This window comes from Pseudomonas sp. GV085, from assembly GCF_003050925.1.
GTDB lineage: Bacteria > Pseudomonadota > Gammaproteobacteria > Pseudomonadales > Pseudomonadaceae > Aquipseudomonas.
The window spans coordinates 225,005-279,975 of sequence record NZ_QAOV01000008.1; the positions used below are offsets into that span (position 1 = coordinate 225,005).

General features: G+C 60.9%; 53 protein-coding genes and 2 pseudogenes (2 of these 55 running past the window's edge). 19 read left to right on the forward strand and 36 right to left on the reverse strand.

Features of this window, described 5'->3' with window-relative positions; translation table 11 throughout:
• Positions 1-194, reverse strand: the start of a protein-coding gene (locus tag C8K63_RS18625; RefSeq protein WP_108218036.1) for an Rrf2 family transcriptional regulator. 367 nt of this gene lie to the left of the window's left edge; the window shows 194 of its 561 coding nt (coding positions 1-194); its start codon is at positions 192-194; its stop codon lies beyond the left edge, outside the window.
• A gap of 311 nt (positions 195-505) precedes the next feature.
• On the opposite strand from C8K63_RS18625, the gene C8K63_RS18630 reads away from it, so the two are divergent.
• The 5 genes from C8K63_RS18630 (at position 506) to C8K63_RS30170 (ending at position 5,403) form a co-directional block, all read left to right on the forward strand.
• Complete coding sequence (locus C8K63_RS18630) at positions 506-1,708, forward strand: NAD(P)/FAD-dependent oxidoreductase (RefSeq protein WP_108218037.1); 1,203 nt, start codon at positions 506-508, stop codon at positions 1,706-1,708.
• 138 nt (positions 1,709-1,846) lie between these two features.
• Positions 1,847-3,136 carry an FAD-binding oxidoreductase gene (locus C8K63_RS18635; RefSeq protein WP_108218038.1) on the forward strand — a complete coding sequence of 430 codons (1,290 nt, stop codon included), beginning with the start codon at positions 1,847-1,849 and terminating at the stop codon, positions 3,134-3,136.
• Positions 3,137-3,161: 25 nt separating this feature from the next.
• Positions 3,162-3,716: a helix-turn-helix domain-containing protein gene (locus C8K63_RS18640; protein WP_007982493.1), complete on the forward strand. Its 555-nt coding sequence runs from the start codon at positions 3,162-3,164 to the stop codon at positions 3,714-3,716.
• A gap of 20 nt (positions 3,717-3,736) precedes the next feature.
• Positions 3,737-5,083 carry a glutamine synthetase family protein gene (locus tag C8K63_RS18645; protein WP_108218039.1) on the forward strand — a complete coding sequence of 449 codons (1,347 nt, stop codon included), beginning with the start codon at positions 3,737-3,739 and terminating at the stop codon, positions 5,081-5,083.
• 56 nt (positions 5,084-5,139) lie between these two features.
• Positions 5,140-5,403 carry a hypothetical protein gene (locus C8K63_RS30170; protein WP_146176398.1) on the forward strand — a complete coding sequence of 88 codons (264 nt, stop codon included), beginning with the start codon at positions 5,140-5,142 and terminating at the stop codon, positions 5,401-5,403.
• On the opposite strand, the gene C8K63_RS18650 is transcribed toward C8K63_RS30170, so the two are convergent.
• The 5 genes from C8K63_RS18650 to C8K63_RS18665 form a co-directional block, all read right to left on the reverse strand.
• Positions 5,387-6,739 (reverse strand): cytosine permease, encoded by a 1,353-nt coding sequence (locus tag C8K63_RS18650; RefSeq protein WP_108218040.1) that lies wholly within the window; start codon positions 6,737-6,739, stop codon positions 5,387-5,389. The two genes, C8K63_RS30170 and C8K63_RS18650, sit on opposite strands and share 17 nt — an antisense overlap.
• A gap of 5 nt (positions 6,740-6,744) precedes the next feature.
• Positions 6,745-7,422 (reverse strand): cysteine hydrolase family protein, encoded by a 678-nt coding sequence (locus tag C8K63_RS18655; protein WP_108218041.1) that lies wholly within the window; start codon positions 7,420-7,422, stop codon positions 6,745-6,747.
• A gap of 91 nt (positions 7,423-7,513) precedes the next feature.
• On the reverse strand, positions 7,514-7,663 hold the full coding sequence (locus tag C8K63_RS30510; protein ID WP_177413230.1) for a hypothetical protein: 150 nt from the start codon (positions 7,661-7,663) through the stop codon (positions 7,514-7,516).
• A gap of 31 nt (positions 7,664-7,694) precedes the next feature.
• Positions 7,695-8,738: an LLM class flavin-dependent oxidoreductase gene (locus C8K63_RS18660; RefSeq protein WP_108218042.1), complete on the reverse strand. Its 1,044-nt coding sequence runs from the start codon at positions 8,736-8,738 to the stop codon at positions 7,695-7,697.
• 138 nt (positions 8,739-8,876) lie between these two features.
• The gene (locus tag C8K63_RS18665; protein WP_008000480.1) at positions 8,877-9,362 is read right to left on the reverse strand and encodes a flavin reductase family protein; all 486 of its coding nucleotides are present in this window, start codon (positions 9,360-9,362) and stop codon (positions 8,877-8,879) included.
• Positions 9,363-9,685: 323 nt separating this feature from the next.
• Here C8K63_RS18665 and C8K63_RS18670 point away from each other — a divergent pair, with 323 nt between their 5' ends.
• A complete protein-coding gene (locus C8K63_RS18670) occupies positions 9,686-11,092 on the forward strand; it encodes a cytosine permease (RefSeq protein WP_108218043.1) in 1,407 nt (468 codons plus the stop codon).
• A gap of 145 nt (positions 11,093-11,237) precedes the next feature.
• Here the strand turns inward: C8K63_RS18670 and C8K63_RS18675 are convergent, their stop codons facing one another.
• Positions 11,238-11,858 (reverse strand): glutathione S-transferase family protein, encoded by a 621-nt coding sequence (locus C8K63_RS18675; RefSeq protein WP_108218044.1) that lies wholly within the window; start codon positions 11,856-11,858, stop codon positions 11,238-11,240.
• Positions 11,859-12,394: 536 nt separating this feature from the next.
• Here C8K63_RS18675 and C8K63_RS18680 point away from each other — a divergent pair.
• Positions 12,395-13,495: a polyamine ABC transporter substrate-binding protein gene (locus C8K63_RS18680; RefSeq protein ID WP_108218045.1), complete on the forward strand. Its 1,101-nt coding sequence runs from the start codon at positions 12,395-12,397 to the stop codon at positions 13,493-13,495.
• A gap of 170 nt (positions 13,496-13,665) precedes the next feature.
• Here C8K63_RS18680 and C8K63_RS18690 read toward each other — a convergent pair whose 3' ends face one another.
• Positions 13,666-14,454 (reverse strand): helix-turn-helix domain-containing protein, encoded by a 789-nt coding sequence (locus tag C8K63_RS18690; RefSeq protein WP_108218124.1) that lies wholly within the window; start codon positions 14,452-14,454, stop codon positions 13,666-13,668.
• An 85-nt stretch (positions 14,455-14,539) separates the two neighbouring features.
• Here C8K63_RS18690 and C8K63_RS18695 point away from each other — a divergent pair, with 85 nt between their 5' ends.
• Positions 14,540-15,538 (forward strand): bile acid:sodium symporter family protein, encoded by a 999-nt coding sequence (locus C8K63_RS18695; protein ID WP_108218125.1) that lies wholly within the window; start codon positions 14,540-14,542, stop codon positions 15,536-15,538.
• A 45-nt stretch (positions 15,539-15,583) separates the two neighbouring features.
• Here C8K63_RS18695 and C8K63_RS18700 read toward each other — a convergent pair whose 3' ends face one another.
• The 6 genes from C8K63_RS18700 to ribBA all read right to left on the reverse strand — a co-directional run bounded on the left by C8K63_RS18700 (position 15,584) and on the right by ribBA (position 22,944).
• Positions 15,584-17,299, reverse strand: coding sequence for an amidase (locus tag C8K63_RS18700; protein WP_108218046.1), 1,716 nt, complete (start codon positions 17,297-17,299; stop codon positions 15,584-15,586).
• A 264-nt stretch (positions 17,300-17,563) separates the two neighbouring features.
• On the reverse strand, positions 17,564-18,718 hold the full coding sequence (locus C8K63_RS18705; RefSeq protein ID WP_108218047.1) for an ABC transporter ATP-binding protein: 1,155 nt from the start codon (positions 18,716-18,718) through the stop codon (positions 17,564-17,566).
• A 16-nt stretch (positions 18,719-18,734) separates the two neighbouring features.
• Positions 18,735-19,544 (reverse strand): ABC transporter permease, encoded by an 810-nt coding sequence (locus tag C8K63_RS18710; RefSeq protein WP_007976227.1) that lies wholly within the window; start codon positions 19,542-19,544, stop codon positions 18,735-18,737.
• A gap of 6 nt (positions 19,545-19,550) precedes the next feature.
• The gene (locus C8K63_RS18715; RefSeq protein WP_177413235.1) at positions 19,551-20,483 is read right to left on the reverse strand and encodes an ABC transporter permease; all 933 of its coding nucleotides are present in this window, start codon (positions 20,481-20,483) and stop codon (positions 19,551-19,553) included.
• Entirely contained in the window at positions 20,480-21,505 is a 1,026-nt protein-coding gene (locus C8K63_RS18720; RefSeq protein ID WP_108218049.1) for an ABC transporter substrate-binding protein, read from the reverse strand. The genes C8K63_RS18715 and C8K63_RS18720 overlap by 4 nt, the downstream gene beginning before the upstream one ends.
• 329 nt (positions 21,506-21,834) lie before the next feature.
• Entirely contained in the window at positions 21,835-22,944 is a 1,110-nt protein-coding gene (gene ribBA, locus C8K63_RS18730; protein WP_108218051.1) for a bifunctional 3,4-dihydroxy-2-butanone-4-phosphate synthase/GTP cyclohydrolase II, read from the reverse strand.
• A 70-nt stretch (positions 22,945-23,014) separates the two neighbouring features.
• Between ribBA and C8K63_RS18735 the strand changes: the two genes are divergently transcribed.
• A complete protein-coding gene (locus tag C8K63_RS18735) occupies positions 23,015-23,311 on the forward strand; it encodes a DUF1330 domain-containing protein (protein WP_108218052.1) in 297 nt (98 codons plus the stop codon).
• A gap of 173 nt (positions 23,312-23,484) precedes the next feature.
• On the opposite strand, the gene C8K63_RS18740 is transcribed toward C8K63_RS18735, so the two are convergent.
• Together C8K63_RS18740 and C8K63_RS18745 are read right to left on the reverse strand one after the other, a co-directional pair.
• Positions 23,485-24,795, reverse strand: coding sequence for an ATP-binding protein (locus C8K63_RS18740; RefSeq protein WP_108218053.1), 1,311 nt, complete (start codon positions 24,793-24,795; stop codon positions 23,485-23,487).
• Positions 24,792-25,532, reverse strand: coding sequence for a response regulator (locus C8K63_RS18745; protein ID WP_007978356.1), 741 nt, complete (start codon positions 25,530-25,532; stop codon positions 24,792-24,794). The genes C8K63_RS18740 and C8K63_RS18745 overlap by 4 nt, the downstream gene beginning before the upstream one ends.
• Before the next feature lie 306 nt (positions 25,533-25,838).
• Here C8K63_RS18745 and C8K63_RS18750 point away from each other — a divergent pair, with 306 nt between their 5' ends.
• The 3 genes from C8K63_RS18750 to C8K63_RS18760 all read left to right on the forward strand — a co-directional run bounded on the left by C8K63_RS18750 (position 25,839) and on the right by C8K63_RS18760 (position 27,727).
• A complete protein-coding gene (locus C8K63_RS18750) occupies positions 25,839-26,102 on the forward strand; it encodes a DUF2790 domain-containing protein (protein ID WP_108218054.1) in 264 nt (87 codons plus the stop codon).
• Between the two features lie 48 nt (positions 26,103-26,150).
• On the forward strand, positions 26,151-26,363 hold the full coding sequence (locus C8K63_RS18755; RefSeq protein WP_108218055.1) for a hypothetical protein: 213 nt from the start codon (positions 26,151-26,153) through the stop codon (positions 26,361-26,363).
• Between the two features lie 146 nt (positions 26,364-26,509).
• Positions 26,510-27,727 (forward strand): cytochrome c biogenesis protein DipZ, encoded by a 1,218-nt coding sequence (locus tag C8K63_RS18760; protein WP_108218056.1) that lies wholly within the window; start codon positions 26,510-26,512, stop codon positions 27,725-27,727.
• A gap of 17 nt (positions 27,728-27,744) precedes the next feature.
• On the opposite strand, the pseudogene C8K63_RS18765 reads toward C8K63_RS18760, so the two are convergent.
• Positions 27,745-27,891 (reverse strand): annotated as a pseudogene (locus C8K63_RS18765) (N-acetyltransferase); the annotation flags it as partial.
• Positions 27,892-28,021: 130 nt separating this feature from the next.
• Here C8K63_RS18765 and C8K63_RS18770 point away from each other — a divergent pair.
• Positions 28,022-28,291 (forward strand): DUF4242 domain-containing protein, encoded by a 270-nt coding sequence (locus tag C8K63_RS18770; protein ID WP_108218057.1) that lies wholly within the window; start codon positions 28,022-28,024, stop codon positions 28,289-28,291.
• Between the two features lie 54 nt (positions 28,292-28,345).
• Here C8K63_RS18770 and C8K63_RS18775 read toward each other — a convergent pair whose 3' ends face one another.
• The 9 genes from C8K63_RS18775 to potE all read right to left on the reverse strand — a co-directional run bounded on the left by C8K63_RS18775 (position 28,346) and on the right by potE (position 38,643).
• The gene (locus C8K63_RS18775) at positions 28,346-28,738 is read right to left on the reverse strand and encodes a DUF488 domain-containing protein (protein WP_108218058.1); all 393 of its coding nucleotides are present in this window, start codon (positions 28,736-28,738) and stop codon (positions 28,346-28,348) included.
• A gap of 2 nt (positions 28,739-28,740) precedes the next feature.
• Complete coding sequence (gene pcsA, locus C8K63_RS18780; RefSeq protein ID WP_108218059.1) at positions 28,741-29,463, reverse strand: phosphatidylcholine synthase; 723 nt, start codon at positions 29,461-29,463, stop codon at positions 28,741-28,743.
• A 489-nt stretch (positions 29,464-29,952) separates the two neighbouring features.
• Positions 29,953-30,627: a DUF3313 domain-containing protein gene (locus tag C8K63_RS18785; protein ID WP_108218060.1), complete on the reverse strand. Its 675-nt coding sequence runs from the start codon at positions 30,625-30,627 to the stop codon at positions 29,953-29,955.
• Between the two features lie 50 nt (positions 30,628-30,677).
• Entirely contained in the window at positions 30,678-31,946 is a 1,269-nt protein-coding gene (locus C8K63_RS18790; RefSeq protein ID WP_108218061.1) for an OmpP1/FadL family transporter, read from the reverse strand.
• A 69-nt stretch (positions 31,947-32,015) separates the two neighbouring features.
• Entirely contained in the window at positions 32,016-33,629 is a 1,614-nt protein-coding gene (locus C8K63_RS18795; RefSeq protein WP_108218062.1) for an arylsulfatase, read from the reverse strand.
• A 200-nt stretch (positions 33,630-33,829) separates the two neighbouring features.
• Positions 33,830-34,369 (reverse strand): HD domain-containing protein, encoded by a 540-nt coding sequence (locus C8K63_RS18800; RefSeq protein ID WP_108218063.1) that lies wholly within the window; start codon positions 34,367-34,369, stop codon positions 33,830-33,832.
• Positions 34,369-34,770, reverse strand: coding sequence for a hypothetical protein (locus tag C8K63_RS18805; protein ID WP_108218064.1), 402 nt, complete (start codon positions 34,768-34,770; stop codon positions 34,369-34,371). The genes C8K63_RS18800 and C8K63_RS18805 overlap by 1 nt, the downstream gene beginning before the upstream one ends.
• A gap of 181 nt (positions 34,771-34,951) precedes the next feature.
• Positions 34,952-37,237 carry an Orn/Lys/Arg decarboxylase N-terminal domain-containing protein gene (locus tag C8K63_RS18810; protein WP_108218065.1) on the reverse strand — a complete coding sequence of 762 codons (2,286 nt, stop codon included), beginning with the start codon at positions 37,235-37,237 and terminating at the stop codon, positions 34,952-34,954.
• Positions 37,234-38,643, reverse strand: coding sequence for a putrescine-ornithine antiporter (gene potE, locus C8K63_RS18815; protein WP_108218066.1), 1,410 nt, complete (start codon positions 38,641-38,643; stop codon positions 37,234-37,236). The genes C8K63_RS18810 and potE overlap by 4 nt, the downstream gene beginning before the upstream one ends.
• A gap of 182 nt (positions 38,644-38,825) precedes the next feature.
• Here potE and C8K63_RS18820 point away from each other — a divergent pair, with 182 nt between their 5' ends.
• Together C8K63_RS18820 and C8K63_RS18825 are read left to right on the forward strand one after the other, a co-directional pair.
• The gene (locus C8K63_RS18820) at positions 38,826-39,155 is read left to right on the forward strand and encodes a hypothetical protein (protein ID WP_108218067.1); all 330 of its coding nucleotides are present in this window, start codon (positions 38,826-38,828) and stop codon (positions 39,153-39,155) included.
• Positions 39,156-39,279: 124 nt separating this feature from the next.
• Complete coding sequence (locus C8K63_RS18825; RefSeq protein ID WP_108218068.1) at positions 39,280-39,696, forward strand: organic hydroperoxide resistance protein; 417 nt, start codon at positions 39,280-39,282, stop codon at positions 39,694-39,696.
• 249 nt (positions 39,697-39,945) lie between these two features.
• On the opposite strand, the gene C8K63_RS18830 is transcribed toward C8K63_RS18825, so the two are convergent.
• The 6 genes and pseudogenes from C8K63_RS18830 to C8K63_RS18860 form a co-directional block, all read right to left on the reverse strand.
• A complete protein-coding gene (locus C8K63_RS18830) occupies positions 39,946-40,455 on the reverse strand; it encodes a copper chaperone PCu(A)C (protein ID WP_108218069.1) in 510 nt (169 codons plus the stop codon).
• A gap of 1 nt (position 40,456) precedes the next feature.
• Positions 40,457-41,062, reverse strand: coding sequence for an SCO family protein (locus tag C8K63_RS18835; RefSeq protein ID WP_108218070.1), 606 nt, complete (start codon positions 41,060-41,062; stop codon positions 40,457-40,459).
• Between the two features lie 293 nt (positions 41,063-41,355).
• On the reverse strand, positions 41,356-42,240 hold the full coding sequence (locus C8K63_RS18845) for a ChaN family lipoprotein (protein ID WP_108218072.1): 885 nt from the start codon (positions 42,238-42,240) through the stop codon (positions 41,356-41,358).
• Between the two features lie 52 nt (positions 42,241-42,292).
• Positions 42,293-43,060 (reverse strand): heme ABC transporter ATP-binding protein, encoded by a 768-nt coding sequence (locus tag C8K63_RS18850; protein ID WP_108218073.1) that lies wholly within the window; start codon positions 43,058-43,060, stop codon positions 42,293-42,295.
• The gene (locus C8K63_RS18855; protein WP_178086790.1) at positions 43,060-44,043 is read right to left on the reverse strand and encodes an iron ABC transporter permease; all 984 of its coding nucleotides are present in this window, start codon (positions 44,041-44,043) and stop codon (positions 43,060-43,062) included. Before C8K63_RS18855 ends, C8K63_RS18850 begins: the two co-directional genes overlap by 1 nt.
• A 169-nt stretch (positions 44,044-44,212) precedes the next feature.
• Positions 44,213-44,353: pseudogene (locus C8K63_RS18860) on the reverse strand (hemin-degrading factor); the annotation flags it as partial.
• Between the two features lie 114 nt (positions 44,354-44,467).
• On the opposite strand from C8K63_RS18860, the gene metE reads away from it, so the two are divergent.
• A complete protein-coding gene (metE, locus tag C8K63_RS18865) occupies positions 44,468-46,753 on the forward strand; it encodes a 5-methyltetrahydropteroyltriglutamate--homocysteine S-methyltransferase (protein ID WP_108218075.1) in 2,286 nt (761 codons plus the stop codon).
• Between the two features lie 672 nt (positions 46,754-47,425).
• Here metE and C8K63_RS18880 read toward each other — a convergent pair.
• On the reverse strand, positions 47,426-48,097 hold the full coding sequence (locus C8K63_RS18880; protein ID WP_108218076.1) for a bifunctional 2-polyprenyl-6-hydroxyphenol methylase/3-demethylubiquinol 3-O-methyltransferase UbiG: 672 nt from the start codon (positions 48,095-48,097) through the stop codon (positions 47,426-47,428).
• Between the two features lie 127 nt (positions 48,098-48,224).
• Entirely contained in the window at positions 48,225-50,528 is a 2,304-nt protein-coding gene (locus C8K63_RS18885) for a DUF3772 domain-containing protein (RefSeq protein WP_256594976.1), read from the reverse strand.
• A gap of 537 nt (positions 50,529-51,065) precedes the next feature.
• Between C8K63_RS18885 and C8K63_RS18895 the strand changes: the two genes are divergently transcribed.
• Genes C8K63_RS18895 through C8K63_RS18905 form a run of 3 tightly spaced genes read left to right on the forward strand, consistent with a single transcriptional unit; the run spans position 51,066 to position 54,039 of the window.
• Entirely contained in the window at positions 51,066-52,031 is a 966-nt protein-coding gene (locus tag C8K63_RS18895) for a tripartite tricarboxylate transporter substrate binding protein (RefSeq protein ID WP_108218079.1), read from the forward strand.
• A 1-nt stretch (position 52,032) separates the two neighbouring features.
• Complete coding sequence (locus tag C8K63_RS18900; protein WP_108218080.1) at positions 52,033-52,515, forward strand: tripartite tricarboxylate transporter TctB family protein; 483 nt, start codon at positions 52,033-52,035, stop codon at positions 52,513-52,515.
• A 15-nt stretch (positions 52,516-52,530) separates the two neighbouring features.
• Positions 52,531-54,039: a tripartite tricarboxylate transporter permease gene (locus tag C8K63_RS18905; protein WP_108218081.1), complete on the forward strand. Its 1,509-nt coding sequence runs from the start codon at positions 52,531-52,533 to the stop codon at positions 54,037-54,039.
• Between the two features lie 161 nt (positions 54,040-54,200).
• On the opposite strand, the gene grxC is transcribed toward C8K63_RS18905, so the two are convergent.
• Positions 54,201-54,452, reverse strand: coding sequence for a glutaredoxin 3 (gene grxC, locus C8K63_RS18910; RefSeq protein ID WP_108218082.1), 252 nt, complete (start codon positions 54,450-54,452; stop codon positions 54,201-54,203).
• 26 nt (positions 54,453-54,478) lie between these two features.
• Positions 54,479-54,971, reverse strand: partial view of a carboxymuconolactone decarboxylase family protein gene (locus tag C8K63_RS18915; RefSeq protein ID WP_108218083.1) — the 3' portion only. It continues 26 nt past the right edge of the window; the window shows 493 of its 519 coding nt (coding positions 27-519); its start codon lies off the right edge, out of view; its stop codon occupies positions 54,479-54,481.

Consider the following 54,971-nt stretch of genomic DNA (forward strand, 5'->3'; position numbering starts at 1 on the left):
CCGCGCACGCCTTCGGTGGCGACCACCAGTTTGCCTTTGGCCAGTTTGGTGAAGATTTTCGCCAGATAGTCCTGGGGGACACCTTGCAGATCGGCAAGGTCGCGCACGCTCGCTTCGCGCGAGTCGCCGCCATTACCCACCAGAAAAAGCAGGCAGTGGATGCCGTATTCGACACCCGCGCTGTAAAGAGACATGCAAATCTCCGACTGAATTAGTCGCAAATTCTAGCAGCCGACAGCAAGTCAGGCAACGAATCCCTCCTCGATCAATCTTTTTTCATGACTGCTAACGCTGTTCTGATGCGCTGAATACAGGGTATTCAGCTCAGGGGTCGGGTTTTTCGATGGTGACCCTCGGTAAAAACCTGTTGCAGGTTTTAACTAGGATCAATACAGTCGTAGTTGTTCGGTCGCAGTGGCAGGCGTTCATCCGGGTACAACCCGACGGCGATCCTTGAACCCCTCAACGATTTTCAACGTTTGGTCATTCCCCCCAGGAGTCAAAAATGAAGCAGCACATTCTGGTAATCGGCGCAGGTTTCGGTGGCATGTGGACCGCTTTGAGTGCCACCCGCCTGTTCGACATTCACGGCCACAACGACGTTGCAGTGACCGTGCTGGCTCCACAGGCCGAGCTGCGTGTGCGTCCGCGCTTCTACGAGCCGAACGCCCACCAACTGGCCGCGCCGATTGGCGATCTGTTCGATGCCGTAGGGGTCAAGTTCATCAAGGGCGCGGCGCAGACCATCGACGTCGGGCAAAAACAGGTCGGCTATGTCGATGCCACAGGTGCCCGACAAGTCTGCAGCTACGACAAACTCGTTCTGGCCACCGGCAGTCGCCTGGCTTCGCCGAACACCCCGGGCGTGGCCGAACACGCGTTCGATGTCGATCAGATCGAACAGGCCGTGCGTCTGGAAAACCACCTCAAGGCGCTGGCCAATCAGCCCGAAAGCACGGCACGCAACACCGTGGTGGTGGCCGGTGGCGGTTTCACCGGGATCGAAACGGCGACTGAAATGCCGACCCGCCTGCGGGCCATCTTCGGCGACCGTGCCGACATCAATGTGATCATCGTTGACCGTGGCGATAAAATTGGCGGCTCGATGGGTGAGGAAATCGCCGAATCGATCGTCGAGGCCAGCGTGGCGACCGGCGTGAAATGGCACTTGAAGGCCTCGGTGGTGTCGGTCGATGCCAATGGCGTGACCCTGTCCGACGGTGCTCGCATCGACGCAAACACCGTGGTCTGGACCACCGGCGTTCGAGCCAGCTCCCTGACCGAGCAGATTCCGGCCGAGCGCGATCACCTGGGCCGTCTGCATGTCGACGCACACCTGAAAGTCATCGGCCAGGACGACATCTTCGCCACCGGCGACGTTGCCTATGCGGCCAGTGACGAGATCGGCAACTACGCCTTGATGACCTGTCAGCACGCTATTTCGCTGGGTCGTCACGCCGGCAACAACGTCGCCGCGCAGATCCTCGGTGTCGACCCGACGCCGTACAGCCAGCCGAAATACGTGACCTGCCTCGATCTGGGCGCCTGGGGCGCGGTGTACACCGAGGGTTGGGATCGTCAGGTCAAGCTGGTCAAGGAGGAGGCCAAGGCGCTGAAGACTCAGATCAATACCTTGTGGATCTACCCGCCAGCAGCTGATCGTGTCGCTGCATTGGCTTCGGCGGATCCGATGATTCCTGTGGCCTGATTGATTCGAACATCACGTCTGAATAAAAAAATCCCGCTCGGGTTCGCCTGAGCGGGATTTTTTACGCGTTGATTGCCTGTATGAAATTTACCGTGTATTTTTTCATGAAATTAGAAATACAAAATTTCACGAGGCCGTATGTTTCAGCAATCCACCCGGCATGTCGCCAGTTACTACGCCCACACCTGCGCCGATCGTCTGGTCGATCGAGCTGCACTGGAAGGTGAGCACGACACCGAAGTGCTGATCATCGGGGCCGGTTTCAGTGGTTTGCACACGGCTTTGCGCCTGGCGCTGGCCGGCAAGCGCGTGACCTTGCTCGAAGCCAGCCGGGTGGCCTGGGCCGCGTCCGGGCGTAATGGCGGGCAGGCGATTCTCGGCTGGTCGTGCGACATGCCACCGCTGGAAGCGGCGCTGGGTTACGAACGGGCACGGCGACTGTGGGACGGCATGCGCTGGGCTGCGCGCGAACTGCGTGATTTGCCCGGCCGCCATGGGTTCGATTGCGACTACCGCGCCGGCCATCTCTGGACCTCGGTGATGCCGCGTCGGGTCGGCTTGCTGACGGAGTGGCAACACGAGGCCAGCCACAAATGGGGGCACGACAAACTGCAATTCATTCCACGGCAACAGTTGCCGGAGTGGGTGGCCAGCAAGCGTTATCAGGCCGGCCTGTTCGACCCCGAGGGCGGGCATTTGAATCCGTTGAAACTGGCCCTGGGCCTTGCCGATGCGATCGAGCGGGCCGGTGGCCGCATCCACGAGCAAAGCAAGGCGCTGAGCTATGGCGAGGAGGGCGACGGGTTTGTGGTGACGACCGAACGCGGTCGTATTCGTGCCGATGTGCTGGTGCTGGCGTGCAACGCCTACCTCGACCGGCTCGACCCGCAACTGGCGAGTTGCGTGTTGCCGGTCGGGACCTATCAGGTCGCGACTGCGCCGCTCACCAAGGACCAGGCCACGGCGCTGCTGCCGAGCAACGTGTGCGTGACCGACAACCAGTTCGTGCTCGATTATTTCCGGCGCACCCCGGATAACCGCCTGTTGTTCGGCGGCGGTTGCACTTACCTGGGCGGGATGCCCAAGGACATCGCCGCGGCGACCCGGCCGTTCCTGGAGCGCGTGTTCCCGCAACTCACCGGCGTCGATCTGGAGTTTGCCTGGGGCGGACACATCGACCTGACCCTCAAGCGCACGCCGGATATCGGCCGCCGGGGCGATCTGTACTGGATGCAGGGGTATTCCGGGCATGGCGTGCTGCCGACACTGGCCGCGGCACGGGCGGTGTCCGACGCGATACTCGGTCAGCCCGACGAGCTGTCCCTGTATCAGGGCCTGAACAACGGCAGTTTTCCCGGCGGAAAATACCTGGCCGCGCCGCTGGAAGCCATCGGCAAGGCTTGGTATCGACTGCGCGACAGCATTTGAAGCGACACTTTCTGGAAGCCTTTAGATGGACATGCAAGAAGAAATCTCGGCGCTGGCGATCCTGATCCAGGACCTGCGCAAACACAAAAAGTACACCCTCAAGGAGCTGGCGGACAAAATCGGCCGCTCCGTCGGTTTTCTGTCCCAGGTCGAGCGCGGCCTGTCGCGCCCGACGGTGGCAGACCTGACCGCCATCAGCGAAACCCTGGGGGTGCCGACCACCTATTTCTACAGCCTGCCCAAACCCATGGCCTTGTCCTGGGTCACCCGCCCGGACGAGCGCCGCACGCTGTACTACGCCGACGGCATCACCGACATCCTCGTTTCGCCAAAAATGCGTGCGTCCTTTTCGATGCTCGAAAGCCAGCTCGAGCCTGGCGCCAGCAGCGGCGACCGGCACATGAAGGACAGCTCGGAGCAGGGCGGTTACGTACTCGAAGGGGAGCTGACCCTGTGGCTCGACGACAACGAACCGGTGACCTTGCGCCCCGGTGATAGCTTTCAACTGGCCAGCCATGCGCACTGCCGCTACGGCAACCTGTCCGATCAACTGACCCGTGTGCTTTGGGTTTACACCTGAGAACAACAAGGAATAAATCGATGGATGCTGTGTGCTCTGAACTGCTGGCCGAGGTTCGCAACTTCCGCCACTGCAACCCCGAAGTGCGTTACGTCGACCTGATCTCCCTGGACATTCCGGGGCATTTCTACGGCAAGCGCTACCCGATCGAGATGCTGGAAAAAGTCGCTGCCGGCAGTGCACTGAAACTGCCGCAGAACTGCGTGCTGCTCGGCACCCAGGGCGGGCTGTTCAAGATCGGTGATTACTGCTTCAACGATGGTGACCCGGATGCGCTGCGCCGTTTGGTGCCCGGCACCTTGAAGCGGGTGACCTGGGAAAAGCAGCCTCTGGGCCAGATGCTGATCACCTCCGACGGCACGGAAAAACCCATCGAATTCGAACCCCGTGAAGTGCTGGCGCGGGTGCTGGAGCGACTCAAGCGCAAGGGCATTTTCCCGGTGGTGGCCTTCGAGCTGGAGTTCTACCTGTTCGACAGTCACCTGAAGAACGGCTTGCCGCAGTTCCCCCGTGATGAGTTGACCGGCGATGCCGACGATCAGCCGAACATGCACATTGAACGCTTGTCGCGCTTCGCCCCGGTGCTCGATGAAATGGTCGAGACCGCGCGAGCCCAGGGCGTCGATGCCACGGTGATCACCGCCGAACTCGGCCCAGGCCAGTTCGAAATCAATTTCGGCCATTGCGATGACGGCCTGCGCGCCGCCGACTGGGCCGCCCTGTTCTGTCGCAGCACCCGGGGCGTGGCGCTCAAGCACAACTACCGCGCCAGCTTCATGGCCAAACCCTACTTGCAGCACCCCGGCAGCGGCATGCACGTGCATGTCAGCCTGTATGACCAGGCCGGCAACAACCTGCTGGCGGCGAACGGCCAGCGGGCGCTGCGCCATGCGGTGGCCGGTTGCCTGGACGTGTTGCCGCACTGCATGCCGATCTTTGCCCCGAACCACAACGCCATGCGCCGCTTGAGCGCCACGGTGAACGTCGCGTCCCGCGCCAGTTGGGGTTTCGAGGATCGCGATGCCTGCTTGCGCATTCCGGAGTCGGACATCAAGAACCTGCGCATCGAACATCGCCTGGCGGGCGCCGATGCCAATCCGTATCTGGCGTTGGCGGCGATTCTGGTGGGACTGGAGCAAGGCCTGGAAGGGGAGCGCGAGCCGATTGCACCACTCAACGAAGACCGCAGCAGTGGCATCGATTTTCCGTTGGAAATGCTCGAAGCGGTGCAATCCATGCAAAGTCATTCACCGCTGCGCGAAGGCTTGGGGGCGGAGTTTGTGGACGTCTATTGCGAAAACAAACGTCAGGATCATCTGGCATTTCTGCATGACATCAGCGCGCGGGAGTATCGCTGGTTCCTGTAGTCGCCCTTAGAAAACATGTGGATATTTAAGGGGTTAGAAGGATTAGTAACTGGATAGTGAATAAAAATATCTTGTTACAGGCCGAAATATTCCGTAATATCCGCGCCGCGTTCACCACCACGGTTTATGCATTTTTAGATCCCAGGCGTCCATCAGCTGCCTGGGATTTTTTTTGCCTGAAATTTGGGGTGGATGGCGAAGATCAAAAGATCGCAGGCTACGCCAGCTCCTACGGGGATGTACGCCTTGCATTTGTAGGAGCTGCCGCAGGCTGCGATCTTTTATGCCGTCAAATGCTGACTACTACGCTGGCACGCTGACGCGCGTGGTCATTTTCATCAGCCAGTAATAACTCAACGCCGGCACCAGCAACCCGACGATCCACGCCAGGTCCACCCCGTCCAGCGCCGTGGCCACCGGGCCGACGTACAACGTGGTGTTCATGAACGGAATTTCCAGGGCAATCGCCAGCAGGAAACTGCCGCAGGCAATCCGGTTGATGCGCCCGTAGATCCCGTTCAGGTCGAAGATGTCGTCAATCCGGTACTGGCCTTTGCGCAGGCAGTAGTAGTCCACCAGATTGATCGCCGTCCACGGGATCAGGAAGTAGCTCATGAAAAAGATGAAGTTGAGGAAGAAGTTGATGAAATCGTCCTGACCGATGGTGCACAGGGCCGTGGCCACCAGGCTGATCAGCAGCATGAACACACCGCGTACTCGCGGGGTCACCTTGAGCCGGGCGAAAGGTTCGATCACGGTGATGGTCGACATGAACGCGCCGTACAGGTTGAACACGTTGATCGATACCTGGCCGTAGACGATGAAGGCGAACAGCAACACCGCGCCAGCGCCGAACAGACCAGCGACATGCCCACCGACGTTGCTGGAAAAGTCGCCGATGCCGACGCTCAGGATCGCCCCGAGAATCATCATCCACGCGCCGCCGCTGACCGTGCCGGCGTAGCTGTACCAGAACACCTGGGCGGTCGGTGTGCTGCTCGGCAGGTAGCGCGAATAGTCGGCGACATAAGGCGCGTAGGACAGTTGCCAGGTCACGGCAATGCTCACCGCCACCAGGAACTTCGACAACGAGAAGCCGATTGGCAGCCATTGTTCGGCGGGGATCGGCAACTGCAAGGCGAGCACCGTGGCCGCCACGAACACCACCAGCGACAGAATCGACAGCAGCTTCTGCAAGCGGTGAATCAACCGATAGCCATAGAGCGCGACGACGAAGCACAACGCGCCGATCAGGTAGATATTGCCGGACATCGGCAGCGGGCTGACGGACTCCAGCGCCTGGGCCGCGAGCAAGGTGTTGCTGACGAAGAAGCCCAGGTAGATCAGCATCACGAACAGCAGTGGCAGCACCGCCCCCAACACGCCGAATTGCGCCCGGCTCTGGATCATTTGCGGAATGCCCAGCTTCGGTCCCTGTGCCGAGTGCGAGGCCATGAAAATCGCCCCCAACAACGAGCCGATGATGATCGCCAGCGCACTCCAGAACAGGTTGAGCCCCATCACCACCGGCAACACGCCGGAGGCGATGGTGGTGATGTTCATGTTGGCGCCGAACCAGATATAGAACAGCGAACCCGGCTTGCCGTGGCGTTCGGTTTCGGGGATGAAATCGATGCTTCTTTTTTCGACTTGCATGGCGATCACTCCTGAGTCCGGACGAGACGGGATTGCAGACGGGCGATGGTGCTTTGCAGCTCGTGGGGCTGGTGGGCAAACAGGTCCGGCTGCTCGGGGATCAGGCTGACGTAGTCGAGTTGTTGCAGGGCGCGCCGGCACTCGGTGGTGGTGAGGATTTCCAGCGCGTAGACCCAGTTGGCCATGATCATCAGGGCCGAGTAGTGCCCGGCCTCGGTGGTCGTGGTGCAGGCATCGCTGACCAGGCGCACGCGATAACCCAGGGCGAAGGCATCGAATACGCTGGTCAGCACGCAGACGTCGGTCAGCACGCCACAGACGATCAGCGTGTCGACCTCCATTGCCTTGAGTCGGGCATCGAGATCGGTGCGATGAAAGGCGCTGTAACGGCCCTTGTCGATGATCAATTCACCGGGCTGCGGCGTCAGCGACGCGATGATTTCCACTTGCCGGGTGCCGGCGCGGTAACTGCCAGGGCCACCGTCGGCGGCCAGGGGTTCGCCGTGGGGCAGGTCACTGCCGTTGGCCTGATTGATGTGGCGGGTATAGATGACAGGCATCCGCTGATGGCGGGCGGTATCGAGCAGGGCGGCGGTATGGGCAACCACCCTGTCGAGGTTTTCCAGGACGAAGCCGTCCTCCTGCTGCATGTCGATGATCAACAGCGCGTTGTTATTGTTCATTGGGCAAACCTGATCAAAGGCGAAACACGATGCACCGTACGCGCCATGCAATGGCGAGACGCGGAGTGCGTGATTGGCTGTTCGGGTGGGCTCAGTGAACTATTTGCCAGAAGCCGTTCTGCTTGGCCGAAACGCTGGCGCGCAGGCGCTTGAAATGCAGGTGCGAAGCGGTCCATTCACCGCGCAGGTAAGCCCGCGCGGCGCCGGAGGGAAGGGCGAGTAATGGGAGACGACCAGTCATCATTGGAATCGACCCTTGTGGGAACTTGCTCCTACCGGAACGCTGGCACCACGTGCTTGATGAACAGTTCCAGGGATTTTTTCTTCTGCGCATGGGGCAGGCTGTTATCGCACCAGAAGCTGAATTCGTCGACCCCCAGTTCCTGGTAGTACTTGATGCGCGGAATGATTTCTTCCGGGGTGCCGATCATGGCGGTCTTGTGCAGGCTTTCCAGTTCGAACTCGGGGCGACCGGCGAATTTCTCTTCCGGGCTCGGCGCGAGGAAACCGTTGACCGGGGTGCTCTTGTTGCCGAACCAGGCATCGAAGGTGCGGTAGAACTTCGAGATCGCCTTGGCCCCGACTTGCCAGCCTTCTGGATCGTCAGCGGTGTGCACGTGGGTGTGACGCAGCACCATCAATTGCGGGCGCGGCACGCCAGGATTGTTGTCCAGCGCAGCCTGGAATTTGTTCTTCAGGTCGAGGACTTCCTCGTCGCCTTTCATCAACGGCGTGACCATGACGTTGCAGCCGTTGGCCACGGCGAAGTTGTGCGAGTCCGGGTCGCGGGCGGCGATCCACATCGGCGGGTTCGGCTGCTGGATCGGCTTGGGCACGCTGGTGGAGGTCGGGAATTTCCAGATGTCGCCGTCGTGGGCGTAGTCGCCGTTCCACAGCGCGCGCACCACCGGGACCATTTCCCGCAACGCCTGGCCGCCGGAGGACGCTGGCATGCCGCCGGCCATGCGGTCGAACTCGATCTGGTAGGCACCACGGGCCAGACCGACTTCCATGCGCCCGTTGCTGATCACGTCGAGCAACGCGCATTCACCGGCCACCCGCAGCGGATGCCAGAACGGCGCGATGATGGTGCCGGCGCCCAGGTGAATGGTGGTGGTCTTGCCCGCCAGATAAGCCAGCAGCGGCATCGGGCTTGGCGAGATGGTGTATTCCATGGAGTGGTGTTCGCCGATCCATACGGTGCTGAAACCGCCGGCTTCGGCCATCAGGGTCAGTTCGGTCAGGTCTTCGAACAACTGGCGGTGGCTGACGCTTTCGTCCCAACGTTCCATGTGTACGAACAGGGAAAACTTCATGACGCTTACCTCGGATCTATTGTTGTCGGCCAGTCGATCGCGGGCCTGTTGATTGTTGGTATACCATAATACAAATTGTCTGCAAAAACATTTCTCTCTGGTCAGTAAGCAACCTGTGGGAGTGCGTGGTACCGAAGATCAGGCCAGGACCGGTAAAGCGCCCATCTTGCCGTGGCAATACACCAGCGGTCCGCTGCTCTGCCGGGGCACGATCAGGTTTTTCACGGCGCCGACCATGATCGCGTGGTCACCGCCTTCATATTCGCGCCACAACTCACATTCGATGACCGCCGTGGCGTTGGCCAGGATCGGGTTGCCCAACTCGCTGAGCGTCCACTCGATCCCCTGGGCCTTGTCCTTGCCTTTGCGTGCGAAAGCATAGGCTTCGTTTTGCTGGCCGCCGGACAGCACGTGGATGGCAAAACGTTTGTTCTTGATCAGGACCGGGTAGGAATCGGAACTGTAGTTCGGGCAGAACAGCACCAGGGCCGGGTCCATCGACAGCGAGCTGAAGGCGCTGGCGGTCAGGCCGACGATTTGCCCGTCGTCATCCAGAGTGGTAATCACGGTCACTCCGGACGGGAACGAACCCATGACTTGTTTGTAGATGGCGGCATCGATCATTGGAGGGTCCTCGGATGGTGTGACGCGTTTTTATGTGTTTGTAGGTCTGATGGTATACCGTAATACATCTATTGCAAGGTCTTTTTAGGTGAACCGATAAACGTAAAGTGTTCGTTGAAAACCCAATGATTACGGAGCTTTCAGCTAGCCAGTGTTGGCGTGATTCGGGCAGGATGCCGGCTCAGATGCTTGTTCAAAGACCGGATCAGTCTTGTTTAAAGTTTGGAATACCATAATATGGTTCGCATCTGAGGGGCGGCCATAGAGTCCCCCCGGTTTGGCTTCATACAAAGATAAGAACAGACAAACTCGAGTTCATGCATATGTCCCAGATGTCCCGGCAAGATCCGTTGATCGAGAACCACACGGTCGACTATGTTCCACTCGCAGAGCGCCACGGGAAGGCCCGCGATCTTTTCACCCTGTGGTTCAGCACCAACATTGCTCCACTGCCCATCGTCACCGGCGCCATGGTGGTCCAGGTGTTCCACCTCAATCTGTTCTGGGGTCTGCTGGCGATTGCGCTCGGGCACATGGTCGGCGGTGTGGTGATTGCCCTCGCGTCCGCCCAAGGGCCGTGCATGGGCATTCCGCAGATGGTGCAGAGCCGTGGTCAGTTCGGCCGCTACGGCGCGCTGCTGATCGTGTTCTTCGCGGCGTTGATCTACATCGGTTTCTTCATTTCCAACATCGTGCTGGCGGGTAAATCGATTGTCGGCATTGCGCCGTCGGTTCCGGTGCCGGCCAGCATTCTCATCGGTGCCCTCAGTGCCACGGCCATCGGGGTGATCGGTTATCGCTTCATCCATACCCTCAACCGCATCGGCACCTGGGTCATGGGCAGCGCGTTGCTCGCCGGCTTCCTCTACATCTTTGCCCATGACCTGCCGGCGGACTTCTTCACCCGCGGCGGCTTCAACCTGTCCGGCTGGCTGGCCACGGTGTCGCTGGGCATCATCTGGCAGATCAGCTTCTCGCCGTATGTGTCGGACTACTCGCGTTACCTGCCGGCGGACATCGGCATCACCCGGCCGTTCTTCGCCACCTACCTGGGGGCGACCCTGGGCACGATCCTGTCGTTCACCTTCGGCGCCGTGGCGGTACTGGCAACCCCGGAAGGCACCGAGGCGATGGCGGCGGTCAAGCAGTCCACCGGTTGGCTGGGGCCGATCCTGATGGTGCTGTTCCTGCTCAACATCATCAGCCACAACGCCTTGAATCTGTATGGCGCGGTGTTGTCGATCATCACTTCGATCCAGACCTTCGCCAGCCAGTGGACGCCGAGCATCAAGGTGCGCGTGGTGTTGTCGGGCATCGTGCTGGCGGGTTGCTGCGTGGTGGCGCTGGGTGCTTCGGCGGATTTCATTTCGCAGTTCATCGGCCTGATTCTGGCGCTGTTGCTGGTGTTGGTGCCGTGGGCCTCGATCAACCTGATCGACTTTTACCTGATCAAGCGTCGTCGCTATGACATCGCTTCGATCTTCCGCGCTGACGGCGGCATCTACGGTCGCCTCAACCTGCACGCGATCATCGCTTACTTCATCGGCATCATCGTGCAGTTGCCATTCGCCAATACGTCGCTGTATGTCGGACCGTACGCCAATCTGGTGGACGGCGCGGACCTGTCGTGGCTGGTGGGGCTGGTGGTGACGTGTCCGTTGTATTACTGCCTCGCTACGCGAAGCCAGGCGCAGGAAAGCCGTTCGGTGGAGCTCGGCTACACCGACTGATCTAATGGAATGCTGACGCTTATGTAGGAGCGAGCCTGCTCGCGATGGACGTCAACGATAACGCGTGCTTACCGGTTAAACGCGGCGCACTTGAGTCCTTCGCGAGCAGGGCTCGCTCCTACATAAGCGTCAGCACATCGACCGCTCAGGTTTGCTTGAACACATTCAGGCCGCGTTGTACCGCCGGCCTGGCTTCGACCGTGTCGAACCAGCGCGAAAGTTGCGCAAGCTCTTTCCATTCCAGCCGGTCACGGAACGCTGTGACGATGGTGAACGCCGAAATGTCGGCCATGGAGAACTGCGCTCCGGCCATGAATTCGTCCGTCAAAAAACTTTCCGCGTAGGTCAGTTGCTCGATCACCCGCAGATCGATGATCGCCGCCGCCTTGTCTTGCCCCGCCTGGTGCAGAAAAAACGCGGCATGGCTGGGGGCGATGACATCGGTCACGAAAAAGAAATAGCGGTCAATCACCCGGATACGCTCAGGTCCGGGCTGCGCCGGCGCCAGTCGTCCCGGCGCCTTGGCATCGGCGTACTGGATGATGGCGTTGGACTGATTGATGATCAGCGCCGGCGTGGTCCCGTGGTCGATCAGGGTCGGGACTTTTCCGGCCGGGTTCAGCGCCAGGAAGGCCGGGCCATGGTGTTCCTTCGCATACAGGTCGAGCCTGCGTGCGGTGTAGGCGATGCCGGATTCTTCCAGGGCAATCGCGGCCCGCAGGCTGTTGCCGGTGTTGGCGCCGTACAGTTCGATTTGATCGTTCATGGGTCATTGCTCTTGTCGGGACACAGGCAGCCACGGAACACTGCCAATGATGTCAGTCTGATGAAAATCCGCCGCACCGATATGCAAAAACAGTGATCGTCCATACCCCTGCGCGACAAGCCTTATCCCCCCACGAAAACTACTTTCACTGCGTTTGATAATAGCCTCTTGAAATGTTTCAAGCGTTTCACAAGCCATTCATCGAAGCCTCGCGATCTTGTTATTGGTGTAATGCGTAATAGGCAGTAAACAGGCTGCGCAGGCATCGGCAGTCTGGACTTACCGGGGATTGATTGCCCCACTGCACCGATCAAGGCGGACAGGTATTTTGGCCGCATCGATCTCCTTTTGGCCTGCCTCACACTGTGAGCCGGCGCCGCCGTCAGCAAGAATCAGACGCGGGTTGCCGAGTCGGCAACCCAAGGTCAAATCACAACCAGAAGCTTCACTTCCTTACCCTTGGCTATTTTCAAGATTGCTGCCGTGTACAGAACATAAAAACCATCCAACTCACGCCACACTTGGGGAAATGATCCATGGACTCAATGAAACGCATACTGGGCGCCAGCGTTTGCGGACTGTCGCTGCTGGCCAGCGCGGTGCACGCCGAACAGCAAGAATTGCGGGTGTACAACTGGGCGGACTACATCCTGCCGTCCGTGCCCAAGGATTTCGCCAGGGACACCGGGATCAAGGTGACCTGGGACACCTTCGACACCAACGAGTCCCTGGAAGCCAAGCTGCTGACCGGCAACTCGGGCTACGACCTGGTGGTGCCATCGAACCAGTTCATCGAAACCCAGATCAAGGCGGGCGTGTTCCAGAAACTCGACAAGTCCAGGTTGCCGAATTGGTCGCACCAGGACCCGGCCCTGCTCAAGCTGCTGGACAAGAACGACCCGGGCAACCTGTACGGCGTGCCCTACATGTACGGCACCGTGCTGATCGGCTTCAACCCGGCCAAGGTCAAGGCGGCGCTGGGCGAGAATGCGCCGGTGGACAGCTGGGACCTGGTGTTCAAGCCCGAGAACATGGAGAAGCTCAAGGCCTGTGGCGTCGCCATGCTCGACTCGCCGTCGGAGATCCTGCCGCTGGCCCTGCATTACCTGGGGCTGGACCCGAATAGCCAGAACCCCGATGACTACGAAAAAGCCAAGGCGCTGATGCTCAGGGTTCGCCCTTACGTCACCTACTTCAACTCCGCCAAGTACATGACCGACATTGCCAATGGCGATATCTGCGTGGCCATCGGTTACTCCGGCAGCTTCTATCAATTCGGCAATCGCGCCAAAGAGGCGGGTAACGGCGTGGTCGTCGACTGGCGCCTGCCGAAAGAAGGCGCGCCGATCTGGTTCGACACCTTCGCCATTCCGAAAAGCGCGAAGAACGTCACCGAGGCCCACGAATTCCTCAACAACCTGCTGGACCCGAAAGTCATCGCGCCGATCAGCGACTTCCTCGGTTACCCGAATGCCAACAAGGACTCGCTGGCGCTGATCGACAAGGACATCACCGGCAACCCGAATCTGACACCGACCAGCGAGGCATTGAAGACGCTGTACGTCGTGCAGCCATTGCCGCAAAAGCTCGAGCGGGTACGCACGCGCGTGTGGACCAGCATCAAGTCCGATCAGTAACACAGGGAGTATGGGTGTACACAAAACCTGTGCTCGACACAAAAAACTGTGGGAGCGAGCCTGCTCGCGAAGGCGTAGTGTCAGTCAATGCATGTGTCGACTGATCCACCGCCTTCGCGAGCAGGCTCGCTCCTACAGGTTTTGTGTACATCCATGGCTCTGTGCAGGACTCAGCGAAAAAACTCCCCCGGTGTTTCGCCGAACTGTTGTCGGAAGGCCGCGATAAACGCCGACGTCGAGTCGTAGCCACAAGCCAATGCGACATCGGTCACCCGCTCGCCCTGTTCCAGTGGCGTCAGGGCGCCGAGCAGGCGCAAGCGCTGACGCCAGGCGCGAAAGGTCAGGCCGGTGTCGCGCAGGAACAGGCGACTGAGGGTTTTCTCGGTGACGCCGAATTGGTCGCTCCAGTGACTGAGCGTGGTCTGTTGCTCCGGGTGCGACTCCAGGCTTTGAGCGATCTGCCGCAATCGGCTGTCCTGGGGCAGGGGCAGCATCAAATCGATCTGCGGCGCCTCAGCCAACTGATCCAGAATCACCTGGGCCAACCGACCGTGCGGACCGTTCTGATCGTATTCCACCGGAACCTGACTGAAGGCACGGATCAACTCGCGCAACAAATCGCTGACCCCCAAGACATGACAGCCCGGCTGCGCCCACGTCGAGACGCTGCAGTCGATGTACAGGCTGCGCATTTCCGTGCGCGGCGAGCTGAATACCCGGTGCGGCATGCCCGCCGGAATCCACACCGCGCGCTCCGGCGGGGCGACGAAACGCCCGACGCCGGTCTGTATTTCGAGCACGCCCTGAATTGCATAGGAAAGCTGCACCCACGGATGGCTATGGCGCCGGGTCAGTGCGCGATTGGGCAGCGATTCGGTACGGCCGTAGAGTGGCCGTGGCAGGCTGGACAGCCCGGGAATACTGCGCCGGATACTTTTGTCATGTCCTTTAGGCGGCATCTGCTGGCTCATCGGCGTTAGTCGGTAATATCCAGTCACGTTAGAGTCGCTTCCACGTACTGGCAACCCCCGGATGACCAAACCCATGACCCGCCCCCGTCTGTTACCCGACAACTTCACCCTGACCCTGATCGGCGTGGTGACGCTCGCCAGCCTGCTGCCCGCCAGCGGTCAGGTCGCGGTCGGTTTTGGCTGGCTGACCAACATCGCCATTGCGCTGCTGTTTTTCCTGCATGGCGCCAAGCTGTCTCGCGAGTCGATCATTGCCGGTGCCGGGCACTGGCGCCTGCATGTTCTGGTGTTCAGCCTGACCTTCGTGCTGTTTCCGTTGCTCGGCCTGGCGCTAAAACCGCTGTTGTCGCCGCTGATCGGCAACGACCTGTACATGGGTATGCTTTACCTGTGTGCGCTGCCCGCTACGGTGCAATCGGCGATTGCCTTTACTTCGCTGGCACGGGGCAACATCCCGGCGGCGATTTGCAGCGCGGCAGCATCCAGCCTGTTCGGGATTTTCCTCACGCCATTGCTGGTGACCCTGCTGCTCAATGTGCACGGCGAAGGCACCTCGACCCTCGACGCCATCCTCAAGATCAGCGTGCAACTGCTGCTGCCGTTCATTGCCGGGCAAATCGCGCGGCGCTGGATCGGCAACTGGGTGGCGCGCAACAAGAGCTGGTTGAAGTTCGTTGACCAGGGTTCGATTTTGCTGGTGGTCTACGGCGCGTTCAGCGAGGCGGTGATCGAGGGGCTCTGGCAGCAGATTCCAGTGCTGGATCTGGTCGGGCTGGTGGTGGCGTGCTGCGTGGTCCTGTCGCTGGTGCTGGTGGCCTCGACCGTACTGGGCAAAGCCTTCGGCTTCAACCAGGAAGACCGCATCACCATTCTCTTCTGCGGTTCGAAGAAAAGCCTGGCAACCGGCGTGCCCATGGCCCAGGTGCTGTTTGCCGGTAGCACCATTGGTGTGCTGATCCTGCCGCTGATGCTGTTCCACCAGATTCAATTGATGGTCTGTGCGGTGCTGGCGCAGCGTTTTGCCAAGCGGCCGGAATCGATTCCGGAACTGATGGCTCAGGTTGACCCTTGATTTGCCAGCCGTGGCGGCTCGAGTGAGCCGCCACGGTTTTATCGGTCAGCCCTTGTCAGCGACCAATGGCGGGGTACGCGGCGGGATCATGCGTTTGTTCCCGGTCGACTCGAACGCCGATGCCAGGTGCAGCAGCGACGAGTCGTCATAGGCGCGCCCGGCAAACGTCAGGCCGACCGGCATGCCGATGTCCGGCATCACGCCCATCGGCACGGTGACTGTCGGCACGCCGAGGTGGCGGATGGCGAGGTTGCCGTTGGCGACCCATACGCCGTTGCTCCAGGCGATATCCGCCGATTGCGGATCGACATCGGCATTCGCCGGGCCCACGTCGGCAACCGTCGGGAACAGCACTGCGTCGAGACCCAGGCGATCCATCCAGTCTTCCAGATCGATCTTTCGGGTTTTCTCCAGTCCGCGCAGGCCGTCCGGCAACGTGCTGATCTGGTCCCACGGGGTGATGCCGCGTTCGGCCATGCGCACGTATTCGTCCATGCCGGCGGCCAGGTCGCCCTCGCGGTTGGGCAGGGTGCCCGGATCGTGAGGGAAGATCTGCGGGCCGTCGACATCGACCAGACGGTTGAGTTTCGGGTCGCCGTTGGCCTGCAGGAAATCATCGAACGCCCAGGCGGTCAGGTCCCACAGTTCATGGTGTAAAAATTCCTTGGAGACAATGCCGCGATTGAACACGGTCGGCGCGCCAGGACGATCGCCTTCGCAATTGGAAACCAGCGGGAAATCCACGTCGATCACTTCGGCACCCGCGTCTTCGAGGGCCTTGCGTGCCTGTTCCCAGAGCCCGATCACCGAAGGACGGGTGTGGATGCGCTGGCCGGTCGGGCCACCGATGCCTGGCGCTTCAGAGGTGCCGGCTTCAGGGTCGGCGTTGATGTACATGCGTGGAATGCCGAACTTCTTGCCTTTGAGCGCATCGCTGTTGGCGGCCAGCGCCGCGTAGGATTTGGGGCGCACCAGGGACGAGCTCGGGATCGGCACCCAGGGTTGCAGGCGCCACAGATCGCCACGGGTGTCCGGGTCATCGGCGACCACCACGTCGAGCACTTCGAGCAGGTCGGCCATGGTCCGGGCAAACGGCACGACCACGTCCATGGTCGGGGTCAACGGCCAGTTGCCGCGCACCGAGATCACTCCGCGCGAAGGGGTGTAGGCGCACAAGCCATTGTTCGAGGCCGGTCCGCGACCGCTCGACCAGGTTTCTTCCGCCAGGCCGAAGGCCGCGAAACTCGCGGCAGTGGCAGTACCCGCGCCGTTCGACGAACCGGAGGCGAAAGGGGCGGTGAGGTAGTCAGCGTTGTACGGGCTCTCGGCACGGCCGTAGACGCCGCGCTGCATCCCGCCGTTGGCCATCGGCGGCATGTTGGTCTTGCCCAGGCAGATCGCCCCGCCAGCGCGCAGGCGCTCGATGGTGAACGCGTCGCGATAGGCAGCCAGGTCCTTGAAGGCCGGGCTGCCGGATGCAGCGGTGAGGCCCTTGACCAGATAGCTGTCCTTGGCGGTGTAAGGGATGCCGTCCAGCGGGCCCAGCGTCTGGCCCTTGGCGCGACGGGCGTCGGACGCCTGCGCTTCGGCGAGCGCCTCGGGGTTGCGCACCACGACCGCGTTCAGCGCGGTTGGCGTTTCGGGGCCGTCGTAGGCGTCGATCCGCGCGAGATAAGCCTGGACCAGTTCAACCGAGGTGGTCTGGCCGGATTCGAGCGCGGCGCGCAGCTCGGCAATGGAAACTTCGGTAACTTCGATCATGCTGCCACCGCCGCTTGCAGGTGGAGGGTCCCAAACACTTCACTTTTCTCGAAATGGACTTTCATATCGTTATTCTCGTTGCACTGTGTGGCACGACAGGGTCGGGTGTTAAAAATACTGAGCACTATTTAGCATTAAACCGGGATTATAGGAATCTGTTGTCCAATTTATCTTACAGGCGACAGAAAAAAGGCCACCACAACCCGACGTTGTGGTGGCCCGAGGGTGACTCATTATAGTGGCCCGCGCGCGCAGGCCAATGGCTCAGTGAGCGCCGGCGGCCTTGTTCAGGTCGCTTTCAGCCCATTCGGTGTAGACGCAGGCATCGGCGGTGGCCCAGCGCACCCGCACCGGGTCGCCGGCCTTGAGCGGCATGCCAGCGGCGGACAGTGCCTTGACCGTCATCGAGGTGCCGCCCGCAGTGACCACGCTGCAGGTCTGGCTTTCGCCGAGAAACAGCACTTCCACGACCTTGGCCGAGACTTCGTTCCAGCCGGCGGCCAGGGGTTCCTGCGCAGCTTGCTCGACACTCAAGGCCAAGGCTTTTTCCGGACGCACCATCAGCAAAACATCTTGATCAGTCTGCAACCCTGCGGTCAGGCGAATCGACAACGGCTGCCCTTCGAAGCTCGCCACCGCATTACCCTGGGCTTTGAGCTTGAGGAAGTTCGAGTTGCCGAGGAACGAGGCGACAAAGGCGTTCGGCGGATTCTGGTACAGGTCATAGCCGCTGCCCAGGCCGACGATTTTGCCGTGGCTGAAAATCGCAATGCGCTGGGACAGGCGCATGGCTTCTTCCTGGTCGTGGGTCACGTAGACGATGGTGATGCCCAGGCGTCGATGCAGCTGGCGCAGTTCATCCTGCAAGTCTTCACGCAGTTTCTTGTCCAGTGCACCGAGGGGTTCGTCCATCAGCAGGATGCGTGGTTCGTAAACCAACGCGCGGGCGATAGCGACTCGTTGCTGCTGGCCACCGGACAGTTGCGAAGGGCGGCGATGGGCGAACTGCTCAAGTTGCACCAGCTTGAGCATCGCATCGACCCGGCGCTCGCGTTCGGCAGTGGCCAGTTTGCGGATGGCCAACGGGAAGGCGATGTTGTCGCGTACCGACAGATGCGGGAACAGTGAGTAGCGCTGGAACACCATGCCGATGTCGCGCTTGTGCGGCGGCACGTTGACCAGGGACTGGCCGTTGACCAGGATCTCGCCGCTGCTCGGGGTTTCGAAGCCGGCCAGCATCGACAGCGTGGTGCTTTTGCCCGAGCCGCTGGAGCCGAGGAAGGTGAGGAATTCACCGTCCTTGATGTCCAGCGAGATGTTGTCCACGGCGGCGAAGTCGCCGTAGTGCTTGTTCAGGTTACGCAGGCTGACCAGGGGCTTGTCATTTTGCTGCGCGGAATCTTTGATCACTGCACTCATGTCGTACTCCTGGCGCTCAAGCGCTGATTTCGTTGCGCCGGCGCAGAGCGGCGGCGATCACCATGACCAACACCGAGAGGCCGATCAGCAGCGTCGAAGCGACGGCGATCACGGGCGTCAGGTCCTGGCGCAGGGTGGTCCACATTTTCACGGGGAGGGTTTGCAGGGTCGGGCTGGCCATCATCACGCTCAACACCACTTCATCCCACGAGACGAGAAAGGCGAAGAGGGCGCCGGCCACCATGCCCGGACGGATCGCCGGGAAGGTCACCTTGAACACCGCTTGCAGGCGCGAGGCGCCGCAGATCACCGCCGCATCCTCGATCGACTGATCGAACAGCTTCAGCGAGTTGATGATCGAGATGATGGTGAACGGCAACGCGACGATGACGTGGCTGACCACGAACGCGAACATGGTCCCGGTGTAGCCGAGTTTCAGGAACAGCGCGTACACCGCCACGGCGATGATCACCAGCGGCACGATCATCGGCAGGGTGAACAGGCCGTAGAGCATTTCCCGGCCGGGGAAGCGACCACGCACCAGGGCGAACGCGGTGGGCAGGCCCAAAGCGACGGCGAAGAAGGTGGTCAGTACCGCGACTTTCAGGCTGGCCATGGCGGCGTTCATCCAGTCGGCGTTGGAGAAGAACTGGCCGTACCATTTCAGTGTCCAGCCCGGCGGCGGGAACACCAGCCATTGCGATGAGCCGAACGACAGCAGCACGATGAACACGATCGGCAACAGCAGGAACAGCCCGATCAGCCCGGTGGTGGCATACAGGCCGAAGCGCATGCGCCGGCTCATGGCATTGGGGGTCAGGAGCATGACGGCTTACCTCGCGTTGCTGGCGCCAACCGGGGATTCCGGCTGGAGCTTCAGGTAGAAGTAGAACAGCACCAGCGTGATCACGATCAGCAACGCGGCGCCGGCACTCGCCAGGCCCCAATTGAGGAACGACTGCACCTGCTGAATGATGAACTCGGGCAGCATCATGTTCTGCGCACCGCCCAGCAGCGCCGGGGTCACGTAGTAACCAAGGGACATCACGAACACCATCAGGCCGCCGGAGAACAGCCCCGGCCGGCACAGCGGCAGGAACACCCGGAAGAAGTTGGTCCAGGGGCTGGCGCCGCAGATGGAACCTGCCTGCAGGATCATCGGGTCGATGGCCTGCATGGTCGCCTGCAACGGCAGCACGATGAACGGGATCATGATGTAGCTCATGCCGATTACCACGCCGGTGAGGTTGTGCACCATCTCCAGCGGTTGATCGATGATGCCCATGGCCATCAGCGCCTTGTTGATCACCCCGGAGGCTTGCAGCAACACAAGCCAGGAGTAGGTGCGGGCGAGCAGGCTGGTCCACATCGACAGCAGCACGATGTTCAGGATCCAGCGACCCCAGCCACGCGGCACCAGGGTGATCGCCCAGGCCAGCGGGAAGCCCAGCAGCAGGCTGAACAGCGTCACCAGGCCGGCCACCGAGAAGGTGTTGAGCAAGACCCGGGCATAGGCCGAGTTGGCGAACAGTTGCTCGTAGTTGCCCAGGCCCGGCACCGGTTCCAGCACGCCGCGCAACAGCAGGCCAATCAACGGCGCGAGGAAGAACAGGCCGAGGAACAGCAGGGCGGGGATCAGGTTGCCCGATCCGCGCCAGCGCTGGGCCAGGCTCGGCGATTGCGTCATCGTAGCCGCCTTGCCGGCAGCGCCTGGGGCGCTCCCGACTGACGTGGAGGGACGGGATGCGGTTGCCGTCATTTTCATTTGACCAGCCATTCGTTCCACCGTGTCGCGATGGCCGGACCGTTCTTGGCCCAGTACGCGAAATCAAGAGTGATCTGATCCTTTGCGTAGGCGGTCGGCAGGTTTGGGGCCAGCACTGAGTCCAGGCGCTGCACGCTGTCGACGTTGACCGGGGCGTAGGCGGTCAGGTTGGAGAAGTCCGCCTGGCCCTTGGCACTGCTGGCGTTGGCCAGGAACTTCATCGCCGCGTCCTTGTTTTTCGAACCCTTGGGAATGACCAGGATGTCGGCCATGACCAGGTTTTGCTTCCAGCTTACGCCGACCGGGGCGCCGTCTTCTTGCAGGGCGTGAATCCGGCCGTTCCAGAACTGGCCCATGCTCGCTTCACCGGAGGCCAGCAGCTGCTGCGACTGCGCGCCGCCACCCCACCAGACGATGTCTTTCTTGATGGTGTCGAGTTTTTTGAAGGCGCGGTCCAGGTCCAGCGGGTAGAGCTTGTCGGCAGGCACACCATCGGCCAGCAGCGCCAGTTCGAGCACGCCAGGGCTTGGCCATTTGTACAGGGCGCGTTTGCCAGGGTAGGTCTTGGTGTCGAACAGCGCGGACCAGTCCTGAGGCTTGCTGGCGCCGAGCTTGCCTTCGTTGTAGCCGAGGACGAAAGAGAAGAAGAACGAACCGACGCCGTGATCGCTGACGAAGCGCGGGTCGATCTTGTCGCGTTCAATGACTTTGAAATCGAGGGGTTCGAGCAAGCCTTCGGCGGCGGCGCGCAGGGCGAAGTCGGCTTCGACGTCGACCACGTCCCATTGCACGTTGCCGCTTTCGACCATGGCCTTGAGTTTGCCGTAGTCGGTCGGGCCATCCTGCACCACGGAGATGCCGCTGGCCTTGCTGAACGGGTCGGCCCAGGCCTGCTTCTGCGCATCCTGGGTGCTGCCGCCCCAACTCACGAAGTTGACGCTTTCAGCCGCCAGCAATGCCTGGCTGGTCACGCTCAACAGTCCCGCAAAAAGAACCGCGGTCGCACGTTTGTTCAACACCATTTTCACGCCCTCATTGTTGTGTTTATGAGCGGGGCTTTCGAGTGCCCGCCTATCGGGAGCATCAGTCCGTCGAGTCAGTGCTGACTGTTCGGTCTATGGAATATCATATTATGGTATTCCAAACTTTGTGCAAGCACTTTGCCGTACCGGCTATCAGCCGAAACACGATTATTTGGATGTGTTGATTGAACCGGGCTTGACTGGCAATGCATCCCTTGTGGGAGCGAGCCTGCTCGCGAAGAGGCCGGTACATTCGACATCTTCATTGGCTGACACTCCGTCTTCGCGAGCAGGCTCGCTCCCACAGGGGAATTGCATTCAGCCCAAAATCACGCGGTGAACGGAATACTCTCCACCACTTCCAGGTCATACCCGGTCAAGCCCGCATATTTCAGCGGCGGGCCGAGGTGGCGCAGCTTGCCGATACCCAGGTTCTGCAGGATCTGCGCTCCAGTGCCCACTTCCGAATAAATCCGCGACTGCGAACGGCTGAACTGCCGTGGCGGCTGGGTCAATTGCGGTACGCGTTCGAGCAACGCCTGCGAGGATTCGTGATTGGCCAGCACCACCACCACGCCGTGGCCTTCGGCGGCGACGCGCTGCAAGGCGGCCCACAACGTCCAGTTGGTCGGCCCGCTGTATTCGGCGCCGACCAGGTCGCGCAACGGGTCAATCACATGCACCCGCACTAGCGTTGGCTCTTCGCGACGCAAATCGCCCATGACCATGGCCATGTGGACACCGCCTTCGATGCGATCCTCAAAGGTGATCAGACGAAAGGTGCCATGTACAGTCGGCAGGTCGCGTTCACCGATGCGCACGATGGTGTGTTCGGTGCTCAGGCGATAGTGGATCAGGTCGGCGATGGTGCCGATCTTGATCCCGTGCTTGCGTGCGAACACTTCCAGATCGGGACGGCGGGCCATGGTGCCGTCGTCGTTCATCACTTCGACGATCACCGAGGCGGGCGAATGGCCGGCCAGGCGGGCCAGGTCGCAACCGGCTTCGGTATGGCCGGCACGGGTCAGCACGCCGCCTTCCCGGGCGCGCAGCGGGAAGATATGGCCGGGTTGCACGATGTCGGCGGGGCCGGCATGGGCGGCGACGGCTGCGGCCACAGTGCATGCCCGATCCGCAGCGGAGATGCCGGTGGTCACACCGACGGCGGCCTCGATGGACACGGTGAAGGCAGTGCTGAACACGCTGCCATTGCTTGGCACCATCTGCTCCAGGCCCAGGCGTTTGCAGTGCTCGTCGGTCAGGGTCAGGCAGATCAGGCCGCGGGCTTCACGGGCCATGAAACTGATCGCCTCGGGTGTGCAGCAATCGGCGGCCAGCAACAGGTCGCCTTCGTTTTCCCGGTCTTCATCGTCCACCAGCAGGACCATTTTGCCGAGGCGGTAATCTTCGATGATTTCTTCGATGCTGTTGAAGGCCATGCTGGAGTCTCGGTATTTGTTGGATTGGTAATGTGGTATACCATAATACAAAATAAACCGAGAGGTCACTATGAAGGCGTACTGGATTGCTCACGTGGATGTCACCGACCCCGATCAATACAGCCAATACACCCGGCGGGCGCCGCAGGCGTTTGCGCTGTACGGCGGTCGGATTCTCGCGCGAGGTGGGCGCAGTGAGGCGATGGAAGGCCGCTCGACGCCGCAGCGCAGTGTGGTGATCGAGTTTGATTCCTATGAGCAGGCGGTGGCTTGTTATCGGTCCGAGCAATATCAGGAGGCGCGCGGGTACCGTGAGGGGGTGGCCGTGGCAGAGGTCATCATCGTCGAAGGTATGGCACCGGCATAACGAACACCGCATCACCCTGTAAGAGCTGCCGAAGGCTGCGATCTTTTGATCTTGTTTGTCAGGAATAACGCCAACAGATCGCAGCCTCGTTGCACTCGACGCGATGAGGGCCTGCCAGCCAACCATTCTTCACAGCTGGTCTGGCATTCCTCGCCCCCCCGAACCGAAAACTTCTACCCCGGCAATTTCAGCTCCGCACACAACCCGCCACCTTCACGATTGCTCAAGGTCAACGACCCTCCAATGGCAATTGCCAATTGCTGGGCAATTGCCAGTCCCAGCCCGGTGCCGCCGGTGCTGCGGTTGCGGGAGTTCTCAACGCGATAGAACGGTTCCATCACTTGCTTGAGTTCTTCTTCGGCGATGCCCGGGCCGCGGTCGAGGATCTTGATCGACAGGTTGCCATCGGCCTGTTTTTCCACTTGCAACTCGGCAGCACCGGCAAATTTCAATGCGTTGTCCGTGAGGTTGACCAGCACCCGGCGCAAGGCGTGGGGGCGGGTGTCGATAACGGTGGTGCTTTTGCCTTCGAGCTGCACGTCCTTGCCCATGTCCTGGTAGTCGAACACCAGGCTGTCGAGGAACGAGTCGAGGTCGGTGCGGCGGCTTTCTTCGGTGGCGCCGTGGATGCTGCGGGCGTAGGCGACACCTTCGCGGACCAGGTGTTCCATCTCGCCCAGATCGTTCAACAGTTTGTCTTTTTCGCTGGAGTCGTCCATGAACTCGGCGCGCAGTTTCATGCGGGTGATCGGGGTTTGCAGGTCGTGGGAAATCGCCGCGAGCAACTGCATGCGTTCCTTCAGGTACGCCGCGATGCGTGCCTGCATCGAGTTGAAGGCCTTGGCGGCGTGGGCGACTTCGGTTGGGCCTTTTTCGTCCAGGAGCACGGGATGAGCGTTGGGGTCCAGGGTTTCAACGGCACCGGCGAGACGGGTGAGGGGGCGGATGGCGATTCTGACCGCCAGCCAGGAACAGGCCAGCATCAGCGCCAGTTGCCCGAGCAGCACGATGGGCAGCCAGGGCGACAACGGGACCATCGCCGGGCGGACGTCGATGGTCAGCGGGCTGCCATCCGCCAGGTTCAAGTGCACTTGAAAATGTTTTTTCGGCCCGGGGATGTCGGTAAAGGTCATCGGGTAATCGTGGCCGATGGCGTCTTTGATCGAGGCAATGGCAATGGGTGCATCGGGCATGTCGGTGCGGATGGGCGTGCCCGACGAACCCTCATTGAGCATGTAGCTGTGATTGCGCCGCTCCAGTTGTTTGAGCCAAGCGGCTCGCTCATCGGCGGGCAAGCGGTCGAGGATGGCAACGGAGGTGGAAACGTCGGTTTCCAGGTTGCCGAGCATGGTGTTTTTCGAGGATTCGTAGCGCTCGTAATATTGCGCACCGAAGGACAGCGCCTGGGCGAGGATCAGGCCGATCAGGAAAATCAGCGACAGCCGCGAGGCCAGGGTCCGCGGCCAATGTAGCGCCTGGGTCATGATTGATCGCCCAGGATTTCCACCGGCAGGGAGAACACATAGCCTTCGCTGCGCACGGTCTTGATGTAGGCCGGTTCGCGGGCGTCATCCAGCAGGCGCTGGCGCAGGCGACTGACCAGCAAGTCGATGGAGCGGTCGAACAGGTCGGCGTCGCGGCCCTGGGTCAGGTTGAGCAATTGATCGCGGTTGAGCACCCGTTGCGGGTGGTCGAGAAACACCCGCAGCAATCGATATTCGGCACCGCTCAGGGCCACCATGGTGCCGTCTTCATCGAGCAGGTGGCGGGCCGAGGTGTCCAGGCGCCAGCGGCCGAAGGCCAACAAGCGGCTGGCTTCGGTCACTACCAGGTTCGGCGGCAGCATGCGGGTGCGCCGCAGCACCGCGTTGATCCGCGCCAGCAGTTCACGGGCAGCGAACGGCTTGACCAGATAGTCGTCGGCGCCCATTTCCAGACCGAGGATGCGATCGGTTTCATCGTTGCGGGCGGTGAGCATCAGCACTGGCGTAGTCTTGTGTTTGCCGGCGCGCAATTCGCGGCACAACAGCAAGCCATCGTCCCCCGGCATCATGATGTCGAGCACGATCAGGTCCACCGGGGTGGTTTCCAGAAAAGCGCGCATCTGCCGTCCATCCGCCACGACGGTAGTGCGCAGGCCGTTCTTCTTCAGGTAGTTGCCCACCAGTTCGCGGATTTCGCGGTCATCGTCGACGATGAGGATGTGATCAACATGATCCATTGGGCCAAACCTCTGATAAATGGGGAATGCCGCACAGTCTATCGAGCCTGGGCGGGCTCGCCTGCCGTCCTTTGTATTGCAGTGTATCTGGCTTGCCTGAGGATACACACGAAGGCAAAAAAGCCGATTTCCAGCGGTTTTGTATGGCTGTGTATCCAGGCACCGTTCTGATACGCAGCGATTGATTCACGCCGATTCCCGACACAGACGAGATACCTCGCAGGCTTTTAATAGGTTCCATCGAGGCAAACCAGAGCGCCTCGGATCAACCAACGATCAACCTGTTGAAACCTTGAGGGACTCGCCATGAACACCAGAGCCATCTACGCCGCCTGCCTGTTTGCCGCCCTGAACATCTGCACCTTGTCGGCCCGTGCCGAAGCCGATGTTGCTCCGAAAACCTACACCTACGGCACCCAACTTGACATCAGGAAAGTGGTGTCGCTGACCGAGGACGCTACACCTTCCTGCGGCGTGGTGAATGCGCGGTTGACCTACCTCGACACCCAGTCGAAATCCCAGGTGCTCGATTACCGCAAATTCGCCGACAACTGCAACTCGGAAAACTGAGTGTCGCGCCCAACGACCGCTTAATCCATTTGAATCAGGAAGGACATCATGAACAACGTTTCCCGCATTTTGACCGCCATCACCTTTTCCGTCGCCGGTGCGGCGGCCCATGCCAACGCGGCTGTCGAGCAAAGCGTCTGCACCAGCAACACTTGCTTCCAGCTCACACCGGTGGCGGAGAAGGGCACCCATGACTTCCTTGCGCAAGACGGCTCCAGCCGCACGCCGCAAGGGCAGTTGCTGGATGAACAGACCGCTTGAGAACACCCCCGACCCACTGTAGGAGCGAGCCTGCTCGCGATAGCGATAGATCAGTCAACGATGTGTCGCCTGACCGTACGCCATCGCGAGCAGGCTCGCTCCTACAGTGGTGATGTGTTGCCCTTTAATTTGCATCAGGTGATCCCATGTTACTCATCGCTTTCCTGGGCGGCATATTGACCGTCCTCAGCCCGTGCATCCTGCCGGTCGTGCCATTCCTGTTTGCCGGGGCCGACCGCACACGTTCCTCGATCCTGCTCACCCTCGGCGGCATGGTCCTGACCTTCGCCCTGGTCTCCAGCCTGGCCGTGGTCAGCAGTGAGTGGGTGATTCAGGCCAGCAACACCGGCCGCCACGTTGCCCTGTTCGTGATGGTGCTGTTCGCTCTGTCGCTGATCTCCACCCGGGTCGGTGACTGGCTGGCGCGGCCCTTCGTGCTGCTGGGCAATCGCATCGACCCGAACTCGCGCAAAATGTCCGGGCCACTGGCTTCGATCATGATCGGTGTCGCCACCGGGTTGCTCTGGGCACCGTGCGCCGGGCCGATCCTCGGGGTGATTCTGACCAGCGCCATGCTGCAGGGCGCGAACGCCGGCACCAGTCTGTTGTTGGTGGCCTATGGCGCGGGCAGTGCGCTGTCCCTGGGCACCCTGATCTTTGCCGGTCGCGGCCTGGTCAATCGCTTGAAACCGTCTATTCCGGTTACGGGCTGGTTGCGCCGTGGCGCCGGGGTTGCGGTGCTGGCCGGCGCGGCGGTGATTGCAACGGGGGCCAACGACCTGTTGCTGGCCAATACTTCTTCGCAAGGTGTCAGCAGTGTCGAGAAGGGCGTGCTGGAGACCGTGCCGAAAGTCGTCGATTACCTGGTCAGCAAGGTCAAGGCCGACAGCACCATGGGCAACGCCCAGGGCGCCATGCCGTCGCTGTCCGGCGCAGTGGACTGGCTCAACTCGCCCGCCCTGACCAACGAAGCGCTGAAAGGCAAAGTGGTGCTGGTGGACTTCTGGACCTTCGACTGCATCAACTGCAAGCACACCCTGCCGTACGTGAAGGACTGGGCGAAGAAATACGAAAAGGACGGACTGGTGGTGATCGGCGTGCACACGCCCGAATACGGCTTTGAACGGATCATCGACAACGTCAGGAACAAGGTGAAGGAGTACGGCATCACCTACCCGGTGGCGATCGACAACAACTACGCGATCTGGCGCAACTTCGACAACCAGTACTGGCCGGCGCACTACCTGATCGATGCCAAGGGGCAGGTGCGTTACACCCACTTCGGTGAAGGCAGCTACGACACGCAGGAACAAATGATTCAGCAGTTGCTGGAGGAGGCCAGGGCCGGCGCGCCAGCGGCGTAATCCACTCGATCAATGGCTCACAGGTCCCGAGCCATGAGCCATTGATCTTTTTCCCGCGCTTCAAAACGCTCCAGCAGCACCCAGCCGCGCTTTGCGTAATAAGCACTCTGGTCCTGAGTGTGCAGGTAGATCCTCTTCTCGCCGCTGGCTTTGGCTTGCGCGCAACGTGGAGTCTCCGGACGATCGGGCAGGGTTGGGCGACGATCGGGCAGGACGCCAACGCCGGTGAGGGCGATAGTTTGCCCACAGGGTGAGTGCCGCCCTGCCATCCAGAACAAGAAAAGAGAGGTTGCCATGCCGAAGTTCGTGATTGAACGCGATATCCAGGGCGCTGGAGCATTGTCGGAAAGGGATTTGAAAGCCGCTTCGCAAAAGTCCTGCCGGGCGTTGCGTGAGTTGCCAGAGGTGCAGTGGCTGCAGAGTTATGTCACCGGTGACAAACTCTATTGCGTGTACATCTCGCCGAGCGAGGAACAGATCCAGGAGCACGCCAGGCTGAGCGGTTTTCCTGCCAACCGCATTTCCCGGGTCATGAACATCATCGACCCGACAACGGCGGAGTAACCGCGGCCGGACCCGATTCGTGTTGGGCGGGCGACAAGTCGCTGGTGGTGCCGGCTAAATGACCTTCGCCCCACGCGCCTCCAGCAACTCGCGCAACACCGAGCGATGACAATGCGCTTCATCCTCGCAATAACAGCCCACGGCCAGGGACGTCCGGTGGGACAACGCGGCCAGCAAGTCCAGCAGCTGACTGGCAGTGGGCTGGCTCATCTCGGCCTTGAATTTGCGTCTGAACACCTCCCAGGCCTTGGCATCTTGCGCAGCCTTGGCCTTGGCCTCGGCCACCAGCTCCGCGCTGGGTGACAGCAACGGCTGCCAGACATCATAAAAATCCCGACTGGCGAATTCGGCTTTCGGTACGCCGCGGGGAGGGCGGCGTACCGTACCCAAGCGCAAACCTTCGTCAGGGTGGCGGGGTGATCCGAGTTGAACGATATGGACCGCCATGGCTACTTGTGCCTCGATTCGTCGAACCACTCCAGCGCCGTGCGCCACAGGCAGATACCCAGGAAGTACGCCGACATCAGCAGCCACAGCCCCATCACCAGCGGGTTGATCAACGGATGGTTGAGCACCAGCGACAAACTGCACAGCAACCAGATGGCCGTCACCGCAATGTTGATCGGCATGAAGCGGCGCACGCGAAACGGGTGCAGGAATTTCATCCGGCTCACGGTCAGCAGGGACAGGCCAATGACTGTAACGAAGGTGATCCACGGTGACGGGGCGATGATGTACAGGCACAGGGCAACCACGTTCCAGGCGGCAGGGAAGCCCTGGAAGTAGTTGTCCTTGCTCTTCATGTTGACGTTGCAGAAGCAGAACAGCGACGACACCAGAATCAGCGACACGCTCAGCAGCAAGGTGTAGTCCGGCAACGGGATGTAGCGGTAGATGAACAGCGCCGGGATGAACACATAGGTCAGGTAATCGATCACCAGGTCGAGGATCGAGCCATCGAAGCTCGGCAATACCGATTGCACGTTGACCTTGCGTGCCAGCGCACCGTCCAGCCCGTCGACGATCAGGGCGACACCCAGCCACAGCAGGCAATGGGTCGGTTGGTTGTCCAGCAGGGACAGGGTGGCCAGGAAAGCGGTGACCACGCCAGTGGCGGTAAAACCATGGGCACCCCATGCTTTGAGTCTGGCGATGTACAGGGTTGAAATCACGGGGGCGTTCTCCAGTGAATGAAGCAAGCCAGTTGTCACCTCGCGTACGGGGGTGGTGGCAAACCGGGTCGGGTTGCAGGTATCGACCGGGTATCCGGGAATAAGGTTCACCACCTATGAATCTTAGCTGCGCCGGCAAAAAATACCCCGGGCCAATCCGCGCTTGCGAGGGCGCGTCGACCCAACGGTGCTGGCACGTTCACCTGCGAGGTCTATCGTTGCCTGACTGGATAACCCCCCTGCAAAAGAGGACCAGCGTCTGATCAGCACTGAAATCGGGCGTCACCGCGCCGCCTCCAGGGTCGTCCGGTGGCCCTGGTCCGCACGCTGGATGGTATCGCTGGAGAGCTGTTTTTCCACAAGAATGCCGGGTAACTGGCAATCAGCGCCGCAAGGTGTTGGCGGGTCGGGATGAGAAAGTGAAGGGGATGGTCAGGAAGGGAGCTCCAGGTGGCAAGGGAGCAAGCTCCCTTGCCACCTGGGCGGGTGTTACTTGAGGAACGCCTGGAAGTCGGTGCCCAGTTTGTCGATCGCTGCCTTGAAGTCCTTGGCGGTAATCTTCTGGCTTTCGTTTTCCAGGGCGGTGCCAAACACCTTGCGCACCACTTTGGCCACGGTCTGGTTACTCTTGGCGTCAACGAACTCGGCTTCGATGAACAGGGTGGTGTCCTGGTCGCGGTGACCGGTGGCGGCCTGAGTCGCGCCGACAACGGCCGCAACGGGTACCACTTCATACCACTTCATGCCTTCGTTCTCGGCGTTCACCCCGGTAATCGCCGCCCGCATGATCAGGGACCGGGAACCCGCCGTGACGGATGAGGAAGTGGGTACTACGCGGTACTTCTGACCCAGCGAGGCCTTGGCCTTGCTGGTCATGTAGTTCTGAATGTCGGTCAGCGTCTGCTGGTTGACCCGCTCATTGGGTTTGGGGGCCGGGTACAGTTCCAGTTTGTTGAACACCACGGTGTCATAAGCATTCGGGTTCCACGAAGGGCTGACCCAGCGCATCGCGGTCCCGCCGCTCTGCGTTTCGACTTCCTGCAGATTGTTGTAGTTGGGCAGGAAGCCAGAGTATTGCGCCTTCTCCGTCACTTTCGAGGTGCAACCGCCTAGCAACAGACTGGCCAGCGCGGCGCCGACAAGCAGGTTTCGGGACAGATTCATAATGGTGTTTACTCCTTGGATGAAATCGTCGTTCTTTCGTTTACAAGACATCAGAATCGCCAGGTCATGTTGCCGCTCAGGGCTTGAATCCAGGCATTGTCGAATTGACCGGAAACTCGATTGCCCGATACGGATTTGGCCTGGTCCACCGGCATGTCGCCGAGCCAGACCATGGCCCAGCTGACGTTGATATCGGTGTCCCGGTTCAGCGCATAGGTGGCGCCTGTGGCAATGCGCCAGGATTCGCCCATCGGCACGACCACGCTACGGTTGCTGTCCGAGACGGCACTGCTGTCGTAGGCTACGCCGACGTTCCACAACCACTGCTCGGTAGCCTGGTATTGCGCGCCAAGGGACAGGTGCCAGGTGTCCTTGAAGCCGGCGTCGACCGTTGTCGATTGCGCACCAAGGGCCGTGGTGTCGACCTCCACGGCAATGTCGCCGAACTCGGACCAGTCCTGCCAGTTGGCCGAGGCCAACAGCGCCCATTGCCGGTCCAGTTGCTGGAACAGGCTCAGGGTGACGGTTTGCGGCACCTTCATGTCGAGTTCGGTGTTGGTGTTGTTGACTCTCTCGAGCAGACGTCCGTCGCCCTTCACATCGAGCCGGTCCTCGAAGTCCAGGTCGACCTGGCTGGTGTAGGTCAGGCCGATGCGCGTGCCGGGTTGCGGGGCGTAGATCACGCCGACGTTGGCGCCATAGCCCCAGGTGTTGTCCCTGTACTTGAATTGGCCGTCAGCGCGGTCGGTGAAGCCGAAAGGGGAGCGGTCGATAGCGGTGTCGGCCTTCAGCATGCCGTACATGGCCTTGATGCCCAGGCCGACCGACCACTGCTCGTTGAAGCGATAAGCCACGCTCGGTACCAGCGACAGGCCGAGCAGGCTGGAGTTCTGCGCGAAGTAGCGGCCGGACCAGTCGTTGTCGTAGTTGACTGCCAGGCCGAAGTCACCGTACTGGCCGAAACCGACGCTCCAGTGCTCGTCCAGTTCATGGCTGATGAAGAAGCTGCCACCGGGAATCGGATCGAGGGCATTGCCACTGCCGCTGCCCGGGGTGTTGGTGCCGGAGTCACGGTCGAAGCTCAAATCGCCATACAGGACCTGCAAGCCGGCGGTGATTTGCGTGCCCGGCAGGTAGCTCATGCCCGCGGGGTTGCTGGCGATGGTCGAGGGGCCTTGGGCACGGGCGGCGGCACCGGCGTTGGCGAGGCCGGCGTTATCGGTGCCGATTTCGTAGAGCATGATGCCACCGGCCCAGGCTTGCTGGCAGCACAGGGCAAGTAGCGCAGAGGCGGGCAGGGTAGCGGTTTTTGTCGGCATTGAAATCCCTCAGCAATTGTCCATTTCGAATACGGGTGGACTGCACCAGCCACCCGTGGATTCGGCTGTTTACTTGGCCATCTCTGCCCGAGCCGCGGCGATCTTGGCTTTGACCGAGTCGAGGTTGAAACTCGCGCCTTTTTGCATCGGCGGGAACTCGATCGCTGTTTCTGCCAGTTTGGCCACCTGCTGCTGGACGAACACGAAACGCCAGAATTGGAACTTGAACCAGTCGAAGTATTGTTGCGAACCCTGCGCGGCCTGATTTTCCGGCCAACCCATGCGTTCGAACGGGTCGAGTCGAAGATTGGTCAGGATCGGCACGTCCACAGCAACTTTAGCCCCCAGCCAGCCACCCGGTTGGTCAATGAAGCGATATTTGTAGTCGTCTATGCGCACTGCACCCAAGGAGCTCTCTCCAAAGTAGAAGACTTCATGCCGGTTCGATGGACCTTTTCCGGTGATCATTGGAGTTTGATCATAGCCGTCCAGATGAACTTTGTAGGTGGTGTCGCCCAATTGTTTGCCTTTGAGCAGTTCGGCGGTGATGTTCGGGTTGCCCGCCGCCGCGACCAGGGTCGGGAACCAGTCCATGCCGGACATGATGCCGTTGGCGACTTGGTTGGCCGGCACCTTGCCCGGCCAGCGAATGATCGCCGGCGCCCGGAAGCCACCTTCCATGACCGTGCCTTTGCCCATGGCGAACGGCGTCGTGCCGCCATCGGGCCAGGTGAAGTTTTCCGCACCGTTGTCGGTGGTGAAAATCACGATGGTGTTGTCGTCCATGCCGTCTTTTTTCAGCTTCGCCAGGACATCGCCGACGACGTCATCGAGCTGCGCCATGCCGGCTTCCTGTTCCGACCAGCCATTCTCCGAGTTGCGCATGGCTTCGTACTTGTCGGACAGGTGCGTGACGATGTGCATGCGGGTCGGGTTGAGCCAGACGAAGAACGGTTTGTTGTCCTGCTTGGCCTTGTCGATGAAAGTGAAGGCCTTGTCGCGAATCTCCTCGTCGACGGTTTTCATCCGCTCCGGATAGAGCGTGCCGGCGTCTTCGATTTTCTGCTTGCCCACCTTGCCCCAGCGCGGCATTACGGTCGTGTCATCGGTGGTGGTGGCCCAGCTGTGGACCATGTTGCGTGGGCCGACGCGGTCCAGCAGGTCCTTCGGATAATTGGGGTGCGCCGGGTCTTCCATGGCGTCGAGGTGATAGAGGTAGCCGAAGAATTCGTCGAAACCGTGGACGGTGGGCAGGAACTGGTTCAGGTCGCCCAAGTGGTTCTTGCCGAACTGGCCGGTGGCATAACCCATGGCCTTGAGTGCGGTCGCGATGGTGACGGCTTCGGCGGGAATGCCCACGGGCGAGCCGGCCTGGCCGACGGTGGTCATGCCCGTACGAATCGGCAGTTCGCCGGTGATGAAATTGGCGCGTCCGGCGGTGCAACTGGCTTCGGCGTAATAGTCGGTGAAACGCATGCCTTCATTCGCCAGTTGGTCGAGGTTGGGGGTTCTGCCAGCCATCATGCCCTGGTTGTAGACGCCGATATTCGACCAGCCGATATCGTCGCCCATGATCACCAGGATGTTGGGGGACTTGTCAGCGGCCAGGGTCAGGGCGGGTAACGCCATTGCAGACAACAACAGGGGTAGCGCAAACATCGTGGATAAGGATGTCCGGTTCATGTCGAGCTCCTGCGTACAAGCGTGAGTAAATCGAGACGAGCCCCCAACCGTCGTTGAAATTCGTAAGCCCCCGCGAAGAGCGTAGGTTTGAATTGCGAAATATCCAGTAATGGATAGTCAGAAGGTGAGTGTTTCAGGCACTTTGCTGCGAAATGGCGTTGCGGCAATGGCGCCATCGGTGGGGAAGGCAGACGCCTGTATCACCAGCGAAACATCGGCAGCGGCCGCAGCGGCGAGCGGATGAGCTGCCGGGCAGACAGCTTTATCAGCATCGAGTGAAAACCATGATCGGGAAAGGTCGCCTGCACGGTTTTGATGAAGCTTCGGGGCAAGCCGAAACGCACCAGTCCCAGGGACACATCCACCAGATCGGCCTGGCGGAAGGGTTCGACACTGTTGGCGAAAGCGCCGCGATACCGGCGCAGCTTGTGATGCTCAAGTATCAACGCGCTGACTTCATCCTTCAGTTCCGGCCGTTGCTGGCTGTCGAGGTACTCGATGGCCAGAGCAATGGACGGGGGCAGGTAGTCGAGGGTGTCATCGGTCCAGATACCCAGGTCATGAAACGCCGCCGCGATTTGTACGGCTTGCGAGGGCAGGCCTTCGGCACCGCTGAGGGCACCATGGAAATTCAGCACCCGGTAAATGTGGTTGCGGTAGCCCTGCAGGTCGGCACCGATGGCCAGGGCGTACGTGGTGAGAATCTTGTCGGTGAGGGGGAATTCGAGGAGAGGTTTCATCAGGCGTCACGCAACAGGTCGTTGGCATTGAGCAGTTCGTAGGCAATCTCCGGGCGCTTTTCCATGGCTCGGCGAATGGCGGCGGGGATGTTGGCGCGGGTCTTGCGGCACAGCCCTGGCAGTTCGCCAACCTGGATGCCGATGCCGCGCATGGTGCGCACTTCATTGAAGCCGGGGGCGATGTTCACGCGGATACCCAACTGTTCGAACATGCGCCGTCGCACGTGCTCAAGATCGCTCAGGCTCTGCAGGTTTTCCAGACGTTCGATCAGGCGTTTTTCTTCGTTGCGGGTCAGAAACAGGATGCGCAGGTCCGCCCCCGGTGTTTCCAGCAACGGGTCACGCCCGCAGTCGCAGGCGCCGGGCGGGCAGGGTGAGCGGATCGCAGCGGTGGTGGTCATGGGGATCAATCATAGAGCGCTGTGATCGAATTTGCCCATAGGGATTTGTGGGGGCGATGCAAAGCAATGTAGGAGCGAGCCTGCTCGCGATGGCGTCGTGTCAGGCAACAGTGATGTTGGCTGCAAAAACGCTATCGCGAGCAGGCTCGCTCCCACAGGGGTTGCGGTGAACCTGCCTGGCTTATTTCAATACCAGCATCCGATAAACGCCGTCTTCGACTTCGATCCCGTGGGTGTCATGGGTGAAGCCGGGGAAGGATTTATCGAAGGCTTCCAGTGCCTTGAGATACGCCAGCAACGGACCGTCCGCAGGCCCTGCGTTCTCACCCGGCATGAGCAACGGGATGCCAGGCGGGTAGGGCACGATACCGGTGGCGGCAAGGCGCCCGGCAGCTTCGTTGAGAGTCACCAGCTCGATGTCGTTGCGCACCAGTTTTTCGTAGGCCTCCACCGGGCTGAACTCGGCTTTCGGCAGGGTGCCGAAGGCCTGGGACATGTTGGCGGTGGTCTTGTGTTTTTTCATGGCGGCGAAGATTTCGTCGGCCAGATCCTTCAGGCCCATGCCGGCATAGCGTCGCTGGTTGGCGTTGTACAGATCGGGCAGGCACAGCTCGAGCTCGGCGTTGTCGTCGTAATCGCGCTTGAAGTCGAGCAGGGCATTGAGCAGCGTGCCCCATTTGCCTTTGGTGATGCCGATGGAGAACAGGAACAGGATGGTGAAGTCGGTGGTTTTCTCGACCACGATACCCTGGCGACCCAGGTACGCGGTGACCACGCAGGCGGGGATGCCGTTGGCGAGCAGGTTGCCGTCGTCGCCCATGCCCGGGGCAAGTACCGAAACCTTGATCGGGTCGAGCATGCAGTAGCCGTCTTCGATGTCGCCGAAACCATGCCATACCGCGTTCGGGTGCAGGACCCAGCAGTTCGGGTCGGTTTTAAGCGTAGCCGGGTCGACCTCATGGAACGGCACGGTCGCTGCGCCAACCTGTACGGTCGGCGGCTGCCAGCAGGTGAAGAACCAGTCATCCTTGCTCAGCATCTCGTTGTGCATGCGCGAGAGCACCTGGCGGAAGCTGATGGCCTCTTCAATCGACTCGTTGGTGAGGATCTGCCCGCTCGGCGCTTCCATCATCGCCGAACTGACGTCGCAGGACGCCATGATCGCGTAGTTCGGCGAGGTCGAGGCGTGCATCATGTACGACTCGTTGAAGCGCGCATGTTCGATCGGGTTACGGCCGTCACGTACGTGGATCATCGAGGCCTGGGACAGGGCGGCCAGTAACTTGTGGGTCGACTGGGTGGCGAACACGGTCGGCTTGGATTTGTCGTGATCGGCCGGGTTGCCGTGCATGGCATGGCGTCCGCTGTACAGCGGGTTGAAGCGCGCATAACCGTACCAGGCTTCGTCGAAGTGCAGACGGTCGACACTTTCGCCCAGCAGCTCTTCGACACGGGTGACGTTGTAGGTCAGGCCGTCATAGGTGGAGTTGGTGACAATGGCGTGCACCGGCGTCGGGTCGATGCCTTCCTTGACCAGCGGGTTGTTGGCGATGGCGGCTTTCACGCCTTCGGCGCTCAGGGTCTGCGGCAGGATCGGGCCGATGATGCCGTAGCGGTTGCGGGTCGGCACCAGGTAGGTCGGAATCGCCCCGGACAGGGTCATCGCATGTTCGGCGGACTTGTGGCAATTGCGGTCGCACAGGGCGATCTGATTGCGCGTGACGCTGGCCATGAGGATGACGCGGTTGGACATCGACGAACCGTTGGTCACGTAGTACGTGCGGTGCGCGCCAAAGACCTTGGCGGCATAGCGTTCGCCCTGGCCGATCGGGCCGCTGTGATCGAGCAGGGAGCCCAGTTCGCCGACCGAGATCGACAGGTCGGAACGCAGCAGGTTTTCGCCGAAGAACTCGTAGAAGGCCCGGCCTGCGGTGCTTTTCAGGAATGCCGTGCCACCGGCATGCCCAGGGGTGTGCCACGAGTATTCATAGTTGCGGGCAAACTTCACCAGCGCGCCGAACATTGGCGGCAGGGCGGCCTGGCGATAGCGTTCGATGGCCGCCAGGATGCGCCCGCTGAGGAAACGGGAGGTGTCCTCGGGCAGCCAGATGAAGTCGTCGGCGTGTTGCATGACCAATAACGGAATGGTCGACGCGGTGGTACGGTCGCTGATCAGAAACACCGGTACCCGGGTGTTGCGCTCGCGCAGCTTGACCAGCAATCGGGTGCAGTCGGCGTGGCCTTCGCTGGTGTCCATTTCCCATCGGATGATCACACATTGAATGGCCGGGTCCGAACGCAGGATCGATGCAGCATCGATGAGGCTTTCCGAAGCCAGTACGCTGACACCACGGCCCTCTACGTCGTGGACCAGTTGATCCAGGGCGCGGCCGAACACCGTTCGCTTGTCCGGCGGACTGCTGACCAGTAGCGCCAGCATGCCCAGCGAGTGTTTATATTCCGTCATGCTTGAACCTCCATAATGACTGCATTCAGATTGTTCACCGGCACTGGCTCGGCAGTGAGGTGCTGCGCGCTGACGGTTTGCGTCGGTACGCTGTTGTTGAGTGCTTCGAGGCGGATCAGACGGTTGTTGACGAAGCCGAACAGGGTGTAACCAGCGATGGTCGCCACGCCGCCCAGCATCAGCGCCTGCTCACCGGAGCTGTACAGCGCCAGGTAGCTGTAGGCCGCCGCGATCAGGGCAATGACGTTGGTCGCCAGCGCCTTGCCTTCCGGTACGTTGGAGACTTTCTGCATGGTCATCAGCGCGGCCATGGACAGGATGTAAGGCACCAGGTTGGTCACCACCGCGAGGTTGACCAGGGTGTCGAACTGCTTGCTCAGGTCGGGACTGATGGTGAGCAGGGCCAGCGCGGTCTGTGCGGCGAGCAGTACCAGCATGCCGACAATCGGCGTTCCCGCTTTGTTGGCCTTGGCGAAGATCGACAGGAAGTAACCGGTGTCCGCCGAGCTTTTGTACACCTGGGCAATGGTGAACTGCCAACCCAGCAGCGAACCGATGCAGGCGAGTACCATGGCCGCCATCACGATGTCCCCGACCATCGGGGTGAACATCTTGGCGAACACCAGGCCGAACGGTGCGGTGGACGCGACCAGTTCTTCGTTGCCGACGATACCGAAGATGACGTTGGTGGAGACGATGTAGATCACCGCCGCACCCAAGGTGCCGCCCAACACGGCAATCGGTACATTGCGCTCAGGGTTTTCCACCGCATCGGTGTTGGCGCAAGCCGATTCCAGACCGAGGAAGGCCCACAGGGTGATCGCCACCGAGGCGCCGGCCGCTTCGAACCAGCCCTTGTCGTGGGGGTTCCAGCCAGCGGCGTAAACGCTGCTGTCGAACCAGAACCAGCCCACCGTGGATACCAGCACCACCGGAGCAATCACACCCCAGACTGTGATCGCACCGATCCGGCCGGTAATGCTCGCGCCGCCAAAGTTGGCGAAAGTGGTGATCCATAACAAGGCAATGGTGGCCAGGCCTACTTGCAGCGAATCGAGTTTTATCCCGAACAACACCTGGATATAACCAACCGCAGTAATACTGATCGCGACGTTGGCAATCAACAGCGACAGACCGTAGGTGTAGTTGGTGATGTAGTTACCCGCTTTACCAAATGTGTATTCGGCATAACCGCCCATGCCGCCGGTCTTGCGGCTGAGCATCCCGCATCGCGCAAAGGCGTAGGCCAGAGCGAGGGAACCGGTGGCAGTCACCAGCCAGGAGAGGATCGAAATTGCACCGACTTCCGCGAGTTTCGTCGGTAGCAGCACAATGCCGGAGCCCAACATGTTGACGGCGGTCAACATTGTCAGTTGCCCCACACTCATTTTCTTTGCGACTGACATTCCGTTGCCTCACTTAGTTGGCGATTGAGAGTCATAGCTATAGCAAAGGATTGAAAACTCGCAAGAAATGACATTGCCCATCTCTTTTTCGAATTAATTTGCAGAAAAGGCACGATGCTGGCCCCCAAGTTTAAAAATCCTCAGCAAAATTAGTTCATTTTCAGCCAGTTAAATAGGTCAAGATGCGCAAGACATGGATCGCGTTAATCCCGCTGATAGTTGCGGGTGTAGCCAATTCGGCTCAAGCAAAAGAACTGGCCGGCAATGATCAGTACATGTGCAGCTGGGGCGCGGGCACCGCTGCAAGGGCACAGGAACTCAAGCTTTCAGGCGTTTCTCTGTATGCCGCCCGCCAGAAAATCCAGGCCTACAAGTTCGCCAAAACCTGGATGCGCATGATGGCACTTGGCATTACAGAGCAAACTTATGACAGTCCGTCGAGATTCAAACCGACTGCTGTACGGCAGAGCTTTTATGAGGACTGCGTCAGGTACAAGTTGGCGCGTAAATAAAGAAGAAACGGACGCTGGTCGGATCGACCACGGTGTGGGCGTGTGACGTCTATATTGATTGACCATCCCTGCGTCCGGATGGGGTGTTAATACCGGATTCTTACAACTCAATCAGGAGGTCACCATGAACCACATCGATAAAGTGTTGTACACCGCCAAAACCCACACCACCGGCGGGCGTGACGGCGCGTCCCGCAGCTCCGACGGAGTTCTCGATGTGAAGCTGTCGTCGCCAGGTGCGGGCGGTGGCGGTACTAACCCCGAGCAACTGTTCTCTGCCGGATGGTCAGCCTGTTTTATCGGCGCCATGCAGGTTGCGGCCAGGGAAATGAAAGTGGCGTTGCCCAAGGATGTGGCCGTCGATGCCGAAGTCGACCTGGGCACCAATGAAGGCGGCTACCTGCTCCAGGCGCGGCTCAATGTCAGCCTGCCAGGACTGGATCGCGAAACCGCGCAGAAAATCGTCGACACCGGGCACCAGTACTGCCCGTACTCGAAAGCCACGCGCAACAACATCAACGTCGTGCTCAAGCTGGTTTGAGTTGACATGAAAAGGTCTTGGCGAACGACAGGGAGTTGTCGCCAAGACCTGAAAGGCTCGCTCCCACAAATAAATATTGTGGCCCGCCGCGGGATTGGCGTTCACTGCAGATCAAAACTGTGGGAGCGAGCCTGCTCGCGATAGCGGTGGGTCAGCCAATATCTCTGTTGGATGTGCCTGCCCCTTCGTCGGATCGCCGCCCGGAGCAGGCTCGCTCCCACAGGTTCTGTGTTTTAACTGACGGAGCAATCAATTCATCTTGCTGTGATCGTGCGTCATCGAGCTGTGATCCATGGTGCCAATCGCCTTGGCAACGGCTTCAACCTGAATCGACTCTTTCTCGCCCTTGGCGTCTTCGACGGTCAGGGTCAGCGGCACCTTGTCGCCTTCCTTGATCTGGCCCGTCAGGTTCATGAGCATGATGTGGTAGCCGTGGGGATCGAAGCTCACCGCTTTACCGGCGGGCAGTGCGACGGCGCCCACCTGCTGCATTTTCATCACGTCGTCTTTCATGCTCATTTCATGGATCTGCACCAGCCCGGCAACCGGCGTTTGCACGCTCAGCAGTTTGCTGTCGCTGCTCGCGGTGACGGTCATGAAGGCACCGCTCGACGGCTGACCGGCTACGGTGGCGCGGACCCAGGCGTCTTCGACCTCGGTTTGTGCCGACGCCTGAAAGGCCAGGCCAACCAGGGACAAACCCAGCGCCAGTTGCCTGCAGCGTTGTGCAAAACGGTTTTTAGCCTGCGGGGCATTCATTTCAGCAAACCTCCATCACGGTGAGCAGGTCTTCTGCGCACTCTTGGGCCGTCAGGGACGTGGACAGTCCCAGGCGCAGAGTGCCCCGGGAGTCGAAGACATAGCTGGTCGCGGTATGGGAGAGGGTATAGGTATCGCCGCTCGGGACCTTTTCAAAGAACACGCCGAATTCCTTGGCGGTGGCGGCGGTTTGTTCCAGGGTGCCGTACAGCGCCTCGAAACTCGGGTCGAAGGCTTTTACGTATTTATCGATCATCTCTGGCGTGTCGCGCTCAGGGTCCAGGGTGATGAAGACCACCTGCAGCCTGTCGCCATCGCGACCCATCAGTTTTTTGGCCTGTGCCGCGCGGGCCAGCGTGGTCGGGCATACGGCCGGGCATTGAGTGAAACCGAAGAACACCATCGGCATCAGGCCGCGATAGCTGCCCAGCATCCGGGTTTCGCCCTGAGCGTTCTTGAGCTTGAAGTTGCGCCCCATGATCTTGTCGCTGAGGTCTTTGCCGTACTTGAACGACAGCTTGCTGCTGTCGTCGCAACCGGCGAGCAGGCCCAGGCTCAACAGGCCCATGCCTTGCAGGACCGTTCGGCGGGTATACACAGTACTCATGAAAAAAAGCATCCTGTTGAACAGGCTGAAATGACAGCGTGATGACTGTACAGACGAAAAAATCGTGGGGATGTTAACAAACTGTGCCGGTGCCGGAGGGGTGGATACGACCATTGGACCGACGCAGGGGCGTGACATAGTGTCGCGCCGGAGCGCAATGCTGTTCACTTAAGCGAATGTAGTCCTCTGTAGGAGCGAGCTTGCTCGCGATGGACTCAAGAGCGCCGCGTTTAGCCAGTAAATACGCTTTATCGTTAACGACCATCGCGAGCAAGCTCGCTCCTACAGGGGGGTTAACGACGCAGCTGCGCGCAATGATCCTCTTCCGGTTGCGCGGCGGTGTACCACACAAAATCTGCACTCTCGGCAGTCACGGTCTTGCCCGCTTCGGCCAGGATCAGCACCGCATTCCCTTCACTGGCACCCAGGTCCTTCAGGTGCAGCGGCACCCCCAGATCCTTGCGTACGTGGAAGGCTCCGGCCAGCAGCAGCGCAGGTAGAGGCGCTGCCATCAGGCGCTCTGCCATGTGCCGGTCACGCTGTTGCTGCACGGCGAGCATCGCCGGCATCTGTGCTTCGGGCAGCAGGCCGCAATGGGATTCGCGGATGTCTTCGAGCAAGGTCGCCTGCACCTGTTGGGTGGTGGAGGCTGCCCCCGTGAGTACCGGGCGCTGTTTGTAGATCTGTATGATCTGCGCGCGGTCCAGATTCGCCGCCAACAGTGGATACGGTTGTCGCAGCGCGTAGGTGACCAGTGCGCCATAGACGCTCCAGTCCCAATTGGCCTGCCAGGCCAGCGCCGTGAACGCATCGGCCGGTGGCTGGCCGGCTCGGGTCGCGGCTTGCGCGGCATCGACCCTGGCCTGTTGATCGGGATTGAGCATCTCCATCAACAGGCTGCCCTGGGTCCGTTGTGCCGCCAGTTCGCGCAGCAGCCACAATTGCAGGGCGTGGTGATCCGGGTTGTCGTGCTGCTCTCCGACCAGAACCCGCGGCGTAACGGCGAGGCGTTCGACCAGTTCTTGCGGCGTCAGCGTGCGGCCCGTGGCGAGTTCACGGATGACCCCAAGGTCAGTGTGATCACGCCCTTGCGGGGCGATCGGCGCCGGCAGTGGTGTGAGTTGATGGGTTTGGCAGGCAGCCAACAGGCTGAATGCACAGAGCAAAAGAAAGCGCATCGGTTTTCCTTATCGGACAGGTGCCCCCTCGATGACAGAGGAGGGGGCGGTATCAGCGCGCGATGATCAGCGGGTGGCCGCGTTCCGGGTGTTGGTGAATCAGCACCTCCAACCCATAGACTGCCGCCAGCGCTTCGACGGTCAACACCTCTGCCGGTGGACCATAGGCGTGGGGCAGGCCCTGTTGCAACAACAGCAGTTGATCGCAGTAACGTGCAGCCAGGTTGAGATCGTGCAGGATCACCAGCACGGCGGCCCCGCGCTCGGCGAAGTCACGCACGGCTTGCAAAATGGTGTGCTGGTGCAGCGGATCGAGCATCGACGTCGGTTCATCGAGCAGCAGGATTTGCCCTGCCGCACCCGGCCACAGTTGAGCGAGCACCCGCGCCAGATGCACGCGCTGGCGTTCGCCGCCGGACAGGGCCAGATAGCTGCGTCCGGCAAGATGCAGCGCATCGGCCGCTTTAAGCGCTTCGGCGACGATTTCGGCATCGCGCACGCGGCCGCTGGCGTGAGGCAAGCGACCCATGCCGACGACTTGATTGACCGAGAAGGCAAAGTTCAGGCTCGAACTCTGCGGCAGCACGGCCAGGCGTCTGGCCCGTTCCTGACCCGGCCAGTCGGCGAGTGGACGCTCATCGAGGCTGACCGTGCCTTCGCTGGTCGCCAGTTCGCCGCATAAAGCGGCGAGCAGGGTGCTTTTGCCGGCGCCGTTCGGCCCCAGCACACCCAGCACTTCACCGGGGCGCAACTCGATATCGATGTTCGCCAGTACTGTGCGGTTGCCACGACGTACCAGCAAGTTGTTTGCCCGCAGCATCAGGAACGCCCTCGTACCAGCAGATAAAGAAAGAACGGAGCGCCGATCAGTGCCGTCACGATGCCGATGGGTAATTCCGCCGGCGCCAACAACAGGCGTGCGGCCAGGTCGGCCAGCAACAGCAGGCTGGCGCCGGCCAGCAACGACGCGGGCAGTAACACCCGGTGATCCGGGCCGACCAGCAGACGCATCAGATGCGGTACCACCAGGCCGATAAAACCGATCAGGCCCGCCGCCGCGACGGCCGCGCCGACGCCGAGCGCCGTGCACAACACCAACTCAAGCTTGATCCGCTCGATGTCGAAGCCCAGGTGACGGGCCTCCGACTCACCCAGCAACATGGCATTGAGTGCTGCCGCGCGACGGGGCAACCACAACGCCACGCCCACGGTGACGATCAGCAACGGCCACAGGCGCGGGTAATTGGCACCGTTGAGGCTGCCCAGGTTCCAGAACGTCAGGGTACGCAAGGTCGCGTCATCGGCCAGGTAGGTGAACAGACCAACCCCGGCACCAGCCATGGCCGTCATCGCCACACCCGCCAAGAGCATGGTGGCAACGTCGGTTTGCCCGTTGCGGCGACCAAAGCGATACACCACCGCCGTGACGATCAAGCCACCGGCGAAGGCGCTGACCGACAGCAGGTAGGGTTCGATCGCCGGCGGCAAGCCACCGAGCAGGCTGCCGCCGACGATGGCAAGGGCGGCACCGAGTGCCGCGCCACCGGAAACACCGACCAGACCCGGGTCCGCCAAGGGGTTGCGGAACAACCCCTGCATCGCCACGCCGGACAACGCCAGTACCGAACCCACGGCGATGCCGAGCAAACTGCGCGGCAGACGAATCTGACCGAGGATCAACTCCGCCTGCTGCGTGTCGCCACCGTCAAGTGGCAACCCCAGCAGGCGCATCCCGGCCAGCAAGGTATCACCCAGCGGCAGGCTGACCGGTCCGAGAGCCAGGGACAGCCAGAACACCAGCACCAGCAACAGCAGCAAAAAGATCAACGTCGGACGCGGACGAAAAATGGCCGTCATGGGTTGATCCCGGCGGTCTGCGCTTTGGCGTTCGGGTAGAACGCCGTGGCACAGGCCGGCAGTGTCTTGATACGCATCGGGACTATTCCTTAGCCGACCCGAGGGGGTGGCGATCATCGAAATCTTCGTAGCGGATGATGATGCCATCGACGCCCGGCTTACGCACACGCCACGGTTCGGTCACGCCAGTGGTTTTCAGATGCAGGTTGAACATTGGGGCGAGCACGTTGAACCAGGTGTCCATCCAGCGCAGGCTGTGCAGCGTCATTGATCATGAGAATAACTTGTGATCATCACGATTAAAATGAGTTTGTCTCACTCGCTGGCACTGTCGACAATGGCCCCATTGAACGCATTGGAGTTATTTGACATGGCTGTGGCCCATTCCCTTGGATTTCCGCGCATTGGTCGCGACCGCGAACTGAAAAAGGCTCAAGAGTCCTTCTGGACGGGCGAACTCGACGAAGCCGGCCTGCGCACCGTGGGCCGCGACCTGCGCAAGACTCACTGGGACTTGCAGAAAAAGGCCGGCATCGAGCTGCTGCCGGTCGGTGACTTCGCCTGGTACGACCAGGTCCTGACTCACTCGCTGATGTTCGGTGTGATCCCGGAGCGTTTCCGCCCGCACGATGGCAAGGCCAGCCTGCAAACCTTGTTCGGCATGGCGCGCGGTGTGAGCGACAGCTGCTGCGGCGCGCACGCCCAGGAAATGACCAAGTGGTTCGACACCAACTATCACTACCTCGTCCCTGAATTCAGCGCCGATCAGCAATTCCAACTTGGTTGGGATCAGCTGTTCGAGGAAGTCGAAGAAGCCCGCGCACTGGGGCACAACGTCAAGCCGGTGATCATCGGCCCGCTGACTTATCTGTGGCTGGGCAAGGCCAAGGGCGCCGAGTTCGACAAGCTCGAACTGCTCGATCGCCTGCTGCCACTGTACGGTCAAATCTTCCAGCGCCTGGCGGCACAAGGCGTTGAATGGGTACAAATCGACGAGCCGATCCTGGTCCTCGATTTGCCGCAGGACTGGAAAAACGCCTTTGAGCGCGCCTACAACCTGATTCAGCGCGACCCGCTGAAGAAGCTGGTCGCCACGTACTTCGGTGGTCTGGAAGAGAACCTGGGCCTGGCCGCCAACCTGCCGGTGGACGGTCTGCACATCGATCTGGTGCGCGCACCTGAGCAGTTCCCGACCATCCTCGACCGCCTGCCGGCTTACAAAGTGCTGTCGCTGGGCGTGGTCAACGGCCGCAACGTCTGGCGCTGCGACCTGGAAAACGCCCTGGCCACGTTGCAGTATGCTCACGAGCGTCTGGGTGATCGCCTGTGGGTCGCGCCATCCTGCTCGCTGCTGCACAGCCCGGTTGATCTGGGGCGTGAGGACAAGCTCGATGCCGAACTGAAAAGCTGGCTGGCGTTTGCCGTGCAGAAGTGTGAAGAAGTCGCGGTGCTGGCTCAGGCGGTGAATGAGCCGGAAGCGCCGAAGGTGCTTGAAGCGCTGACTCAAAGCCGCGCCGTCCAGGCCAGCCGTGCTGCGTCGCCACGCATTCACAAGCCAGCAGTGCAGGCGCGTGTTGCCGCCATCACCGCCAAGGACAGCCAGCGTCATTCGCAGTTTGCCCAGCGTATCGAGAAACAGCGCGCCGGCCTGAACCTGCCGTTGTTCCCGACCACCACCATCGGTTCGTTCCCGCAAACCGCGTCGATCCGCCTGGCTCGCCAGTCGTTCAAGCAAGGCAAGCTGACCGAAGCCGAATACACCGAAGCGATGCACAGCGAGATCCGTCACGCCGTGCAAGTGCAGGAACACCTGGGCCTGGACGTGCTGGTGCACGGTGAAGCCGAGCGTAACGACATGGTCGAGTACTTCGCCGAGCAACTCGACGGCTACGTGTTCACCCGTTTCGGCTGGGTCCAGAGCTACGGTTCGCGCTGTGTGAAACCGGCGGTGATCTTCGGCGACCTGAGCCGTCCGAAAGCCATGACCGTGGAGTGGATCCGCTATGCCCAAGGCCTCACCGACAAAGTGATGAAGGGCATGCTGACCGGTCCCGTGACCATGCTGATGTGGTCGTTCCCGCGCGAAGACGTGAGCCGCGAAGTGCAGGCCCGCCAACTGGCCCTGGCGATTCGCGACGAAGTGGTGGACCTGGAAGCCGCCGGGATCAAGATCGTGCAGATCGACGAAGCCGCGTTCCGCGAAGGCTTGCCGTTGCGCCGGGCGCAGTGGCAGCACTACCTGGACTGGGCGACCGAAGTGTTCCGCCTGTGCGCCTGCGGCGTGCGTGACGAAACCCAGATCCACACCCACATGTGCTACAGCGAGTTCAACGATGTGATCGAATCCATCGCCGCCATGGACGCCGACGTGATCACCATCGAAACCTCGCGCTCGGACATGGAGCTGCTGGACGCGTTCGAAGCCTTTGCCTACCCGAACGAAATCGGCCCGGGCGTGTATGACATCCACTCGCCACGGGTGCCGGACTCCGCGGAAATGGCCAACCTGCTGCGCAAGGCCGCCAAGCGCATTCCCGCCGACCGCCTGTGGGTCAACCCGGACTGCGGCCTGAAAACCCGCGGCTGGCCGGAAACCGAAGCGGCGCTGGTGCACATGGTCAATGCAGCGCGCCAGCTGCGTAAAGAATGGGCCTGACGCTGTATTGGGTGCACCACGGAACCTGTAGGAGCGAGCCTGCTCGCGAAGGCGGTGTGTCAGGCGACATCGATGTTGAATGTGCCGGCCTCTTCGCGAGCAGGCTCGCTCCCACAATGATTTGGGTAGTTCGCAGATTTTGCGTACAGCCACTGAACCTGTAGGAGCGAGCTTGCTCGCGAAGGCGGAGTGTCAGGCGACATTGATGTTGAATGTACCGGCCTCTTCGCGGGCAAACCCGCTCCCACAGTTGATTTGGGTGGTTCGCAGATGTTGTGTACAGCCACAGAACCTGTGGGAGCGAGCCTGCTCGCGAAGGCGGAGTGTCAGGCGACATCGATGTTGAATGTGCCGGCCTCTTCGCGGGCAAGCCCGCTCCTACAGTGATTTGGGTAGTTCGCAGATTTTGCGTACAGCCACTGAACCTGTGGAATACAGGACTCAATCCGTGGGCATGTGGCAGTAGACCGTCCAACATTTTGGGGGCAGTCCAGTTGATTTGGGTGGTTCGCAGATTTTGCGTACAGCCACAGAACCTGTAGGAGCGGGCTTGCCCGCGAAGTCGGAGTGTCAGGCGACATCGATGTTGAATGTGCCGGCCTCATCGCGAGCAGGCTCGCTCCTACAGGGTTGCATGGCAGTCAGCACCTGTATGCAGGCTTTGAAAGCCAATCACCGCCGCGGCTCGGCCACCAACAGCAACGACTGCGGCACAGGGCTTTGCGGGTGCTGCGGCTCCTGCAAGCCGGCCAGCGTAAACCCGGCCATGTCCAGCGCATTGAGCCAACTGGACAGGGTTCGGAAATACCACGGCATGGGCTGCCACTGCCCCTTGAAGCCGGCGAAGGTCTCTTCCCGCCAGCCATCCTGATAGTCGCCTGCCGCAGCTGCCCATGGATGCAACGTCTGGATCACCAGCGCGCCACCCGGGGCGAGCAGGGCGTTCATGGCGGCGAGCAGGGGGATGATGTCCTGATGCAGCAAGGCGAAGTTGGCGCAGATCAGGTCGTAGTCGCGGCCGATGTCGATTTTCGCTTCGGCCAACGCTTCATAGCTCGCCACATGCACCTTCGACGAACCCGCCGCTCGCGCCGCCTCCACCAGCGTCACGTCGCCATCCACACCCACCGCGTCAATGGCCCGTTCAGCCAACGCGCGCAACAACCAGCCTTCGCCGCAACCCAGGTCGAGCACACGCTGGGGCTGACGACCCAGCACCGCCAGCAGAATGGCCTGGTCGGTGACCTTGAGGCGGCTTTCGATGGTGCCGCTGCGGATGATGTCGATCCAGGCCTGGGCGTTGTGGTGCCAACTGTCGAGGAGGGTGGATTCGGGGGCTGACATGGTCGATGTCCGGCGTGATGGCTTGGATGAAAGGATAGGGCAACAGACGGTTAACGGTGGGGTGGAGCCGGTTTTTACCCGGCATCACCGACTGCGCGTGCCTCCTGCTGCCACATGTGGTTGAGCCTCACACAGCAGGCGGTTTCGCCAGTTCAATCCCCGCAGCACCCAGCCGCTTGAGAATTGCAAACAGCAGCTCGCTTTTGATCGCGCCGACGGTGCGTGGGCTGCCGACATAACCGGTGATGGTCAAGGTGATGCCCTCAGGTTTCAGCTGACTGAAACGCAAGAATGGCACCGGTTTATCGAGAATGGATTCGTGTTCGGTGAAGGTGTCGTGCAGCAGGTTTTGCACTTGCTCAGGGTCGATGTCCAACGGGAACATCAGTTCGAGTATCACCACGCCCTGGGCGCTGCCGCCGAGGGTGATATTGCGCAGGTTCTGCGAAATCAGGTGGGAGTTGGGCACGATCATGATCGAGCGGTCGGCCAGCTGTATTTCCGTGGCCCGTACGTTGATTCGGCGAATGTCGCCTTCCACGCCACTGATGCTGATAAGGTCGCCGACCTTCACCGGGCGCTCGGTCAGCAGGATCAGGCCGGAGATGAAATTCTTCACGATCTCCTGAAGCCCGAAGCCGATGCCCACTGACAGGGCACTGACGATCCAGGCGAGGTTAGTCCACTTGATCCCCAGCGACGCCAGCGTGAGCAGGACGACGGACACGTAGCCGATGTTGGCGAACAGGGTGCTCAGCGAGGCGCACATGCCCGGGTCCATCTCGGTTTTCGGCAGGAACTCGCTATCCAGCCAGCGTCGTAGCGTGCGTATCAGGTAGACACCGATCATCAGTGTCAGGAGGGCATGCATCAAATTGTCCGGGACGATGTTCAGCTTGCGCAGCCCTTCACCGCCGAGTATGGCCACAGTGCCGGTGACCAATTGCCCGAGCGTCGTACCGATCCCACCGACAAACAACGCGATGACGCCGATCAGTATCAGGATGGCGCGGCCTGCGCCGGAAAACACGGTACAGATCTGCTCCAGGCGCGGATTGCCGATGCCCAGCAGCTGTTTGATGGCCTTGCCGACGGGTTGTCGGGGCGAAAAAACGTAGTCGCAGGTGTCCTGGTAAACCTGTGTGAGCAGGTAGAAAGCGGCGAAGATGATGAATATCCAGACCAATTCATAGGTGATGAACCGGGCCATCGCCACGTAGCCGATCACCAGGGCGAACAGGGACACCACCACGGCAAAGCCGGTAAACGTATAAATCAGTCCGGCGAAGGTGGTGACGCCTTCAGGAGTCTCTCCGGCCACTATCAGGTCTCGGCGCGTCTTGCTGACGCGCAACAGCAATGCGCCGATCACCAGTGCCGCGACCAACGCCACGATGCCCCGACCGAACAGCACCACTTCGGCGCTCATGCCGGTGACATTGCTCATCTGCACCAGGGTCACCAGCACCAGCAGCAGGCTCGCCAGCAACCCTGGATAGGGTTCCATCGCCAACGCCACCGGATCGGCGATATCGGGCAGGCGCCATGAAGGATGTTTAGTCGATAGCAATGCGCGACTCAACCCGGTGATCAGCACGCAGGTATAGGCCAGCTTTTCCAGATACTGCGCCAGATCGGCCAGCAGTGGGGTGTAGGGCAGTTGGCGGGTCCCGGCAACATGCAGCAGTTGCAGGGCGATGCCGGCGGTCAGCACCGTCGCCACTACCGATGCCAGCGCAAGGGAGCTGCGCCGCAACCGGCCTTCAGGCATTCGATGGATGCACAACCATGCCAGAGCCCGGCCGGCGAGCTTTCGCCCCACGGTCCAGATGGCCAGGGCCAGGATCAGCAGGGCGGCGGTGATCCCGCGTTGTCCGGGCTGCCAGGCGGCCCGGTGCGTGGCCTCGAGTTGCTCGATGAGGGCGCTGAAACGCTGGCGGTCCTCGATCGGAAGAGCGAACAATGGCGACCAGAATCCCGGGTTCAGGATACTGCTGGTTTGCTGGGTCACTTCCGCTTCCAGCAGGCTGCGCCGAATACTGCCAATCTGGGTGATCAGTTCGGCGGCACTTGTTTTCAGAGCGGCCAGGGTTTTGAGCTGGCTATCGAGCTTGTTTTTTTGCTCGCCGAGGGCGTCTCGTTGGGTGGTAATGGCAGACGTCACCAACGCGTTCTCGTCGAGCGGCACCGGCCCCAGCACATTGAGTTGCGCCTGCAACTGCGCCTGTCCGGGCAGCAGCGATGTGGACAAGCGCTCAATATCCTGAATCAGTACTTGCACCAGATCCTGTGAGCTTTCCAGCTGGGTGTAGTTGCTGGCCTGGGAAACCTGCTGCTTGAGGCTGTTCAACTGATTCTGCACCCCCAGCAATTCGCTGTCGGCGATGCTGATGATCGGGGCTGCGGGGGCGGGGGCAAGGGTGTCGGCCATGGGCGCCGCCAACAGCCATCCCGGGCTGGCCGCCAGAAGCGCGAAGGCGACGCAGATCATTGACTTCAAGACATTGCACATCGGCGAGCTCGACGGGTTGTTAGTCACTTAGCCAATGAGGTTAGGTCATGACACGCACCCTAGAGCATTGTTTTGTCGACAGTGCCTCGGCGGGTTTTTGTCTGTGCGTGACTCATGTGGCCGGTGGCTGGCCTGACAGCGTTCAGGTTAACTAGGCGATCCGAACAGCTGACCAACAGCTTGATGACAAAGTTGTAATCAAACGCCGGTTGGAACACTTCAAACCCTGTAGGAGCGAGCCTGCTCGCGATGGTCGCTAACGATTACGTGTGTTACCTGAATGAACGCGGTGCATTTACGTCCATCGCGAGCAGGCTCGCTCCTACAGGGTGTTGCAGCGCTTTAAAACAGATCAACCCACGGATCCATGGCCTAAGCTTGTTCGCAGGCCCATGTTCATCGAGCACCCCGATGGGCAATCGGCACCTATAAAAACAATGCAATCAGGAGATGCCCATGTCCGCTTTGATCCGTCGTTTCAGTCGCTGCGTGGCCGCTGGTTTGACCGCTGCCGTGCTGGTCGCACCCGCCTTTGCGCTGGATACCGTGAAATTCATGGCCCCGGGTTCAGTGGGCGGTGGTTACGACCAGACCGCCAGGGTGCTGGGCAAGGCCATGATCGAAGCCAATACGGCCAAAGCCGTCACCTTCGAGAACAAGGGCGGCGCGGGCGGGACCCTGGGCCTGGCGCAATTTGCCAACAGCACCAAGGGTGACCCGAACGCATTGCTGGTGGTCGGCGCGATCATGGTCGCGGGCATCGAACAGAACAAACCGCAGATCAGCCTGAAGGATGTGACGCCCATTGCCCGGCTGTTCACCGAGTACAACGTGATCGCCGTGCGCAAGGAGTCTGAGTACAAGACCCTCGATGACCTGATCAAGGCCTTCAAGGCCAATCCGACAAGCATCACCTGGGGCGGCGGCTCCAAGGGCTCGGTGGATCACATCGGCATCGCCGAGCTGGCGGGCAAGCTGGACGTGCCGGTCAACAAGGTCAACTACGTGGCCTTTGGTGGCGGTGGCGAAGTGGTTGCCCAGGCGCTGGGCGGCCAGCTCAAGGTGATCACCGGCGGTTACGCCGAGCTTGGCCAATACATCAAGACCGGCCAGTTCCGTGTCCTGGCTATCGGCGCGCCGGAGCGCGTTCCCGGCGTTGAGGCACCGACCCTCAAGGAGAGCGGCTATGACGTGACGATCGGCAACTGGCGCGGCGTTTACGGTGCGGCGGGCCTCACCCCGCAGCAGCGCAAGGAAGTGATCGACGCGGTCGTGGCCGCCACCAACAGCAAGGTCTGGCAGGACAATATCCAGACCAACGCCTGGACGCCCAGCGTGCTGACCGGCGATGAGTTCGGCAAGTTCGTCGAGGAAGAGCATGTACGGTTGCACGCCATGCTGGTCAAGGTCGGGCTGATTTGAAATGGCCACACTACGTACAGTGGTGCCGACGCAGTTGGCGGTCGGCATCGGCCTGATCGCCATCAGCGTCGTGTTGGCGATGGGTGCCTACCGTTTTCCACCGGAAATGGGTTTCGTCATCCTGCCGGCGTATGTTTATCCCTATGTCGTGGCGGCGTTTCTGGGTGCAGTGGGGCTGCTGCTGGGGTATCAGGCCGTCAGCGGCGGTTTTCGCGAGCTGGAAAACGATACCGCCACGGTGCCCGGTGGAAAAGCCGGTGCGGCCTGGGTGACCGCGGGGCTTGTCGGGGTGGCGGTGCTGATCAACCTGATCGGGTTCGTGCTCGCGGCCGGGTTGCTGTTTGCCTGTTCGGCGCGGGGTTTTGGCAGCCGTCATCCGCTGCGGGACCTGGCTATCGGCATTGCCCTGACCCTGCCGATCTACTGGCTGTTCAACGCCGGACTGGGGGTTTCCCTGCCGTCGCTGCTCAACATCTGGCTTTGAAAGGAGATCGACACAGTGGACATTCTTTCAAGCCTGGCGATGGGTTTTGCCGCGGCGCTCACGCCGATCAATCTGATGTGGGGGTTCATCGGCTGCCTGCTCGGCACCGCCATCGGCGTATTGCCGGGTATCGGTCCGGCATTGACGGTGGCACTGCTGTTGCCGATCACCGCCAAGGTCGACCCCACTGGCGCGCTGATCATGTTCGCCGGTATCTATTACGGCGCGCAGTTCGGTGGCTCCACCACTTCGATCCTGCTCAATACCCCCGGTGAATCGTCGTCCATGGTCACGGCCCTGGAAGGCAACCTGATGGCCCGCAACGGCCGGGCGGGACCGGCGCTGGCAACGGCGGCGATAGGCTCCTTCGTCGCCGGCACCATCGCCACGATTTTGTTGACGCTGTTTGCGCCCATCGTGGCCAGGCTGGCGCTGAATTTCGGCCCGACCGAATACTTCGCGATCCTGGTGTTGTCGTTCACCACCGTGTCGGCAGTGCTCGGCGCTTCGATGCTGCGCGGGTTTGCCTCGCTGGGCGTCGGGTTGACCATCGGTTTGATCGGGCTGGACTCGACCTCGGGTATTGCCCGCTACACCTTGGGTGTTCCCGAATTGGTGGACGGTATCGAGGTGGTGCTGGTGGCGGTTGGTTTGTTCGCGGTGGGCGAGGCCTTGTACAGCTTGCTCTATCAAACCGAATCAAACGAAGGACGGCATCGCCTGACCTCGTTGTGGATGACCCGCGCCGACTGGAAACGCTCGGTGCCTGCATGGCTGCGGGGCACGCTGATCGGTTTTCCGTTCGGTTCGATTCCGGCCGGTGGCGCCGAGATTCCGACCTTCCTGTCCTATTCCACTGAACGCAAACTCAGCAAGTATCCCAAGGAGTTTTCCGCCAACAAGGGCGAGGGTGCCATCGAAGGCGTCGCCGGCCCGGAAGCGGCCAACAACGCCAGCGCGACCGGGTCCCTGGTGCCGTTGCTGACCCTGGGCATCCCGACGTCCGCCACCGCTGCGATCCTGTTGGCGGCGTTCCAGAACTACAACCTGCAACCGGGGCCGATGCTGTTCGAAACCTCCGCCGACCTGGTCTGGACGCTGGTGGCTTCGCTGTACATCGGCAACGTGATTCTGTTGGTGTTGAACCTGCCGCTGGTGGGGCTGTGGGTCAAACTGCTGCAAATCCCCCGGCCGTACCTGAACGCGGGCATCCTCGTATTCGCGACCATCGGCGTGTACGGCATGCGTCACTCATCCTTCGACCTGATCCTGATGTTGGCCATTGGCTGGGGCGGGGTGCTGATGCGCCGTTTCGACTTCCCCGTCGCCCCGGTGATCGTCGGCATGCTGCTGGGGCCGATGGCCGAGAAACAACTGCGTAACGCCTTGTCCATCAGCCAGGGCGACTGGACGGTATTCCTCACGCAACCGATCTCGGCGTTCTTCCTTGCCCTGACGCTGCTGGTGCTGGTGGTACCCCATGTGCTGCATAAGCGCGGGATCAAGTTGCATGAGGATGATTGAATCCTGCGAATACCTGGTAGCCGGATGCATACCTGTGCGAGCCTGCTCGCGATGACGGAGTGTCAGTGAAATAAATATCGACTGACCCGACGCCTTCGCGAGCAGGCTCGCTCCCACAGGGTATTGCAGTGGACCAGGTGGACGACCAATACCTGACCGGCTCAGGCCAGCATCGACATCAACCCACCCTGACGATCCAGTTTGGCCAGGTCGTCGAAGCCGCCGATGTGCGTATCACCGATGAAAATCTGCGGCACGCTGCGGCGGTTGCTGCGGCTGAGCATTTCCTCGAATTTGCCTGGCTCGCGCTGGATATTGATCTCCTGCATCGCCACGCCTTTGCTTGCCAGCAAGGCCTTGGCGTTGCGGCAGTAAGGGCAGGTGTCGGTGGTGTACAAGGTCACGGTGTTCATGGTGGGTACTCCGTCGTTCAAGTCATTCAGGCGTCGATGGCCGGGAAGTCGATGTCGGTCAGCGCTGTGTTGTTCAGGTAGTTGGTCAACGTCTGCGAAGCCACGTGGGCGATCACTTCGATGATCTTGCCGTCGTCGATGCCGGCAGCACGGGCCGCGGCGATCTGTTCTACGGTCAGGTGGCCACGGCTTTCGGTGACTTGGCGGGCGAGGGTGGCATAAGCGTTGAGTTCACCCTGACGCGCACTGAGGATGTCCTGGCCCGACAGCCCGGCCTTGCCGGCGAACAGCGTGTGAGCCGCCAGGCAGTAGTCGCAGCCGTTGACCTGCGAGGTGGCGAGGGACACCGCTTCTTTTTCCTTGGCGCTCAGGGACGTCTTGCCCAGTGCGGTCGAGTTTTGCAGGTACGACGCCAGCACCGCCGGGGCGTGGGCCAATACTTTGAAGAGGTTGGGCAGAAAGCCGATTTTCTTCTGCACGCCTTCCAGCAGCGGGCGGGTGGCGTCAGTGGCGTGTTCA

What these genes read in the sequence shown, in the direction of transcription:
- C8K63_RS18630 (WP_108218037.1), top strand. Translation starts at nt 506, where the DNA reads ATGAAGCAGCACATTCTGGTAATCGGCGCAGGTTTCGGTGGCATGTGG.
- C8K63_RS18635 (WP_108218038.1), top strand. Translation starts at nt 1,847, where the DNA reads ATGTTTCAGCAATCCACCCGGCATGTCGCCAGTTACTACGCCCACACC.
- C8K63_RS18640 (WP_007982493.1), top strand. Translation starts at nt 3,162, where the DNA reads ATGGACATGCAAGAAGAAATCTCGGCGCTGGCGATCCTGATCCAGGAC.
- C8K63_RS18645 (WP_108218039.1), top strand. Translation starts at nt 3,737, where the DNA reads ATGGATGCTGTGTGCTCTGAACTGCTGGCCGAGGTTCGCAACTTCCGC.
- C8K63_RS18650 (WP_108218040.1), bottom strand. Translation starts at nt 6,739, where the DNA reads ATGCAAGTCGAAAAAAGAAGCATCGATTTCATCCCCGAAACCGAACGC.
- C8K63_RS18655 (WP_108218041.1), bottom strand. Translation starts at nt 7,422, where the DNA reads ATGAACAATAACAACGCGCTGTTGATCATCGACATGCAGCAGGAGGAC.
- C8K63_RS30510 (WP_177413230.1), bottom strand. Translation starts at nt 7,663, where the DNA reads ATGACTGGTCGTCTCCCATTACTCGCCCTTCCCTCCGGCGCCGCGCGG.
- C8K63_RS18660 (WP_108218042.1), bottom strand. Translation starts at nt 8,738, where the DNA reads ATGAAGTTTTCCCTGTTCGTACACATGGAACGTTGGGACGAAAGCGTC.
- C8K63_RS18665 (WP_008000480.1), bottom strand. Translation starts at nt 9,362, where the DNA reads ATGATCGATGCCGCCATCTACAAACAAGTCATGGGTTCGTTCCCGTCC.
- C8K63_RS18670 (WP_108218043.1), top strand. Translation starts at nt 9,686, where the DNA reads ATGTCCCAGATGTCCCGGCAAGATCCGTTGATCGAGAACCACACGGTC.
- C8K63_RS18675 (WP_108218044.1), bottom strand. Translation starts at nt 11,858, where the DNA reads ATGAACGATCAAATCGAACTGTACGGCGCCAACACCGGCAACAGCCTG.
- C8K63_RS18680 (WP_108218045.1), top strand. Translation starts at nt 12,395, where the DNA reads ATGGACTCAATGAAACGCATACTGGGCGCCAGCGTTTGCGGACTGTCG.
- C8K63_RS18690 (WP_108218124.1), bottom strand. Translation starts at nt 14,454, where the DNA reads ATGCCGCCTAAAGGACATGACAAAAGTATCCGGCGCAGTATTCCCGGG.
- C8K63_RS18695 (WP_108218125.1), top strand. Translation starts at nt 14,540, where the DNA reads ATGACCCGCCCCCGTCTGTTACCCGACAACTTCACCCTGACCCTGATC.
- C8K63_RS18700 (WP_108218046.1), bottom strand. Translation starts at nt 17,299, where the DNA reads ATGATCGAAGTTACCGAAGTTTCCATTGCCGAGCTGCGCGCCGCGCTC.
- C8K63_RS18705 (WP_108218047.1), bottom strand. Translation starts at nt 18,718, where the DNA reads ATGAGTGCAGTGATCAAAGATTCCGCGCAGCAAAATGACAAGCCCCTG.
- C8K63_RS18710 (WP_007976227.1), bottom strand. Translation starts at nt 19,544, where the DNA reads ATGCTCCTGACCCCCAATGCCATGAGCCGGCGCATGCGCTTCGGCCTG.
- C8K63_RS18715 (WP_177413235.1), bottom strand. Translation starts at nt 20,483, where the DNA reads ATGAAAATGACGGCAACCGCATCCCGTCCCTCCACGTCAGTCGGGAGC.
- C8K63_RS18720 (WP_108218049.1), bottom strand. Translation starts at nt 21,505, where the DNA reads ATGGTGTTGAACAAACGTGCGACCGCGGTTCTTTTTGCGGGACTGTTG.
- ribBA (WP_108218051.1), bottom strand. Translation starts at nt 22,944, where the DNA reads ATGGCCTTCAACAGCATCGAAGAAATCATCGAAGATTACCGCCTCGGC.
- C8K63_RS18735 (WP_108218052.1), top strand. Translation starts at nt 23,015, where the DNA reads ATGAAGGCGTACTGGATTGCTCACGTGGATGTCACCGACCCCGATCAA.
- C8K63_RS18740 (WP_108218053.1), bottom strand. Translation starts at nt 24,795, where the DNA reads ATGACCCAGGCGCTACATTGGCCGCGGACCCTGGCCTCGCGGCTGTCG.
- C8K63_RS18745 (WP_007978356.1), bottom strand. Translation starts at nt 25,532, where the DNA reads ATGGATCATGTTGATCACATCCTCATCGTCGACGATGACCGCGAAATC.
- C8K63_RS18750 (WP_108218054.1), top strand. Translation starts at nt 25,839, where the DNA reads ATGAACACCAGAGCCATCTACGCCGCCTGCCTGTTTGCCGCCCTGAAC.
- C8K63_RS18755 (WP_108218055.1), top strand. Translation starts at nt 26,151, where the DNA reads ATGAACAACGTTTCCCGCATTTTGACCGCCATCACCTTTTCCGTCGCC.
- C8K63_RS18760 (WP_108218056.1), top strand. Translation starts at nt 26,510, where the DNA reads ATGTTACTCATCGCTTTCCTGGGCGGCATATTGACCGTCCTCAGCCCG.
- C8K63_RS18770 (WP_108218057.1), top strand. Translation starts at nt 28,022, where the DNA reads ATGCCGAAGTTCGTGATTGAACGCGATATCCAGGGCGCTGGAGCATTG.
- C8K63_RS18775 (WP_108218058.1), bottom strand. Translation starts at nt 28,738, where the DNA reads ATGGCGGTCCATATCGTTCAACTCGGATCACCCCGCCACCCTGACGAA.
- C8K63_RS18785 (WP_108218060.1), bottom strand. Translation starts at nt 30,627, where the DNA reads ATGAATCTGTCCCGAAACCTGCTTGTCGGCGCCGCGCTGGCCAGTCTG.
- C8K63_RS18790 (WP_108218061.1), bottom strand. Translation starts at nt 31,946, where the DNA reads ATGCCGACAAAAACCGCTACCCTGCCCGCCTCTGCGCTACTTGCCCTG.
- C8K63_RS18795 (WP_108218062.1), bottom strand. Translation starts at nt 33,629, where the DNA reads ATGAACCGGACATCCTTATCCACGATGTTTGCGCTACCCCTGTTGTTG.
- C8K63_RS18800 (WP_108218063.1), bottom strand. Translation starts at nt 34,369, where the DNA reads ATGAAACCTCTCCTCGAATTCCCCCTCACCGACAAGATTCTCACCACG.
- C8K63_RS18805 (WP_108218064.1), bottom strand. Translation starts at nt 34,770, where the DNA reads ATGACCACCACCGCTGCGATCCGCTCACCCTGCCCGCCCGGCGCCTGC.
- C8K63_RS18810 (WP_108218065.1), bottom strand. Translation starts at nt 37,237, where the DNA reads ATGACGGAATATAAACACTCGCTGGGCATGCTGGCGCTACTGGTCAGC.
- potE (WP_108218066.1), bottom strand. Translation starts at nt 38,643, where the DNA reads ATGTCAGTCGCAAAGAAAATGAGTGTGGGGCAACTGACAATGTTGACC.
- C8K63_RS18820 (WP_108218067.1), top strand. Translation starts at nt 38,826, where the DNA reads ATGCGCAAGACATGGATCGCGTTAATCCCGCTGATAGTTGCGGGTGTA.
- C8K63_RS18825 (WP_108218068.1), top strand. Translation starts at nt 39,280, where the DNA reads ATGAACCACATCGATAAAGTGTTGTACACCGCCAAAACCCACACCACC.
- C8K63_RS18830 (WP_108218069.1), bottom strand. Translation starts at nt 40,455, where the DNA reads ATGAATGCCCCGCAGGCTAAAAACCGTTTTGCACAACGCTGCAGGCAA.
- C8K63_RS18835 (WP_108218070.1), bottom strand. Translation starts at nt 41,062, where the DNA reads ATGAGTACTGTGTATACCCGCCGAACGGTCCTGCAAGGCATGGGCCTG.
- C8K63_RS18845 (WP_108218072.1), bottom strand. Translation starts at nt 42,240, where the DNA reads ATGCGCTTTCTTTTGCTCTGTGCATTCAGCCTGTTGGCTGCCTGCCAA.
- C8K63_RS18850 (WP_108218073.1), bottom strand. Translation starts at nt 43,060, where the DNA reads ATGCTGCGGGCAAACAACTTGCTGGTACGTCGTGGCAACCGCACAGTA.
- metE (WP_108218075.1), top strand. Translation starts at nt 44,468, where the DNA reads ATGGCTGTGGCCCATTCCCTTGGATTTCCGCGCATTGGTCGCGACCGC.
- C8K63_RS18880 (WP_108218076.1), bottom strand. Translation starts at nt 48,097, where the DNA reads ATGTCAGCCCCCGAATCCACCCTCCTCGACAGTTGGCACCACAACGCC.
- C8K63_RS18885 (WP_256594976.1), bottom strand. Translation starts at nt 50,528, where the DNA reads ATGGCCGACACCCTTGCCCCCGCCCCCGCAGCCCCGATCATCAGCATC.
- C8K63_RS18895 (WP_108218079.1), top strand. Translation starts at nt 51,066, where the DNA reads ATGTCCGCTTTGATCCGTCGTTTCAGTCGCTGCGTGGCCGCTGGTTTG.
- C8K63_RS18900 (WP_108218080.1), top strand. Translation starts at nt 52,033, where the DNA reads ATGGCCACACTACGTACAGTGGTGCCGACGCAGTTGGCGGTCGGCATC.
- grxC (WP_108218082.1), bottom strand. Translation starts at nt 54,452, where the DNA reads ATGAACACCGTGACCTTGTACACCACCGACACCTGCCCTTACTGCCGC.